The organism is Acidobacteriota bacterium, from assembly GCA_016196035.1.
Taxonomy (GTDB): Bacteria; Acidobacteriota; Blastocatellia; order RBC074; family RBC074; genus JACPYM01.
In genome coordinates, this window is record JACPYM010000099.1 from 1 (window position 1) to 57,671 (window position 57,671).

Genomic DNA, 57,671 nt, shown 5'->3' on the forward strand with positions numbered 1-57,671 from the left:
GACCCGACGCGTCACTCGCCCTTTGCGGATTTGAACGGTTTTGTTTATCACCAGAATTGGTTACACAACTTGCTGATTGCCGCTTCGCTCGGCGGCCATAGATGCTGACCCACAAAATTCGATGGGATCAGAAAAATTGAAGACTTCGTAAAGCAGTCCATAGTAATGCGCCCGTTCCTCGCCAGCGTTGGCCCGGCGGCAAACCGGCAGCCAGCCACCCACCGATTCACCAAAAGAAATCAGCGTCGTGCAAACTCTATCTGCCGTTGGCAGCGCTTCAGTGCGCTGGACGACCGCGGGGTATTTTTCAATCGCCAAGCGGCAGATGTTGGTGTCAAACACGTAGAACATAGGCTTGTTCCAGTTCAAACCGCTTCAGCATTCTCCCGTTCAAATTCTTCCCATTGCCGCTGCTCTTCCGCTTCCAGCGCGGTGACATATTGCTGATAGAGTTTGTCGTTGGGATCAATCCGGCAGGCGGCAATAGTTCGCAGCACTGCTTTAGGGCTACCCGGCGGTAACATGGTGGTCGGCTCGTTGAGGGCGGCAACGATTTCAAGCTCGCGTTTGACGGCGTCGCGCTGGCGCAGTTTGTCAGCCAATTCCATCGCTTCAAGCTCCCGTTTACGTTCGGCTTCGATTTCTTCGATATGTTGCAACATCGCCGCTTCATCGCCTTTGAACATTCCCGCCGATTCGAGCCAGACACGCGGGCTGCGGCTCACGGAAATCTGCGCGGGCAAATTCACAGAGATGGTCGTCACATCAGCCGTTGCTAAAAAGTCTTCCACTGCCTGGCGCACCTTGGTCAGCGCCTCTTCGCGCGACTCCCCTTCGGCTGCTACATTGGGCAACGCAAGAATAACGGCCCGGTACGAGCCGTTGGTGCGCTGCACAACTACATCAAGGTCTCTCATAACTGCTCCTTTCGGCCAACAGGGTAACGCAAAATCACTGCTTGCGTTACCCTGTTCGCCAGCGCCTCAATTCCCCGATCCAGCCGCCGCCGGTTTCCCATAATTCGGGAACGCCGGACGCTTGCTCGGTTGCGGCGGATTGCGTTTCAACTCATCCAGCAACAGCGCCACGGCTTTTTCGAGTTGCGGGTCGCGTCCTTGCCGCCACAGCGCGGGATCGAATTCGACTTCGACATCCGGGCTGACGCCGACGTTTTCGACTTCCCATGCGCCGTTGAGGCCATAAATTGCCCCATCCGGCGCGCGCACGACGCCGCCGTCCATCAGTTGCGGCATCGGGAACGAGGCGACCAGGCCGCCCCAGGTTTTCTTGCCGACGAGTTGGCCGACGTTCAGCTTGCGGAAATACCAGGGCATCGCGTCGCCGCCGGAACCGGCCATTTCATTGACGATCATGACCTTCGGCCCGTAAATCGCGCCCGAGGGCGAAGACAAATCTTGTCCGCCTTCACGGAAAAAGACATTGCTCAGTTTTTTGCGCGCGAGCGTCTCGACCACGTAATCGGCCAGGTAGCCGCCATTGTTGAAACGTTCGTCAATCACCGCGCCCTGCTTGTCGGTTTGCGCGAAGAAGTAGCGCGTGAAGTTGATGTAACCGCCATTCGCCGTGTCGGGCAGATGCACGTAGGCCAGCTTGCCGCCGCTCAGTTCCGACACCTTGCGGCGATTGCTTTCGATCCAATCCAGATTGCGCAGGCCCAGTTCATTGCCGGTCGGCACGACGGTGACTTCGCGCGCGCCTGTGCCGTCGGGATTGGGGCCGACTTTGATGACGACCTGTTTGCCCGCCTTGCTCTCAAAGAAGCTGTAGACGTTGTCCGTCCCGCGCACATCGCGGCCATTGACGGCCAGCAGGTATTCGCCCGCTTTGACGTTGATGCCGGGTTGCGTGAGCGGCGCGCGCAAACGCGGGTTCCAGTTTTCACCGTTATAAACCTTGGCGAACCGGTAGCGCCCGTTTTCGAGTTTGTAATCGGCGCCTAGCAAGCCGACCGCGACAAAGTTCGGATTGGGCACGTCGCCGCCGCCGATAAACATGTGGCCGACGGTGAGTTGGTTGCACATGTCGTTGAACAGGTAATTCAGGTCGCTGCGATGGGCGACGGCTTTCACGTATGGCTCGTACAGCTTTTCGAGCGCTTTCAGATCCATGCCGTGCGCGTTCGGCGCGTAAAAGAAATCGCGTTCGCCACGCCAGACCTCTTTGAACATCTGCCGCCATTCGGCCTGCGGGTCAACGTGCACTTCCATCTCGGCCATCTTCAGCACATTCGGTCCGCCCGGCGCGCCTGGCGGCATGGGCGTCCCAAGCGTTGCGGCGTTGGCGATCACCCAATTCCCTGCCGGGCCGAAGCCCTGCCGGTAAAGCACCTTTTCGCCATTCGCCGAAACGATGAAGGCGGCCACGTTGTCGAGCGCCTTGTCGAATTTGCGTTTCTCGAAATCGAATTTATGCAGCGTGCCGCTCGCAGGGCCGGTCGGGTCAACATTGACCGGCGGATTTTCAATCAGATAGATCGTGCCCGCTTTGCCCGCGAGCAATTCGCCATAAGGTTTGGGCGGAATCGGCAACGAAACGATGCGTTGACCGATGCCTTCCAAATCAATGCGCACCGGGTCTGGCTCTTTCTTCGCGGGCGGAGTTGCAGGTTTAGCCGCCGCTGCGTCAGCTTTCTTTTCGCCTTCGGCTGGTTTGTCAGCGGGTTTGGCATCATCCTTTTTCGGCTCGTCCTTTTTCTCGTCCGCCACTTTCTCTTCGTCACTTTCAGGCGCGAGCGGCGAGGGCTGATCGTTGCGCAAGACGATGGCGTAAACGCTGCGCGTGGCTTGATGCGCAATGGCCGAAAGATCAATCCAACTGATGCTGGGGCCGATGTCAGTGCTGGCGGTGAAGTACAAATACTTGCCGCCTTTGTCGAAGGCCGGATAACGCGCGTCGCTCAAGCCATCGGTGAGTTGGTCGGCCTTGCCCGTTTCGAGCGAGTAGGCAAAAACGGCGCGCAACAGATTCGGCAGTTGTTTGGTATACGCAATCCAACGGCTGTCGGGCGCCCACACCGGCTGCATCACGTCTTCATTAAAGCCAATCGGGTTGGCGTCCACTTTGACCGGCGTGCCTTTCTCGATGTCTAGATACCAAAGCTGCAATTTCTTGTCGAAGTAAGCGATCTTCTTGGAATCGGGCGACCAGGTCGGCGCGAAATAAAAGGTCTGCGGCGTGCTGGGTTTGAACTTCTTGACCTCGCCCGTGCCCTTTTGATCGCGCAGGTGCAATTCGTATTCGCCCGACTCGTCGCTGAAATAGGCAATCCACTTGCCGTCGGGCGACCACGACGGATCGCGTTCCATCACGCCGGAAGTGTTGGTCAGATTGCGCGGATCGCCTTTTTCCGCCGGGACGCTGATGATTTCGCCGCGCGCTTCAAACACAGCCCGCGCGCCCGTCGGCGAAAGGGCGGCCAGTACCTTGCCCGTTTGTATCGAAGTCGCCACGCGGTTGCCGACCTTTTCAAAACGCGGGCGCAACGAGAGCAGATCATTGTTGACGCGGATGTTGACGGGTTGTGACTTGCCTGACTTGAGGTCGTAAAGATGAATTGAGCCGAGCCGTTCATACACAATCACGCCCGGCCCCGCCGACGCCGATTTGATGTCCAACTCGGCGGGCGGCACGCATTGCGTGATCTTTTTGGTTTTGGTGTCGAAGGAGAACAGCGTCACCGCGCCGCTGGGGCTGTTGCGATCAGAGAGGAAATAAACCTTGTCGCCCACCCACATCGGATTCCGATCAATCGAATTTTCATGCGGCAGCTTTTCGATGGAAGAGTCCGCCAGTTTGGCGAGCCAGATCACATCCTGCTGCCCGCCGTGATAGCGCTTCCATTCGGGTTGCCATTGGAACAGCGGTTCGTAGGCCAGCGATAAACCATCCGGCGAATACGCGCCGCGTTCGGCCATCGGCAGCGGCACGGGCGTCGGGAAGCCGCCTTCGGTGCTGATGGTATAGAGCCGGAAAAAGATATTCGCATAGCTTTCGCGCAGCGAGCTAAACAACACCTGCTTGCCGTCGTTCGTCCAGCCCACCGCGATGTCCGGCCCCGGATGATAAGTCAGCCGCTTCGGCACGCCGCCACTGGCGGGGACGATAAACACATCGGTGTTTCCGTCATACGCGCCCGTAAAGGCGATCTGCGTCCCGTCCGGCGAAAAGTGCGGATCGCTTTCATCGCCCACGCCGCTGGTCAGGCGTTTGGCGTCGCCGCCCTCGCGCGGCACGCTCCACAAATCGCCCGCGTAGGCGAACACGATATGTGTGCGGTTGACGGTGGGTTTCTGGAACAGCGTCGCCTCTTGCGCCGAAACGACGCCGGCGAACGTGAGCAAGAACAAAATTGCTGCGGTGATAGTTCGTTTCATGTTGTTGGTTCCTCACGACGTACAGCAGGCTGCCAGCCTGCTGTAGATTTGGCGAAAGATGTAATCAGGCGGCGGCGTAATCCGCGCAAGCCCTCAGCAGGCTGGCAGCCTGCTGTACAGACGATCAAAACCCCGGCTGGCTAATGTTTTTCGTGTCCAGCTTCGGCGCATATTTTTTCGCCACGCTCTCGATCTCGCTGGCTTTGCCGATCAGCACGAAGACGAGATTGTCGAGCGGGTAATACTGTTTGATGACGCGCTGGGCATCGGCCAGCGTCATCGCGTCAATCTGTTTGTAGTAATCGTTAATGTCGCGCTCGTCCAGGCCGTAAAACTCCAGCGAAGCAAGCAGGTTCGCCAGTTGGTCGCTGGTCTCGATGGTCGGCGGGAATTGGCCTTTGATGTAATTCTTGGCCGACTGCAAATCCTTTTCACTGACGCCTTGCGTGTGCAGCCGGTTCAGGATTTCCAGCGTCAGGTCAATGGCCTTTTCGGTCGTCGCGTTGCGCGTGTAGGTTGAAATCACGAACGGCCCGCGCGCCTTGCGCTGTTCAAACCGCGCACTCGCTCCATACGTCAGCCCCGAACTCACGCGCAGCGCATCGTTCAACATCGAAGTAAACCGTCCGCCAAACAGCGTGTTGATGACGCCGATGTAAACGCGGTCGGCATTCGAGCGCGCGATGCCTACATTGCCGATTTGGTAATAAGTCTGCGTCGCATCGGGCTTGTCCACCAGCAAGAGCTTTTTGCCCGCGACCGGTTGCGGCTCGGGCAGATTCACCGTGGGCGCTTGCTTATTCGGCCACGCGCCGAATTTACTGCCGAGCAGGCTTTCCATCTCGGCAGTATTGAAATCACCGGCGACGACCATGATCGTATTCGACGGCGTGTAATAGCTCTCGTAAAACTTCGCGATGTCATCGCGGGTCAACGCCGCCAGTGATTTTTCATCGCCGCTGGTCGGGCGCGCGTAAGGATGCGCGCCGTACAGGTAGGCATTGAAATACTCGCCGATCACGCCCTGCGCCTGATCTTTGGCGGACTTTAACCCGTCAATGTTCTGCTTCAACAGCTTCTCAACTTCAGCGGGCGGAAAGGCTGAATTCAACAAGCAGTCGCTGAAAATCTCCAAGCCCTGCGCCAAATCCTTTTTGACGAATTCGGCGCGGCCACTGGTGAAATCGAGCCCCGCGTTGCCGAAAAACTGCGCGCCGATGAAATCCAAATCCGCCGCGATTTGATCGGCGTTGCGCATCTTGGTGCCCTTGCGCAACAGGCTGGCGGTCAGCGCGGCCACGCCCTCTTTGCCCGCCGGGTCAGCGGTCGAACCGGCTTTGACAATAAAGCTGAAACTGATGAGCGGCAGGTCGTGCTGTTCGAGCAGTAACACGGTCAGGCCGTTTTTGAGTTTGGCTTTTTTGAAGGGCGGCAACTTGAGTCCGGCAGTTTGCGCGGGAAGGTTGGGCGCGGTGAAGAGCGCAATCAGAATGATGGTTGCGAATCGTTTTAGCATAGGGGTTCTCCCCTGGGTACGCAGCGCTTCCAGCGTGCTGGCTTGGCAATTGACGGCTGGTGGCTGAAAGGAAGCCCTCCGGCCAGCTTCCGTCTGCCGCCAAGACTGCACGCAAGGATGCGTGCGTACCCAGGTTATTGCTTCTCCGGCACCAGCGTCACAACGGTGCGGTTCTTCTCGTTGAAATACTGTTTGGCCACGCGCTGCACGTCTTCTTTCGTCACCTTGGCGTAATCATCGGCGGCGCTGAACAGCTTTTGGTAATCGCCGAAGAAGACTTCGTAGGTGCCGATGGTGTTGGCCTTGCCGCTGATGGTTTTCATCTGGCGATAAAAGCCGGCCAGCAGGATGTTGCGCGCCTTCTGCAATTCGTTGTCGGTGACGCCGGCGTTTTTGACTTTGTCGAACTCTTCGTAAATCGCGGCTTCGACCTGCGCCGGCGCGACGTTGGCTTTGGGCTGCGCGTTCACGGTGAAGAGCGTCGGATCGAAGGTTGCGCCGAAGCCGCCATTCACGAACAACGCCAGTTGATCTTTGTCCACCAGGCGCTGATACATCCGCGAGCTTTGGCCCGAAAACAAAATTGTTTGCAGCATCTGCAAGGCGTAATAGTCGGCGTGCCGCGCTTCAGGCACGTGATAGCCCAGCAGCAAAATCGGCAGTTGCGCGAATTTCTTGACCACGGCGCGGCGTTCGCCCAACTGTTCAGGCTCGCGCGTCGTGACAGGCGCGGGCGCGGCGTGTGACGGAATCGGTTCGATGTATTTTTCGGCCAGCTTGAAAATCTCTTCGGCAGTGATGTCGCCGCTGACGACCATCGTCGCGTTCGACGGCGCATAGCCCATCTCGAAATGCCGCTTGAGGTCTTCGAGCTTCCAGTTCTCAATGTCCACCATCCAGCCGACGACCGGCCACTGGTATGGGTGGGCGGTGTAAGCGTCGGCATAAAGCTGTTCGAACAAGATGCCGAAGTTGTTGGCGTCCACCGACGAGCGCCGTTCGGAAGCGACGACGCCACGCTCGGATTCGATAATCTTGGGATCAAAGCTCAGATCGCGGATGCGGTCGGCTTCGAGATCGAAGATCAGTTCGAGCGCCGATTTGGGAAACCAGTCCTGATAGACGGTCAGGTCGCGATTGGTATAGGCGTTGTTCGAGCCGCCCGCCGCTTCCATCGTCTGGTCAAATTGTTTCGGGCCGTATTTCTTGGCGCCGTTGAACATCATGTGCTCAAAGAAATGCGAAAGCCCTGTCGTGCCGGGGCGTTCGTTGCGCGAGCCGATGCGATAGAAGACGTACAGCGCAACGTTCGGGATCGAACGGTCTTCTTCGACGATGATCTTCATGCCGTTTTTGAGCGTGTGCGTTTTGATTTGGAATTGCTGGGCAAAAACGTCGCTGGCAAGCAGCGCGAGTAAGGCAAGCAGGAGGCTTGCACATTTCCCTGGCCTCATAACTTTCTCCCTTTTGAATCAGGATCATGCGGAACTGCATTTGAAATCGGATGCTATCTGAACAGCGGCTTACGCAGCAAGCGCGGACAGGGTTTCAGCGAATTTGGCTGTAGTTGTAATCCAGTTGTAAAAGGTTCAGCGCCAAGTCTGGCGGGCCGCACAGGGGCCCCAATTTTTTACCGAAAGAATTATTTCTGCCGGTAAATGTTTCGGGGCTGTTGCCGCCTTTACCTGAACTTGGCGTGCCAGGGCAACTCAGACAAAGCGCGGCGCACGGGGACGGTGCCGCGCGCGTGAGCAAGCGGCGGCTGGACGTGAGCAAGCGACGGCTGGAAGGTTACCCCCTTGCGCCAAACCTGCGATGCCGCTTGCTCACGCGCGCGGCACCGTCCCCGTTGCTCTTTCCCTGGCCCTGCTCCCGAATTTTTTACAGGAAGAGTTATTTTTAGAAAAAAAGCATTTGCACCCCAACGCCAGGTATTTTTCGGCCAGCTTCGCCGCACTCATACAGCGGGAGAAACTGTTTACCGTGGCCGCCCGCCTGCATCGTCCCGTTTTTTTAGGAACGATTCGGGCACGGCAGTCCCCGGTACAGTCTCGGGAGCGATAGCGCTTGGGCGAGTTATAGCAAGCGACTCGTTGTATGCAGGTACGCCAACCGCTATCGTTCCCGACACCACGACAAGCTCGCGGCGAGGCGTTGGTAACCCGGCCTCGTTACGGTTGCCTGAATCAGGCGAGTTATGCCAAACTGCCTTTGCTCTTAAAAGCAAAGACGGGACATCACAGAACGAAGGATTTCCCCCAGCCATAACAAAGATTTTCCGCGCTAAAAAAGCGATTGGCTCTGCTGGCATTGAAAGCTGTCGTGACGCTCAAAGCGGTACAGAGTTGACCGTCACTGGTTATTTGCAGTTCAGCTTGTTGTTCTCTTTCTCCCACGCGGTACAACTCAAGACCCTAGATTGCATTGATTGGTTTGCCGCACATTTGGTGCGACCGGTCTGACAATCAAACAACGCGAATGAAAAACGCACTTACCAAATTGGCAGTGATGGGCGGCTTGGCGCTGGCGGCAATCTTCCAGGCGTTAACTGGTTCCGCCGTCCAAGCCAATGTGACGGGGCCGCCATCGTCACGCACGGGCGCGCCCAACTTAGGTGTCATCGCCGCCGAGCCGAATTGCACGGCTTGTCACGGTCCCTTTCTGGTCAACGGCGGGCCGGGCGAAATCAGCTTGAGCGGGTTGCCGCCGGTTTACACGCCAGGGCAGGAAATCGCTGTGACCGTCAGCATCACGCAATCGGGCCGGGGCCGCTTCGGCTTTGAGGCGATGGCGCTCGAAGACCTGGGTCGCCGCGCCGGTGAGTTGCGCGTGACCGAGGCGACGCGCACCCGCCTGGTCGAGGGACAAGGCGCGTTTGGCGGTCGGCAATACATACAGCACTTGCAACCCGGCACAACGCCCAACCCGCCGGGGCAGAATAGTTGGAGCTTTCTCTGGCGCGCGCCGGCGCAAAGCGTGGGCCGCGTGACGTTTTATGTCGCGGTCAACGCGGCGGATGGCACCGGCGGCACGGGCAACGATTACATCTACACCACCAGCCAAAGCCTGCAACCGGCGGGCAGCCCGGTGACGGCATCGGCGGCCAGCCTGGTGCAAACCGGTTCGCTGACGGTGGAATCTATCGCCACGCTGTTCGGGGCCAATCTCTCAGACGGTGTCGCTGCTGCCGCCACGACGCCGCTGCCCGTCGAATTGGCGGGCGCAAAAATCCGCGTGCGCGATCAGGCGGGTGTCGAACGCGACGCATCGCTCTTTTTCGCCGCGCCGTCACAAATTAACTACTTAATTCCGCGCGGCACGGGCAATGGCATTGCGACGATCAGTGCGTTGCGTAACGGCACGGTCATTGGCAGCGCCACGCAATTGATCGAAACGGTCGCGCCCGCGCTCTTCACTGCCAATGCCACCGGGCAAGGCGTGCCGGCAGCGGTGCTCTTGCGCCGCAATGCCGCCGGGCAGGATCGCATCGAACCGGTGACCGCCTTCAATAGCACGACAGGCCGTTATGAAGCCGTGCCGCTTGATTTGGGGCCGGTCAGCGACCAGGTCTTTTTGATTGCCTTCGGCAGTGGCTTTCGCAATCGCGTGGCCAACAACAACATCGCTTGCCTAATCGGTGAAGTGGAATCCGAAGTGCTTTTTCTAGGCGCGCAAGGCTCGCTCGAAGGTGTGGATCAATTGAATGTGCGCATTCCACGCAATCTGGCGGGCCGCGGCGAAGTGCCGGTGCAGTTGAACGTCAATGGCAAACGCGCCAACACGGTGACCATAAATTTCCGATAGACAATTTCCGGTAGCGCGTTTTGTGTGCAGCAAAACCGGCGAGGCTCCGTTCATTCTGCAACCCCGAGCAGCCCCCAGACACTGCCCGGCAGAGGCAGTTCAAACACAGCAAAACTAGCAGTAAAACAAAATCACGGCTGACAAAAAAATCAGTCAACCTGGCAACTTTTAACAGGAAGGATCAAGACTCCATGCAGCAACCCACAAAGACGCTATCCCTTTGTCTCAAGCTTACTCTCACGGCCCTTTTCGGTTTTGGGGCCATCACGTATTGCTACTACGGACCATCCGCCGCCGCCTTTTCGGGCGGCCCGCCCGCCTCGCGCACGCTGGCGCCGGTGCTGGGCACGTTCCCGGTGGAGACCGCCTGTAACGCCTGCCATCAGTCGTTTCCCTTGAATAGTGGTCCGGGCGTACTCTCTATCAGTGGCCTGCCTGCGACGTACATGCCCAATCAGGAAATCACCGTTACGGTGCGGGTCGCTCAGGCCGACCGTGGCCGCTATGGCTTTGAGGCACAAGTGCTCGACGATCAAGGCCGCAAAGCAGGTGATTTGGTTGTCACGGATGCCGACCGCACCTCGCTCGTGGATGGCGCTGGCAATTTCGTAGGGCGGCAGTACATTCGTCACACGTTGGCCGGGGTTGCGCCCAACGGCACGAATCAGAATAGTTGGAACTTCACTTGGAAGGCCCCAGTGCAAAGCGTGGGTCGCGTAACCTTCTTCGTCGCGGGCAACGCTGCAAATTTCAATAGCGCGAACACGGGCGATTACATCTACACCACGAGCCAGAGCCTGCAACCGGCGGGCAGCATCGTGCTCGGTTCAGCCGCCAGTCTGGTGCAAACCGGCAATACGACAGCCGAAGGCATCGTCTCGATCTTCGGCACAGGTCTAGCGGATGCGATGGCGGCGGCGACCGTGCTGCCGCTGCCCACGACACTGGGCGGCGCGAGCGTGAAGGTGCGCGATTCTGGCGGAATGGAACGGAACGCCGGACTTTTCTTCGCGTCACCGCAACAAATCAACCTGCTGGTGCCCGCAGGCACGGCGGCGGGCATTGCCACCGTCACCGTGACACGCGGCACGTCCAGCCTGAACGCCACGATTCTGGTTGAAACGGTTGCGCCAACTCTTTTCACGGCGAATGCGAATGGCACAGGCGTTCCGGCTGCCGTGCTGGTACGACAGCGCGGCACGACACAAACCGTCGAGCCGGTCTTCCAGGGCGCGGCGGGCAATGCGCAGCCGTTGCCGATTGACTTAGGCCCCGAGGGCGATCAAGTTGTGCTCGTGCTATTCGGCAGCCAGTTTCGCGCCCGCACCGGCACGAACAACCGCGCCTTGCTCGGCGTCACAGACGCGACCGTCCAATTCGCTGGCGCACAGGGCGATCTGGTCGGCCTCGATCAAGCCAACATCCTCATTCCGCGCACATTGGTGGGTAGCGGTAACGTGAATGTCGGCTTAACCATTGATAATCGGCGCGCCAACTTGGTGACGATCAATATCAAGTAGGCGGGTTCAGAGTTCACGCTTCAACGTGTGCCTTCGACTTAGACACGCTGAAGCGTGAACTCTGAACACCTCTTTCTTGCAGGGCGCAAAACCAGCCTGGCGAATTGGTCGGCAGGATCATGCTTGCAAGCGCGCCCAGGCGCACGCTACACATAAAATCAGACCAGCACCGGTGTTGTTCGACTCAAACACCGGCAGTTTTATGGCTTTTCAATTTTTACTTTGGAGGTGAGAGCGTGACAGGGGCCCGGAGTAAGCATTCCAACACACTGCGCGCCAAATTCTTGCTATGAAAATGTACCTGCTTAAATTTTCGATCATCGGCGGCTTTCTCGCCCTGGCGCTGTGTTTCGGCGTCACGGGCCGCAAAGTGAAAGCCAATCAGAGCGGCCCCCCTGCGCAACGCACCGGCGCACCCGGTGAACAGACCTGCGCGCTTTCCGGCTGCCACACCAGCTTTGCGCTCAACAGCGGTTCTGGTGTTTTAACGCTGACGGGGTTGCCGAGTGGCGGTTATACCGAAGGCCAGCAGATCAGTCTGACCGTGACGCTTTCCCAACCAAACCGCCAACTCTATGGTTTTGAGATTACGGCACTCGATAGTCAGGGGCGGCGCGCAGGAACGCTTACCGTGACTGACAATAACCGCACGCTGTTGCAAACCTCGGTGGTCAACGGCAACCTGCGCCAATACATCAGCCATAACTTTGGTGGTTCGGGGCCAAACGGTACGAATCAAGGTTCCTGGAACTTTCGCTGGACCGCACCCGCGACCAGCACGGGCGCAGTGACGTTCTATTTCGCCGGCAATGCCGCCAACGGAAACGGTAGCGAAGACGGCGACTTTATTTATACCAGGAGCGCCGTGGTGCAACCGGGCGCCAGCGGCCCGCAAGCCTGCGCCACAATCTCGGCAGCCAGCTTTGCGCAGGGCGCATTTGCACCCGAAACCATCGTGGCGCTGTTTCCGACAGCGATGGCGAACCTGACGGGCGGCGCTTCGGCCAGTGCGACGACGATTCCGCTGCCAACCGAATTGGCGGGCGTGATGGTCAAGATCAGAGATGCGGCGGGCACCGAGCGCAATGCCCCTCTCTTTTTTGCGGCTGACGGCCAGATCAATTTCATGGTGCCGCTGGGTTCAGTGAATGGCGCGGCGACCGTGACAGTCATGCGCGGAACTACCGCAGTCGGCGCGGGCACGTTCAACATCGAGACCGTCTCGCCGGGTCTGTTCACCGCCAACGCGAACGGCCAGGGAGCGCCTGCCGCGCTGATCTTCCGGCAAACCGCTAGCGGGCAGCAATCGCAAGTGGCAGCGGCGGTGTTCAGTCAAGCCACCAATCGCTTTGAGCCGGTGCAGATTGATCTGGGGCCGGAAGGCGATGTCGTGCTTCTCATCGGATTTGGCACGGGCTTCCGCAACCGCACTTCGCTGAGCAACGTGAGTTGCACCATCGGCGGCACCAACGCCACCGTGGATTTTGCCAGCGCGCAAGGCGGCCTGGCTGGCTTGGACCAAACCAACATATTCATCCCGCGCAGCCTGATCGGACGCGGGCTGGTTGACCTGGTGTTTCGAGTGGATGGGAAAACCGCCAACACCGTGCAATTGAATATCAAGTAGGCTTAACCGTGGCAAGCGAAGTACTCACCTTGTAGTAACGAATAAATTCGTTACTACAAGGTGAGCTTCATTCGCCAATAAACTCCAAATGCGCGTTCTGAAACTTTCCCTCATCTGCACGTTCGTCATGCTGGCCGCAATCGGCTGGCACAACCAACGCGCGCGCGCCAGTTCCAGCGGCCCGCCCGCTTCGCACACGGGCGCGCCCAGCGAACCGACGTGCGCAATTTCGGGCTGTCACGGCTTCACCACCAACGATGGGCCGGGCACGCTGACGCTGACGGGTTTGCCGGAACTCGGCTACGCGCTCAACGAACAATACGACGTGACAGTCACGCTGACACAGGCGCAACGCGCGCTCTACGGTTTTGAAATGACGGCCATTGACGCCAATGGCCGCGCAGCCGGTCAATGGGACAATCTGGAGCCGCGCCGCATTGATTTGGTCAACAATCGCGTCGGCGCGAATACGCGTGTTTACGCCGGCCACACACAAGCAGGCACCGCGCCCAACGGGCCGAATCAGAGCAGTTGGGTGCTGCGTTGGAAAGCCCCCGCCACCAACATTGGCCGCGTCACCTTTTATGTCGTCGGCAATGCCGCTAATGGCAACGGTGCAACGAGCGGCGATTTCATTTACACCATTAACCGCAGCATTCCGTTTTTTGTGGCCGCGCCACAAGCCGTCGCCACGGTTTCCGCCGCGAGCTTTGCACAGGGAGCGCTGGCCGGTGAAACCATCGCCGCGCTCTTTGCGCAAGGCGGCTTGTCCCTCGTGACGGTCGCCGCCACGACGACGCCGTTGCCGACCGTGTTGAGCGGCGTCACAGTGCGCGTCAAAGACGCCGCGAATGTCGAACGCGATGCGCGCCTGTTTTTTGTCTCGCCGCAACAAATCAACTTTCTGACGCCACAAGGCACCAGCAACGGCACGGCAACCATTACCGTCTTGCGCGACAACAATCCGGTGGGGGCGGGCACGCTCAATATCGAGACCGTTGCGCCGGGTCTATTCGCGGCCAACGCCAACGGGCAAGGCGTTGCCGCCGCCGTGGTGTTGCGCGTCAAACCAGATGGCACGCAGAGCATTGAACCCATCGCGCGGTTCAATGCGGCCGCCAATCGCAATGAAGCGTTGCCGCTGGATTTCGGGCCGGAAAGCGACCGGCTCTTTCTGATTCTGTTCGGGACGGGGTTCCGCTTGCGCAGCGCGCTGGGCAATGTGAATTGCACCATCGGCGGCACAAACGCTGCCGTGGATTTCGCCGGTGCGCAGGGCGATCTGGCCGGACTCGATCAAGCCAACATTCAATTGCCGCGCAGCCTGGCAGGCCGCAACGCCACGCTCGATCTGATCTTGCGCGCGGATGGCAAGGCTGCCAACACTGTGCAAATGGCGGTGAAGTAGTTTAGACTGCCTTTGCACTTCAACTGACCTACTTACCTATTCGGCTCGCTGGGACTAAGAGCAACTCCACTGACGATCAACACATTCTTTTTTTAGCGCAGCGCCCCACAGGCAATGCCAATTTTGCAGCAAACGAGCGATGGCTGGGTTCCGGCCTGTCCTACTTCCACGCAGGACAGCCTGGCCTCCACCGTCACCCACCACTGACAATTGAGCCACGGCTCAGAACAGCGAAAGGAATAGAACAATGAGAAAAAGCGGTTTTATCGCATCCCTGGCAGCGTTCGCGTTGCTAATGCTGGCTTCGGCCTTTACCCCAGTGCAAGCTGAAGTCCTGATGGCCAATGTGCTGGGAACGCCACTCGCCGAAACACCACCGATTACCACTTTGAACGCTTCAGGCGGCTTCAACATCACCATCAACGTCACCCGCGATGCCGCCGGCAACATCACCGCCGGCACGATCACTTTCATCGCCCAGGTGCAGTTCCCCGGCAGCGTCAGCTTCAACGGCTTCCACATTCACGAAGGCGCGGCGGGCATCGCCGGCCCGGTGCGCTTCAACACCGGTTTGAGCGGCACCAATACCCGAGATTTTGCCAGCGGCGCAGGTCTGATCTTGCCCGACCCCGTCGTCGTGACCGATCTGGCGGCGTTGGCGCGGCTGCTCGCCAATCCAGCGGGCTTTTACGTCAACCTGCACTCGTCGGTGAATCCGGGCGGCGCGATTCGCGGCCAATTCACCACGTTGACCGAATCGCTCAGCAACACGGTCGCGATGACTGGGGCGCAAGAAGTTCCGCCCATCACCAACGCAGAAGCCAACGCCACTGGCACGGGCACGCTCACCTTCAACCCGACGCGTAACGCGCTGGGTGTGATCAATGGCGGCAACGTGACTTTCACAGTGGATTACAACTTCCCCGGCGCAACCACTTTCACCGGACTACACATTCACGAAGGCCCGGCGGGCGCGGCGGCTGGCGTCGTAATCAATACCGGTCTCAACGGCGCCGCCAGTGCGCTCGTTTCCCCCACGGGCAAAGGTTTGGTGAGCATCACGGTGCCCATCACCACCGCCGCGCAGATCGGCGCCTTGACCCGCTTGATCGCAAACCCGACAGGCTTTTACGTCAATATACACACCACCCTTAACGGTGGCGGCGCGGTTCGTGGACAATTGACCAGCCTGAGCCGTCCGCCCGTCATCGCGCAAGTCAGCAAATATGTGCTGCCCACCGGCAATGCAAACGCCACTTTCGCGATGACTGTAACGGGGCTGGACTTGCTGAACCTGCTCGCCAGCACCGTCCAGATCAATGGTCAGACGGCCACGGCGGTGCCCGACGTGAATACCGGCCTGATCACCGTGACCGTGCCCGCCGCGTCGCTCGCCAACGCCGGTGTGTTGAACGTGCAGGTCAAAGCCCCCAACGGCACACTCTCGCTGCCGCTGAACATTCCGGTCGTCCCGGCGGCTTCGCTCAACAGCCAGGCGGTGGCCGTGGTGGATTCCGCCAGCTTCCGCGCCGGCGCAGCGTCTGAAAGCATCGCCTCGGCGTTCGGCACCAAACTGGCGTCTACGTTTGCCACCGGGACTGGCGCGGTCTTGCCGATTTCACTGGATGGCACGAGCGTTTACATCAACGGCGTCAATGCCCCGCTCTTCTTCGTCTCGCCGGGCCAGATCAACTTCGAGGTGCCGGTCAGCACCTTGAGCGGCCCCGGCGCCATCGTCATCGTCGCCAAAGACGGCACGGTGTCACAGGGGCAAATTCTCATCGGCGATATTTCGCCCGGCATCTTCACACGTCTGGCGAATGGGCAGGGCGCGCCGTCGGCAGTCGCGTCGAATGACAACGGCGTGACCTTCACCATCGTCATGAGCAATGCCGACGGCACGCCGGTCGAAATCTCCGCCGGCAACATCGCGGTGCTCTTCGGCACCGGTCTGCGCTTCAAAACTGGCGACGTGACCGCGACCGCAGGCGGCGTGACCGGCTCACCTTCCTTCGTCGGTGCGCAAGGCGGCCTCGTAGGTTTGGATCAGATCAACTTCACCATCCCGCAATCCCTGGCGGGCAAAGGTGAAATGGATTTGGTGCTTTCCCTTGACGGGAAACAAACCAATCCCGTGCGGATCAAGGTGAAATAAGCAAGTAGTCAGTAGGCAGTAGTCAGTAGGCAGTAGTAGCAAGCAGTCGGCGTGGCAACCCGCTTTCTGCCTGCTGCTACTGCCTACGCCGTTACGGCCTACGGCTACTGACTACTGACTACTCCCTCTCTATGGCTCTCGCAACCGTTCTCTGCATGTACGCCGCCTTCCTCGGCATCGGCATCTTGGCCGCGCGCAAGGCCAAAGACGGCACTTCGACCGATTTGCTGATTGCGGGCCGCGCCATGCCGCTGTGGCTGGCGGTGCTGACGATGACGGCGACCTGGGTGGATGGCGGATACCTGCTGGGCACGGTCGAAGGCACGTACAAAGCCAGTCTCACCTCCGGAGCGCAAGGCGGTCTCTGTTTCGGTCTCAGCCTGATTCTCGGCGGCCTGTTTTTCGCCCGGCGCATGCGCGCGTTGGAATTCACCACTCTGATTGATCCCTTTGAAGCCCGCTTCGGCAAAGCCTGGGCGGCGGTGCTCTTCGTGCCCGCGCTGCTGGGCGAAGTGTTTTGGAGCGCCGAACTGCTGGTCGCCATCGGCTCGACCTTCGGCGTGACGCTGGGGATGAAGCTGACCACGGCGATTCTCTTGTCGGCGCTCATCGTGACGGTCTACACCATGCTCGGCGGCATGTGGTCGGTGGCGTATACCGACGCCTTTCAACTCGGCCTGGTCGCGTTGGGATTGCTGGCCGCGCTGCCGCTGGTGTTTTATGCCGTGGGTGGATTCAGCCACGCCTGGACGGGTTACGTGGCGGCACGACCGGAAGGCGCTGCCTTGCTGCCACCGCTTCACTCAAGCGCCGTGTGGAGCGCGCCCGCCATCATCAATTGGTGGGATGTGAGCGTGATGCTGACGCTGGGCGGCATTCCGTGGAATTGCTATTTCCAGCGCGTGCTTTCGTGTCAAAGCCCGGCGCGCGCGCAACAACATTCGCTGCTGGCCGGGTTACTGACCATCGCCCTGACCGTACCGCCACTACTCTTTGGCATCGCGGCGTTTAGTTACCGCTGGCCGGCGGAATTGCTGGCACGCTTGCAGGCGCAACCCGCCGATGCACTGCCGCTGTTGTTTCAATACGTGACGCCGCCCCTGATCGGCGTGCTGGGCCTGGGTGCGATCATCGGCGCGGTGACTTCGAGTTTCAGCGCATCCATCTTGTCGGCGGCTTCGATGTTCGCCTGGAATTGCTGCCACCGGCTGTTGCGGCCCGATCTGAACGCACGACAGATGACGCGGCTGATTCGCCTGGTCATCGTCGCGCTTGGGGCGCTCGCGGCGGTCATGGCGTTGAAGGTGCAAAGCGTGCAGGCGCTCTGGTTTTTCACCAGCGATTTGATTTTCGTACTGCTTTTCCCGCAACTGGTCTGTGCGTTGTTCGATCCGCAAGCCAATCGGATTGGCTCGATCACCGCCTTCAGCCTCTCGCTGGTGTTGCGGCTGGGCGGCGGCGAACCACTGTTCGGCCTGCCACCTTTCATTCCTTACCCTGAAATTTTTGCGGCCCTACTCCCGGGTTCAGTGCAAAGCTGGTATAACGACGGCGCGCTACTCTTCCCATACAAAACGCTGGCGGCGCTGGTCGGATTGATCGCGCTGCCCCTGGTTTCGCGCCTGACCCAGCGTTGGGATCAGCCGCAACCGTTGCGCAATGTGGCCGCTGAAAAAGCCTGATGTTCAAAAAGCTACTCGCCTGGTCTGCACATCTTTACACCGCGCTCGGCTTGGTTTGCGCGGCGGGCATCGCGCTGACAATCATTCGCGGCGGCGACGAAGCCTTCCGGCTGGCCTTTCTCTTGATGATCATTGCCACGGTGATTGACACGACCGACGGCTGGTACGCCCGCCGCGTGCGCGTCAAAGAAGTACTGCCCGGCTTTGATGGACGGCGGCTAGATGATCTGATTGATTTCCAAACCTACACCTGTTTGCCGTTGTTGCTGATCTGGCGCGCGCAGTTGTTGCCCGCCACACAACAGTGGTGGCTGTTGCTGCCGTTGCTGGCGAGCGCCTACGGCTTTTGCCAGGTCGCCGCCAAGACGGCTGACAATTACTTTCTCGGCTTCCCGTCGTATTGGAACATCGTCGCGTTGTATTTGTATTTGCTGCGGCTGCCGAGTGCATGGGCGCTGGCGTTGATCGTCGTGTTGGCGCTGCTGACCTTCGTGCCCTCGCGGTATTTGTACACGACGCGCGGCGGGCGTTTCGGCCTGCTGACCAATCTGTTCGGCAGCGCCTGGGCCATCGCGTTGCTGGTGCTGTTGTGGCAATGGCACGCTGCTCCACGCAGCCTCTTGCTGGGTTCGCTGAGTTTCCCAGTGTATTACCTGGGCCTGTCGTGGTGGATTTCAATTCAATACTGGTATCGCTGGCGGGCCGCCCGCGCTGTACAGCAGGCTGCCAGCCTGCTGTAACGATGGCGACTGCACCCCTAAGCCGCATCTGCTGTCAGGCATTGTAGCGAACACGATTCACTCCCTAACGACGACCGCAGCAGGCTGGCAGCCTGCTGTACAAAACACTCACGGCAAACTGTCATTCAACACCCGCGCCGTTTGATCTTCCCGAAATTGTTTCAACTTCGCACGCAACTCAGGCCGCGCATTTGCCAGGATCGCCACCGCCAGCAGCGCCGCATTGGTCGCGCCAGCCTTGCCAATCGCCAGCGTGCCCACGGGAATCCCGCCGGGCATCTGCACAATCGAAAGCAGCGAATCCATGCCTTTGAGCGCGTGACTTTCGACCGGCACGCCCAGCACCGGCAAGACCGTGTGCGCCGCCGTCATGCCCGGCAGATGCGCCGCGCCACCGGCTCCGGCGATGATGACTTCGAGGCCGCGCGCTTCGGCACTGGCGGCGAATTCGACTAGCAGGTTGGGCGTGCGATGCGCCGAGACGATGCGGCATTCGTGCGGCACGGCGAATTGCGTCAGCATTTCGGCGGCGTGGCGCATAGTCTCCCAATCGGATTTGCTGCCCATGATGATGGCGACGAGTGGTTGCGATTGTTCGGTCATACGTGATTATTGTTTGCCTCAGGCGACCAGCGACTCTACATGCGCCAGCCGGTCTTCAATGCTGATGGGTAGTGGGATAAAGTTGTATTGCTGCCTGACGACAAGCACACCCTGCACAAGTCTCCCACGAAGACACACGAAGGAGGCACGAAGATTCCGCACTTCTTCGTGCCTGCTTCGTGTGTCTTCGTGGGAGAAGTCCTGCGGCATGTCGGCAACACAACTTTAGCCCACCAGCAAAAGTTGCCGGTCGGTTAGAGCGCCGGTTAGGTCTTTGGTATTGTCGTTTTCGTTCATCGCAGTTTTCCTTTCTTGCTGAGTTGCCCGCCAGCAATTATTTTTCGCGACGAAGTATACGAATCAAGCTCGCATTTGCCCAGCACTCGGCGAAATCGCGTCAACCACTCATACCAGCCACAAAATTCCTTGCAACCCGACTTGTACCATTGTCGTAGTACAAGCCGACAAGTTAAGCTTAACCTGATGGAAGACCGGTTCAATCTCATTTTCGATTTGCGGCCCAACGATCCGCTGCCGCTGTATGCGCAGTTGGAGCGGGCGATTCGACACGCCATCGCCACCGAAAAGTTGCGCGTGGGCGACCAGTTGCCGACCGTCCGGCAACTGGCAGTCGAGTTGCGCATCAACGCCAACACGGTCGCCAAGGTTTACACCGAGTTGGAGCGCGCCGGGTTGCTGGAAACGCGGCGCGGGGTCGGGACATTTGTCAGAGCACGCGAGGCGGCTTTGATGCTCTTCACCAAACGACGCGACCGTGAGCGGGAACTGCGCGCGCTCGCGGATCGCTTTGTGGCCGAGGCTGCGGTACTCGGCTTTTCACTCGACGACATGCTTGAATACCTGTCGAGTCAGCGCACCAAAGGAGAATAAACACATGGCAAATCTTAGTTTGTCAGGCAGTAATCAGATCACCCAATCCGTTAAAGGGCCGCGCATGAACGTCGTGTCGGTGCTGCTCTTGCTGGCGCCCCTGCTGCTCGGCGCGGGTGTGAGCGCGTTATTACTAAATCCAATCGGCCTGATACTGGGCGCGCTGGTGGGCGTGCTGGCGATGCAAGCGCCCAAGATCGCCAATCAATGGGAACGCGCGGTGGTTTTGCGCTTAGGCCGTTATCAGGGTTTGAAAGGGCCGGGCCTGTTCTGGATCATGCCGTTGATTGATAAGATTCCGACCTGGGTTGATCAACGCATCATCACTACCAATTTCGCCGCCGAACAGACGCTCACTTCCGACACCGTGCCGGTCAACGTGGATGCGGTGCTGTTCTGGATGGTGTACGACCCTGAAAAGGCCGCGCTGGAAGTGCAGGATTACGCGCAGGCCGTCAGTTGGGCTTCGCAGACGGCGTTGCGCGACATCATCGGGCGCACGGCGCTAACCGAGTTGCTGCGCGGGCGCGAACGCATCGAAGACGAATTGCAGCGGCTGATTGACGAACGCACCAACCCCTGGGGCGTCACGGTGCAATCGGTCGAGATGCGCGACATCGTGATCCCCGACGCATTGCAAGATGCGATGTCGCGCGAGGCGCAGGCTTCGCGCGAAAAACAAGCGCGCATCATTCTCGCCGAGGCCGAAGTCGAGATTGCCAACAAGTTCATGGAAGCGGCCAAGTCATATCACAACAACCCAACGGCGCTGCACCTGCGCGCGATGAATATGCTCTACGAGGGCTTGAAGGAGAAGGGCGCGATGATGATCGTGCCGAGCACGGCGGTCGAATCTATGGGCATGGGCGGGTTTATCGGCGGCGCGGCGCTGCGGCAGCAAGAGCTGGCGCAAGGCCAGGGCGAGCGCTCCCGCCTGCAACCGGTCGAGTAATTGCGGTGGTAACTTCATTGGGATTGCGGCTAAGCGCGGCGGCAATCCCTTTTTCTTTTGCAGGAGGCCTAATGCCAAAACAAGCTACCTTTTTGGGGAATTGGGTCTGGCTATTTCCCCTCACCTACCTTGTTCATATCGCCGAAGAATATGCCGGCGGCTTTTATCATTGGATGGCGCGTGTTGTCGGCGCGGAATTGAGCGCCCAAACCTTTCTGAGTTTGAATGCAATCTTTTGGGTGGTGATGACGGCGGCGGTCACCATTGCGGTCTGGACGCAGGCTGCTGACTGGTTGATGGTCGCGTTGGGCGCGGTCGTGTTGATCAACGGCTCAGCGCACACCATTGGCAGCCTCATCACGCGATCCTATTCACCGGGCCTGCTTTCCGGGCTGTGTTTGTGGGCGCCGCTCGGTGTCTGGACGTTGCGGCGTGCGTGGCGCAGTCTGCCGCGCGGCCAGTTTTCTGCTGGCGTGTTGGCCGGAATCGCTTTGCACGGCCTGGTGTTTCTGCTCGCGCTCAAGGCAACCAAGTCATGACGTTCTTCAAGACATTCCTGTTTACGCTGCTGGTGCCGTGCACGGTGACAATCTGGATTCCCGCGCGGTTGCTCGCGGCGGAACAGCTTCGGTCAGGCGGCCAGTTTGGCGTGCTCCGCGCCGGCGGCTTGTTGCTGATGTGTCTGGGCGCTGCCATTTATTTGCAATGCGCCTGGGACTTCACCTTCACGGGCAAAGGGACGCCCGCGCCCATTGACCCGCCCAAAGAATTGGTGGCGCGCGGGCTGTACCGTTACACGCGCAATCCAATGTATGTCGGGGTGCTCAGCGTGTTGCTGGGGGAAGCGTGGTGGTGGGCGGCCAAGGAATTACTGGCCTATGCGGCGCTGGTCGCCTTGCTGTTCTACTGTTTCGTCATCCTGTATGAGGAGCCGGTTTTGCGGCGACAGTTTGGCGCGGCCTACGAAAAGTATTGTCAAACCGTGCCGCGCTGGCTGGGGCGGCGCAGGGTATGAACCAGCCTGTTCAATAAGCGTGCGCGGTCAGCGTCAGAAAATGCGCATCCAACGCGGTGATTTGCGCCTGCACGTAGCGATTGACCTCGGCGGGCGTCGTCAGTTTGACCGCGTGCAGCGCAATTTCCTGCGCTTTGCTGAGATGCAACGAGCGAACGAGGCGACGGATGGCCGGAATGGCTGCCGGTGTCATGCTCAAATCGGTGAAACCCAAACCCAGGAGCACAATGCATTGCGCCGGGTTCGAGGCCATTTCACCACAGACATTGACCGGGATTTGCAGCTTGTGCGCGGCCTCGGCGACATATTGCAGCGCGCGTAAAACAGCCGGATGCAGCGAATCAAACAAGGCGCTGACGTTCTCGTTGCCACGATCCACCGCCAATAAACTCTGGGTCAGATCGTTGGTGCCGAGGCTGAAAAAATCGGCTTCGCGCGCCAGCGGTTCGGCCATGATGACGGCGGCAGGCAATTCGATCATCACGCCGATTTCTACGTCTTCGATATGTTTGACGCTGTCGTGGCGCAGGTCGCGTTCGACTTCGGCGATAATCTGTTTGGCCTGGCGCAATTCGTCGAGGTTTGAAACGAAGGGCAGCAGGATTTTGAGTTTGCCGTGCTGGGCGGCGCGCAAAATGGCGCGCACCTGGGTGCGGAAAACATGTTGGACCGCCAGCGACAACCGGATTGAACGCAGCCCCAGCGCCGGGTTGCGTTCGGGTTTGAAGCCTTCCAATTGCAATTTATCACCGCCCAAATCAAAGGTGCGAATGTTCGCGCCATACTCGCCGGTCATTTCCGCCAGCAGTTTATAGGCCTCGTACTGCTCGTCTTCCGAAGGCAAGCCATTCGAGTACAAAAACTCCGAGCGGTACAGCCCAACACCCGTGGCGTTGAAGCGATGAAAGACTTCGATCTCTTCGAGCAATTCGAGATTGGCGCGCAAGGCGATCTGTTGACCATCGCGTGTGACGGCGGGCAATTCGCGCTCTTCGATGTAAGTGAGTTGCTGCTGTTTTTGCAGCTCCTGCTGTTCGCTGTAAAAGCGCAACGTTTCCGGCGAAGGGCGCAGGATGACCGTACCCGTCGTGCCATCCACGATGAGGGTTTCGCCGGAGCGCGCGCGTTGCGTGATGTCGCGCAAACCAACGATAGAGGGGATGTTCAAGCTGCGGGCAATGATCGAGGTGTGCGACGCCATGCCGCCGGAGTTGGTCACGAAACCCAACACCCGTTTGGTGTCGAGCTCCGCCGCCGCCGAGGGCAGTAAATCATCGGCAATGACGATGGAATTATCAGTGCGCAATTTGAGGTCGTGTGATTTGTCGCCCGACAGAATTTTGATCAGCCGGTGTGCAATATCGGCCACATCGCTGCTGCGTTCACGCAAATAATCGTCGGCAATTTGGACGTACAGTTCGATCAGATGATTGGTCACATCGCGCACGGCCCATTCGGCGTTGGCGTGGTGTTCGCGAATGAAGTTCTCGATCTGTTGCGCCAGATGCTCGTCTTCCAGCATCACCAGGTGCGCGTCGAAGATGAAGGAATGCTCTTCGCCAAGCGCCGCTTGCAAGCGCTCTTTGGCCTCGCGCACCTGTGTTTGAGCTTGTTGCAAGGCATGGCGAAAGCGGCCAACTTCGGCGTCCAGTTCTTCACTTGGCAAAACCGCTCGCACGATGCGCCCGCGCGGATCGTCCACCAGAAAGGCCCGGCCAATCGCCACGCCCTGACAAACGCCGATGCCTTCCAACCGCTCTTCGCGGAATTTGCGATGAATGGTTTTCATTGGTTCGCCTGCGCTGGCAGCCGCGCGTGTACGGTTGCTGACGCTCACTCTTCGCCAAACTTGCCCGCGATCAAAGCGCACAAGGCTTCGAGCGCCGCCGCTTCATCTTCACCCTCAGTCACAACTTCCAATTCGGTGCCCTGAGCTGCCGCCAGCAACAGGACATTGAAGATACTTTTGGCATCTGCCGTCTGATGCCGCGCATCCGTGCGCGCCAGAACGGCGTGGCTGCGAAACCCAGCAGCCACGCGCACAAGCTTGGCCGCCGCTCGCGCATGCAGCCCCAACCGGTTCGTAATGGTAATAGTGCGCTGTTGCATAGATCGAATGCGGAATGCGGAATGCGGATTTGTCATCACCACTCAAGGTTTTTGCGCGCCAAAATTTAGATCGGTTTGCAATTGCGTTTATGGGAGCGCGTTGTGCCGGGACGGTACCGCGCGCGTGAGCAAGCGGCACCTCAAGCTGACGCCGTTGGCCGAACCGCCCAGGCTCCGCTTGCTCACGCGCGCGGTACCGTCCCGCTGCGCGGCTTTTCCCAAACACTGATGTGAAACCTGATCTAGGACGAGATTGCAGTCCTTGTATCAATCCGCAATCCGCAATCCGCAATCCGCAATCCGCAATCCGCAATCATTTCACCGGTGTGAGCACTTCGCTGGCCAGGTAGATGTTTTTTTGACCTTGATCCCGCACGCGGCGCGCAATGATCGCCAGCGTTTCGCCGGGTTGCTGGTCGGCCAATTTGATAATCATCGGCAGATTGACGCCAGTGACGACTTCGATTTCGACGTTCGGTTTTTCGCCCAGAAAGGTACACGCCAGGTTCGTCGGCGTACCGCCAAACATATCGGTCAGCACCAGGACGCCGCCGCCTTCGCTGACGCGGTCAATCGCCTTTTCGATCTCTTTGCGGGCGATAGCCACGTCATCGTGCCAGCCAATCGAAACCGCCGTGATGTGCCGTATGTCCCCGACAATCGTTTCAGCGGCGCTGACCAATTCCGTAGCTAAATTGCCGTGCGTGACGACCACGCCTCCAACCAATGGCATAAGAGACCTCAAACTTCGGACTTCGGACTTCAGACCTCAGACCTCAGGTTTCAGACCTCAGACAAACTGATTCAACGGCTTCCCGCCGAACAAAAGTCTGAGGTCTGAAGTCTGAAGTCTGAAGTCTGACAACTCATTTCTTCACGTCCCGGTGCATCACACGCGCGTGATAGCCGGTTTGATTCAAATGTTGCCCTAACGCATTGGCAACCGCGACGGAGCGGTGTTTGCCACCCGTGCAGCCGACGCCGATGGTGACGTAACTTTTGCCTTCGCGTTTATAGAGCGGCATCAGGTAATCAAGCAGCCCGCTAAACCGGTTGATCGTCTCGCGGGCGTCTTCGGTATTTTGCAGGTATTCGATGACCGGTTGATCGTTGCCCGTCAGTTCGCGCAATTCAGGCACGAAGTACGGATTCGGCAAAAAGCGCACGTCAAACAACAAGTCCGCATCGAGCGGCACGCCATACTTGTAGCCAAAGCTCAAGACGTTCAACTCCATCTCGGCTTCGGTGTTCTCAGGGGTAAAGCGTTTCTTCAAAAACGCCCGCAAGGAATGAACATTGTGATCGGAGGTATCCACCACGACATCGGCCAAACCGCGAATCGGGGCCAGCTTTTCGCGCTCTTCCTGAATCGCTTCGAGTACGCGGCCTTCGCCCAAGGGATGCGGACGGCGCGTTTCGCTGTAGCGGCGTTGCAGAGCGGCATCGCTGGCTTCCAGAAAAACCACGGTCAATTCCAGATCATTGCGCCCATGCAGTTGCGAATAGACTTGCGGAAAGCTATCCAGAAAGCGGCCCTCGCGGATATTCACGCCAAGCGCCGCCCGCGTAATGTTCGATTCTTTGTGTTTGAACAAATTGACGAAACTGGGAATCAACTCAACTGGCAGATTGTCTACGCAAAAGTAGCCCAGGTCTTCAAAGACATTCATCGCTGACGACATGCCAGAGCCGCTCAAGCCGGTGATGATGATGAGTTGTGGCGTCATGAGTAGTCAGTAGTCGGTAGTCGGTGTCGGTAGCGATCAAGCAGTCACGAGTGCGTAGCTGGCAAAATGCTGACTGCTGACTACCGACTACCGACTACTCTTTTCAGGGTTCGATCAAGCCGTAATTGCCATCCTTGCGTTTGTACAGGACGCCGATACGCTCGGTCTCGGCATCCCGGAAGACGATGAATTGATCGGGGCTGTCAGCCACTTGAATGACCGCCTCTTCGGGCGTCATCGGTTTAACGGCGTATCGCCGCGAACGGATCACGCGCGGCGCGGCGCGTTCCAGAGTTGCGGACGGCACCGGGCTGGGAGCCACGGCTTTGACCGAAGGCGCATGATGTTTGCGGTCAACGATCTTGCCTTTGAGCTTGATGATTTGGCGGCGCAATTTATCAATGGCTTGCGTGCTCGACAAATACATGTCCGCCGAATCGGCCGTCGCTGTTAGCGCGTGATGATGCCAGTTAACAACGATTTCCGCGACGTGGCGATGATGCTTTTCCACGCTCAGAATGATATGGGCTTTATCAGTGCCGTTCAGGAATTCTTCGACTTTTTTGAAGTGTTCGTTGATGTGTTTTTTGATGGCTGGCGAGACATTGAAATTACGTCCGGTGTATTCGATTTTCATCCCGTTTCCTCCTCAAGGTTTGGATCAACGCTTGGGTAGCGCTTGGGCTTAGTTAGAAACTGGTTGGAGTTGGCCTGTTCCGGTTGAGCGCACAGAACAAGGTCGTGGTGCAGTGATTTTTGTCGAATTGGATTTGAAATTTGAATTGCATGCCGTAGTGGCGACTGTTGCATGCCGGCGGCAAGACTTGCTTCCCCCTTTCCAAATGGATCATGTGAGCGATGGCAACTCATCGGCGACCTACACAACTCATCTAAGTCGCTTCGAACGCATTGTGGCAGATGCGTGGTGAGAACTCAAAACGCCTGCTTCATCTTCAGGAAGCTGCGCGGACATTGAAGAATCGCGTTGGTTTCACCAATGCGCTCGTGGGCACTCCGCCAACCAAAGCAAAAAGGGCAAATGCCTGTGAAAGGAAATTTGCCCTTTTGCGGTTGATTATTGCCCCTGCCTGCTTCGGTCATTTACACGACCGGCACAAGCGAAAAAGCCTTTATCGGAAGTGGGCGGCCAGTCAGTGAGAACCGACTGGCCGCCGTGAACTTAAGCCGACATTAGTTGCAAGCCGGGGTCAGCACCGGAACCACAATGCTCGACGCCGAAGTGAGCGTCAGCTTATGCAAGTTGTGACCCTGGTTGAAGGCACCCGAATTGGAAGCCGCAGCCGTGTTGGCGTTGATGGACGCACCGAACATTCCGATATCCGACGTAGACCAGAACTTCATCCAGCCGGTGCGACCCGCCGGAATGGCGGTATCGAGCCGCGTGATCATGCGCGGGAAGTTCTGATTGATCAACGAACGGAATTGGCAGGTCGGAGTGCTTTGCGTGAAGCTGTACTGCACTTCTCCATCATCGAAGACACTGCCGAAGAGCGAGACAAGCGTTGCGCCACTGCGCGTGAAGTTGCCGCCCACCGCGTTGACGATCAACAACGTATTGTTCTGATCGGCCCGGCTCTGGAGGTTGTCCAAGGCCAGGATACGCGGCAACCGGTTGTAGCGCATACCGTCGAAGCTCAACGTTGCTGTGGTCGCTGTGGTGTCGGTCCCTGCCGGGAACATCATCACTGCCGCCACTGCTTCGGCACCCAGGTTGGCCTGGTGACCCGTCGAGAACTTCACGAACTCATCACCGATTAGGCAGTTGTAGGCCATCGGCAAACCTGTGACGCGATCCACCGCCACCGCGACGACATAACCCGTTTGACCCGGATCGAAATCGGCTGCCGTAAAGGCTGCCGTTTGGTTCGGCGTCAAGCACAGGAAGATGTCCACCACGCCGCAGCTTGCGCCATCCACCAAATAGAGGTGAACGTAAGCCGTCTCGGCGCTCGAGATATTGGTGATGCTCATCCGCGTGTTTTGCGAATTCGGGTTCGCCGCATCCGAGGTGTAGATCGGATACATCAGAATCGAACCCGCCTTTTGATCACTGATCTCGGCGGTCGCCGGATAGCCTGGCACCGAGCCTGGGCCAGGATCGTTCGGCGGCGGGCCAATGATCGTGTCGAAGAACGCGCGGTTGTTCGCCAACATCAGCGTCCCCGGCGTGATGATCGAGGCGAAGCCCGAGAGCGGATTCGCTTGCACCGCTAACGTGCCCGTCTCCGGCAGACAGTTCGTCGAAGTGACGGTCGCCGTGTTGGTCACGATGATGTTCGGATGCTTCTTCGGCACGAGCGCTTGCAGGGTAATGATGACCTGCGTCGCGCGCGGCGCCGCACATTGATTGGCTGCGCCAACCACACCGATGCCAATGGTCACCGTTTGCGAACCTGCTGCGTCGGTGGCTGTGCTGACCGCCGCCGGTCCCACGCCGCCGCCGCCCACGCCTGCCGCAATCGTCACACTGTTCGGCACCAGCGTGAAGCCTTTCGGCAACAGGTCGGTCACCGTCACGCCATTCGCGTTGGACGGCCCCGCGTTGTTGACCGTCAAGGTGTAGGTCACCACTGAATTCGGAATCGCCGAAGCCGGACCGCTCTTGGCGATGCTCAGGTCGGATTGTGCCTGCACAGTCGTCGTCGCCGACGCCACAATCGGAGCACCAACCAGATTTGGCGGCGTATCTGAGTAGATGTTCGCGTTGTTGGTCAGGTTCGGCACGCACATCTGGGCATCCGTCAGAGTGCGAATCTGTTGGAAGTCCGGACACACACGCACAACGATGGTCAGCGTGCGCACGGTACCGACTGGTGTCAGCCCATCTAGCGGTGCGCCCGGAATGCTGTCCGTACCACCCGCAGCATTCCAGATCGCCTTGACCGTGCCGTTGGCATTCACCGCCGGCGTGGTCAGTGTTGCGCCAGCCGAAGCCACCGCGCTGATGAAGACCGTGCCGGTCGGCAGCGCGTCTTCAATGGTGAAGTTCAGCGCCGCACTCGGCCCTTGCGGCGAACCGGTGATGACATAAGTCAACAGGTTACCCGCGATGACCGGATCGGGGGTGTCGGTCTTCGTCGCGGTCAACGGCGACAGGAAGATGATCGGCACCACATCGCAAATGTTGGTGTTATTTGCGGGCACCGGATCGGTGGACATCGAAGTCGCCGTCACGCAGTTTTGCGTGGCCGGAGCCGGTTGCGGCGTCAGCGAGCTTTGGCGCATACGAATGCGGAAGCGCACTGTGCCGGCCGGATTGACCGTGCCATCCGGTTTCTTGTTCGGCGGCAATTCTGCCGCTGTGCAAGTAATCGTGGACGTAGTCGCACGCGGATCAGTGATCGCATCCGCTGCTCCCACGCAGGAGAAGTTGGAAGCGCCATTGCCGTCGGGCGTCGTCTCAATGACGATGTCCGGCACCAACGTGCCCTGATTATCGCGTTGCTTCAACGCCTGGAAGGCCGGAATCGTGTCTACCAAGTTGACCATTTGCGCAGCGGAAGTGCCGTTGTTGGTGATGGTCACCTGATATTCGAAATCCGTGCCTGCTGTGACCGGGCCGCCCAACACGCCCGCCGCGTTGGTGTGCGTCTTGGTCAAGGCCAGATCGGAGGTCGGCGCCACCGGCGTGGTCAACGTGGTGGAGCCGGAAACCGGACGATTGAAGTTGTTGATCGTCGCATCGAAAGTCGCCACGTCAACCAGATTGGCCTTGGTGGCCGGATCAATAAAGACCGTGACGTCAATCGCCGCTGTGTTGTTCGGCGTATTGGCCGACAGCAAAGGCGCTGTACACACCAACGAACCGCCGTTCCCTTGCGGGTTATTGCTCGGGTTGACGCCCGTCGGCGCCGCGCAAGTGAAAGTCGCCCCTGACGGCAACACCGGAGTCACCGAGATGTATTTCACACCCAGCACACGACCCGGCGGCGTTTCCAGACCGGACGGCAACACATCGGTCAGACGGATGTTCGACACATCCGATGGGCCATTGTTGGTGACCGTCAAGCGATAGGTCAGGAAGGTACCCGGCAGCACTGCCGTACCCGTTGTAACCGCACCGTTGGGCGGCGTTCCTGGACCGATCGGGCCAGTCTGGTTCGGGTTGCTGGCCGCCGTCACTGCCGATTGAACGATCTTGCTGACCGTCAAATTCGACGAAGAGATGACCAGCGTTTGCGTCGGCAACGTGGTGTTATTGGAGGTGTTCGGATCCGCCGTGCTAAGGCAAGCGCTCGGCGGGAAGACGGGCGGAACAGGACCCGCGTTCGGGCACAGGCCCGAGGTGATGTTCGCCGGATTCGACACCAACGTGCCACTCGCGGTTGACTCATTGACCTTCACGAAGAAAGTCAGCGTGCCGTTATAGCCTGCTGGCAGGACGCCATCGGCATACGGGCCAGGAGCGCCCAAGCCGGTGTTGCCTTGCGGGCGGCAGTAGATGCTCTGCGTGCCCGCCGCCTGCCACACGGTGCAAGTCAGATTGACGTTCGGGCCGAGCGGCGCGAGGGTGTCAACAGCTTGAATCGTGAAGGTAAACGGTAGGACGGGCGGTTGCGCCGCCGGAACGAAGACGCCGCCGGTTGCCAGCGCGCCGACAAAGGCCGTGTTGCCCGCGATCTGATCGGTGATCAGAACGTTGATGGCATCAGACGTGCCGTTATTGCCGAAAGGTACATCGTAGCGAATGTAACCACCCGCATTGACCGAGCCTGGCGGCACGTTCGGGCCAACCACCGGTAAAGGAACGGCTACTAAGGGGCCTGCTCCGTCCGGATCAACCACCGGCACAGCAGATTTGCCGATTGCCAAGTCAGCCTGCGTGCGAACAACAGTGCCATCGCAGGATTCGTTGTTGCCACTGGCATTTGTGAGAGCGCCAGCAGGCGCTGCCGGCGGGGCGCTCACGCCCGGGACGCCGACTGCGGGGTTAGTATTGTCGTGTTGGCCGCCACCGTTCGGATCAATTTCCGGGGTAGTGTCGGTATTGCGCAGCGTAACTTCAGCGCAGTTATAGAGGTTCGAACCGTCAACCAAATTCGAGTTCGTGTCCACCTTGATAATGATGTCAAGGTTGGCGCCCGCCGGGAAGTTCCCCGCCGCGCCCGCCGCGTTGTAGCACAGCACTAACGTTTGATTGTTGGCCGGGCCTTGATTCGCCACCGTGCGGCAGGCAAAGCCGCCCGGACCACCCGGCTGAATAAATGGATTGGGCACGACGTTGGCCAGGAAAGTTCCCACTGGCAACAAGTCCCACACCACGATTGAACCAGGCAGGCCAGCGTCGCCTAACACATCACTTGGCCCACGATTGCCAAAGGTCAGCCGAATATCGAACCGCGTACCTGCGATCACGAAATCTGGCGCGTCCTTACGGATGAACATGTCGGATTCGTGCCGCACGGTCGTCCGCTGCGTCGAGGTCGCATTTTGCGCCACCAACGGGCCGACAACGCCATTGCTGTCAGACCAGTTGATGACTACAGTGTTGAGCAGGCCAGCCGGATCGTCCGGATTTTGCGGCAGCGCATTCGGCGGCACGCTTGGCAGCACTTTCACCACAATGGTGATGTTGGCTGACGCGCCCGCCGGCAACACACCACCCGGAATCGCATTGCAAGTCACCACGTTGCCCGCCGCCGAGCAGGAGTTAGCGGCGCTGAAAACGCCGGTTCCCACTGCCGACAGGAACTGCACCTGCGTCGTAGGCGGCAACGTGTCAACCACGCTGACTGCCTGGGCGTCAGATGGGCCATTGTTGTTGACCGTGATGGTGTAGGTCAGGTTGGTACCCGCCACAACCGGGTCAGGATTGTCCGTCTTGACGATGGTCACGGCAGAATCCGTCGCGACCGTGGTATTGACCGTGTTGGACGTGTTGTTCGCGGCCACCGGGTCGGACGTAGCCGAAGCCACAGTCGCACTGTTTGCCAGCACCGCGCTGTTCGCCACATTTGCGCCAACCTTGCCGACGATGGTGATCGTCTCGATGTTGCTGCCGGTTTGGGGCGGAATAAGCGCTGGCGGATTGACCGCTGGCGCGATCAGATTGGCGATCTTGCAAGTGACCGTGTTGTTGGCGTTCGTGCACGCTGCGTTGCCACTGCTGCTCGCCGCCGAAACAAAAGTCACACCCGCCGGTAACGCATCCGTCACCACGACACTCTTCGCGTTCGAGGGGCCATTGTTGGTGACCGTCAGCGTGTAGGTGATGTTGTTGCCCGCAATCACGCTGGCCGGGCCGGCTTTGGTAATCGCCAGATCGGCGCTGGTGCGCACGATGTTTTGCGTTTCGTTGGAAGTGTTGTTGCCACCATTCGGGTCAGGCGTGGCCGTACCGCCGGCGTCGCCTTCCGAATTGATGGTGGCGGTATTCTTGATGACCGCCGCGTCCGGAATGTTTTCCGGCACACGCACGCGGAAGACGATCGTGCCACTCTGGCCCGCCGCCAACACGCCATTGGCCGCCGTCGGCACGCAATCAATTTGATATGTCGCTGACGGAATGTTGGCAATAATCCCAACGCTACACGTGACCGGCGTTCCGGTCGTGGTGATGTTGGGTACGGCGAAGTTTGGAATCAACAAGGTGCCCGCCGGAACCACGTCGCGGATGTGCACATTGCGCGCATCACCCTGCCCGTTGTTGCGGAAGTTGATGGTGTAAAGAATCTCGCCCGTGCCCGTGACAAAGCCTCCGGCATCACCCGTCGTGCCGCCCGCCGTCACCGCCGCGCCGAAAACGCCGCCAGCCAGGGTCTCCGCCGCTTTGGTCACAGCCAGATCGGCGCTGGGGCCAATCGGCGTATTCACAGTCGAAGCGTTATTGGCCGAAACCGGATCTACCGCATTCGAGCCAGCCACAATGTTCACCGTCGCGGTATTAGTAATAAAGCCGCCCGGCTGACCATTGTTGAAGTTGGCGTTGACGGTCACCGTAAATTTAATTGTCGCCGACGCCCCCGCCGACATCGCCGACGTGGCCGTACAAGGGAAGGCTGTTAGCGTATTGCAACTGAAGCCCGGCGCATTAATGACCGTGCCGGTCTTCAAAGTCGTGCCCGTTGGCGGGAAAGGCGCGTCATTAACAACGAACTCACCCGCACCAATGTCGCTGGGGCCGACGTTCTTGACCGTAATCGTGTAGTTGATATCCTGACCAGCCAACACCGCATCCGGCGAATCATCTTTGGTGATTTGCAGATCGGAGCAATGATTGACCGTCGCCGTGCTGGTCGAAGTGCCGACGGCGATCGTGCCGGTACCAGCAGTCGTGATGGTTGCCGTATTTGCCAGCGCCCCACTCGGCGCGGTGGGTGACAGCTTGACCGTGATGTCGAGCGTGCTCTGACCGGTCGGGATGTCCACCGCCGCGCAAGTCACCGTGCCCGGCGTCCCGCCATTATGCGAGCAGCCGTGCGCGAACGCCCCCGTGCCATTCAAGCTCAAGAACGTGGTATTGGCAGGCAGCGGATCGCTGATGGTCGCGTTGAGCGCCGTGCTGGAACCGCCATTGAGGACCGTGATGTGGTAGGTGTAGGTGTCACCCGCACAAACCGTCGCCGGGCCAGCTTTTGTAATCGAAAGCGGCGCATCCACGACAAGATTCTGCTGCACGCTGGCAGTGTTGGGCAGCACATTGGGAGTAACTTCCTGTGTACCTGACGTCACTGTGGCGGTGTTCGTGCGCACACCGCTGGCGATGTTCGCCACAGCCTGGGCTACGATGGTAATTGTGGAAGTGGAAATTGCACCGGTAGCAATATTAGGACCGGGCAAATCGCCTGTGCAGGTGACCGTGCCATTCGTGGCAACCGGTGGCCCCGAGCAGGTCAGTCCAAAGCCCGGGAATGACGGATTATTCACGACCGCCACATTCTGGAAGATAATCCCCGGCGGCAGCGGGTCGGTCACGACGATATTGTGCGCATCCGAGGGGCCGTTGTTGGTCACGGTCAACGTGTAGGCGAACGCCGCGCCGCCATTGGTCGGCGTGGGGTTGCTGGTGACCTTCGTGATACCCAGATCGGTCTGGGTGATGATCACGTTGGAAGTCGTCAAACTGGTGTTATTGCCCGCATTCGGATCAACCGTCGGCACGCCGCCGCTAAACGGCACCGCACCACCAATTGTCGGGTTGTTGGGGTTGGAGACGATGCGCGCCGAATTTGAAATCAGCGAGCCGGGATTGGCGTCCGGGCGAATGCGCACACGGTAAGCCATAAAGAAACTCAAACCCGCCGGCATCACGTGCGCCGTAAAAGCCGGATTGATCGCCGTGTTCACGCCAGGTGTGCAGGTAAAGAGATTGCCGATACCGAAGTTGGCGCAAACGATATTGAAGTTGGCCGCCGACGCGGGAGCGGTGCTCACCGTATAAGGAGCAGGTACACCATTGAGAGTAGTCCCGCCACCAGTCGTAATCGGCCCCGCCACGACGAGATCCGCCGGATTGCCCGGAATCGAATCTTCAAAAACCACATCGCTGGCGTTGCCTGGGCCGTTATTGCTGAAGGTGACGACGTAAGTCACATTGCCAGTTCCGTTGGTGAATTCGTTAACGGCGTCAACGATGTTTGCCAAGGGCGCGTTGGTGCCACCCGCAGTGACGGAATTCGCTGGGTTCTGGCTCCCTGGCGGCACCGGCAACACGCGCGAAAGCTTGGTCGCGGCCAAATCCGCCGATGGCGCTACGATGTGCGTCGTGGCGTTGGAAGTAGCCGTTCCCTCCAAGCCTGCGCCATCATTATCAAATTGGTAGGTGGCTGTATTGGTTAGAACCGTGCCAATAGCCGTCGCGGGTTGCACCGTCACCTCAGCCCGGATCTTGACAAATTCCTGGGTTGTAAAAGTGTCAACGCCCGCACCAGCGCCATCGCCAGCATTGCACTGAATTGACGCGCCACCGCCGAGGATGGTGCAGGACCAGGCGCTGCCAAACTGCGGCTGCTGCTGTATTGTGGCATTCGTAAAAAGCGTCCCGGCAGGCGCTGTATCAATAATGCGGACAAATCCGCCAGCACCAACAGTCGTGTCGCTGCTCGCGCCATTGGTGGCCTGGATGGTGTAGGCGATTACCTGCCCTTGTCCAACCGCACTGCCAGATGCCGGGCTAGCGTCTTTAGTAATAGTGACAGGCGCAAACAGCGCCGCACTCGTCGCCATATTCGCCCCCGCCGCTGATGGCTTGGCCACCGGGCGAATAGAAATCGGAGCTAGGGATAGGATTTTTTTCGTGACCGGGTTGGCGCTCATCCGGGTTGCTAGCGCCTGACGTGCGGCGGCAACCTGGCTCAGAGGAGCGAGAGCAAAGACCAGCCCTGCAACGATGAGGAGTGCGCTGCTAAGCAATAGCGCACGTGTCGCAGTGAATGTGTGTGTAGTTCGCATCGAGACTCTCCTTAGGAGTTTCAACTGTTAATGGATTGGCAAGCTGCCGCGCAACAGTTTGCCGCTGCCTATTCGATTTTCCGTACTAACAAAACTTTGTGTTTATGAGTTGGAACCAGTGAAGTTCGGCGCTTTCACTATCGTGCCCTGGCGCTTCAAATGATCGCTGAAAAGCGCCTCCGTAGCCTTACTCGCCCACCTAATGTGAGACCAGAATGGTGAAAGTGCGGGGCCAAGATAGCACTAAGATATGATTCCGGCAAATTCTTAGTGCTCATCTCGCAACTTTTTTTGTCGCAAAACAGAATTTTTCATTCGGCCTGCTTACACCACTTGTTTGCGTTCGCGCGACCCGGCAATTTTCATCTGATCGCGGTACTTGGCCACCGTGCGCCGCGAAAGTTTTTGCCCCTCGCCCGCCAGCACTGCCGCAATTTGATCGTCGGTGAGCGGACTCCGCGCGTCTTCGGCCTCGATCATCTTTTTGATTTTGAGCTTGATGATACGGGTCGAGACCTCCTCGCCGTCGTCGTTGGTCATGCCTTCGGTAAAAAAGCGGCGCAATTCGATCACACCTTGTGGTGTGTGCGCCCACTTGCCGTTGACCACGCGCGAAACCGTCGAAAGATGCATGCCGATGTCTTCGGAAATATCCTTGAGCATCATCGGGCGGATGTATTCGACGCCCTTGTCCAGGAATTCGCGCTGGCGCTCGACGATGCGTTCGCAAACCTTATAGATCGTCTGCTTGCGATGCTCGATGTTCTTGAGCAAATCCACCGCTGAACGAAACTTGTCTTTAATATAGTCGCGCGTCTCTTTAGTGGTCTCTTTGTTTTCCAGCATCTGCCGGTATTGGCGATTGATGCGCAATTGCGGCAGCCCGTCATCGTTGAAGCGAATGACGTATTCGTTATCAATTTTTTCGATGTAAACCTCGGGCGCGATGTACTGGGTTTCGGGTGGCGCATAACGGCGGCCCGGCTTCGGTTCCAATTGGCGGATGAGCTTGAGTTCGGCCGAGACGGCTTCAACGGGCACGCCAAGTTTGCGCGCGACTTCAGGCAGCTTGTGGTTTTGCAGTTCGTGAAAATGCTCCCGGATCATGCGGCACGCCAGCCGGTCACCATAGCCATGGGCTTTCAACTGTAACAACAAGCATTCGCGCAAATCGCGCGCCGCCACGCCGGTCGGATCGAATTGCTGAACAATTTCCAAAGCCTGTTGCAGTACTTCGTGCGACCAAGGGCCTGACGCCGCAATTTCATCGAGGGAGCCGTCAACAAAGCCATCCTCGTTCAGGTTACCAATGATCGCTTCCGCCGCGCCGCGCACTTCGTCATTGGGCATGATCGTCAACCGCAACTGCCACATCAGGTAATCGTAAAGGCGGTCTTCGGTCTTGAGGAATTGCTCGAAGGAGGGCGTTTCTTTGACTTCGGTTTCGCGCGTGCGATAGCCGGGGTCCAGGTACTCTTCAAAGGTCGAGCCGAAATCAATCTCGTCAAAGGCGTCGCGCTGGCCAATCTCAGGCTCGTTCGTTTCAATCGCAACTTCAGGAGCGCGTTCAGCGAACGTTTCGCCCGTGGGCGCAGCACTGTCGCCGTAACTTTCAGACTCGCCGTACTCTGAGCGGGCATATTCACTGTATTCGGCAGAGGCTTCGTAACTGCTCTCGCCCTGGCGCGTATCGAATTGGGCGGCTTCATAAGCGTGTTCAGCCGCAGCGGAGGGTAACTCCCCCGTGCCATTCGCTACGCCATTAGCGGCGGCTGGCGAATCGCTAAAATCCACATTAGCCAGATCTGGTGAGACGTACACTTCATCCGGCGCCAGTTCTTCCAGCACCGGATTTTCCACCATCTGTTGAGTGACCAGTTCGCTCAACTCAAGCTTGGTCATCTGCAACATCTCGATGCGCTGACGCAATTGCGGTGTCAGCACTAGCCGTTGCGCAAGATGAGTTGAGAGCGTCGGTTTGAATGACATAGGACGTAGTCAGTAGTCAGTAGTCAGTAGTCAGTAGTCAGTAGTCAGTTTCCCAACCACCAAAACGGACATCGGCTCAAAGCTTGAATTTCTCACCCAGATAAACCCGGCGAACCTCGGCATCTTCGGCTAATTCGCGGGGCGAACCGGCCCGGAAGATTTGACCTTCGCTGATGATATAGGCCCGATCCACAATCGAGAGCGTCTCACGCACATTATGATCGGTAATCAGCACGCCGATGCCTTTATCCCGCAACCGCAAGACCAGTTGTTGCAAATCATCAATCGCAATCGGATCAATGCCAGCGAAAGGCTCATCCAACAGCATAATCGTTGGCCTGGTCGTCAGGCTGCGCGCAATTTCCGTGCGCCGCCGTTCGCCCCCCGACAGCACATAACCTTTGCTGCGCCGCACATGACTCAAATGAAATTCTTCGATCAGTTCTTCCAGCCGCGCCTGCCGTTCCTCATTGGTCATTTTGACGTATTGCAAGATCGCCAGAATGTTCTGTTCGACAGTCAGTTTGCGAAAGACCGAAGGTTCCTGGGGCAGGTAACCCATACCCGCCCGCGAACGTTTATGCATCGGCAACCGGGTGATGTCCTGCTCCCCCAGTAAAATCCGTCCGGCGTCCGGCCGTTCCAAGCCGACGATCATATAAAACGTCGTCGTCTTGCCCGCGCCGTTCGGCCCTAACAAGCCGACGATTTCGCCGGGGCCGCACCGCCAGGGAAACATTATCCACGACCACTCGCCCGCGATAGACTTTGCGCAGATTTTCAGCGATGAGCGCGTCCGCGAGGGAAACCGTCTTGGGGTGATTGAGAGCGCCATTCGTATGAGCCACGAGTTCCGCTGGGGCCGCGCTTGTTTCGTTCACCTGCGCCGTTCTAAACAACCTAAAAAACAATCCGCTGTCCTCTCTGCTTTATTCGTCTACCGAGTGTTTTTAGCTACTGTGCTAAAGCCCTTGCCTTGCCTTGCCTGCCGCCTCGCCCTACGCCAGGGCAAGCTCGGGAAAATTCCCGGTGTGTGGTTGCGTGGGTTTGCCCGACTGCTTCCGTGTGAATGGATTCAAAACTGGAAGGCACGGCATCACGCGGTTGCTGTTAACGCTGTATTCGATGGGTTGTTTTCACGCGTTTCGTGCCGCTCACATCATCGGCTTCAATCCTAGCATCGCGTAAATGGAGCGTCAATCGGGCGCCTTTTGTCGTCACTTCGCGCTCGCGGTCTTCCACTTGCGCCAGGTTGCCGGTCAGCACCGCCGCATCATCGGCTGCCGTATACACCAGCAAATCGCCCTGTCCGCGCCGCTGCGGTTGTGTCAACACGACCTCGCGGGTCGCCGTCATTTTGGATAATTTATTTTCCTGATCCATCAATGCATCTGCCACCGCCGCATCAATCTGGTCGCTGCCCTGCCGGATTTTCACTTTGCCTTCGTAATGCGCGGTGCGCGATTCATCGGCATAATCCAGCTTTTCGGCGCTGACAAAGACGGGGACGATTTCTTTCTTCCCCTTCTCAATTTCCCGTTCCATACCATAAAACGCCGATTGGACGTTCCCCCAAGCGTGCATGGCGCGTTCGCCCTTGTCCAACTCCATGTTGTCACCGCGCACAAAATCGTCATCCTGCCAGGCGCGCGCATTGCCCAGATAGCGCGCCGCCCCCTCGCGATGCCGCACCACGGCGCGGTCGGCGGCAATCGTCACAGGTGCTTTGCTTTTCTTAAAAGGCGCCGCGCCGCCGGTCGTTTCGCGGCTGTAATAGGTCGTGCGCACATGCCCCCGCGCCTGGCTCTCGCCCGTGTCCAGGTTCGCGTCAATCTCATCCGCATTTGTGCGCGCAGTAGCATCCCACAACAAGGGCTTGCCACGCATGGCGACCGTTTGCGTCGCGGCTTCATAAACACCGCGCGCCGCCGTGGCATTGCGGTCGCCATCGGTATATTTGACCTCACCCTCGGCGGTGAGATCGGTGATTTCCTGCGTCTGCTGCTGCAGATTGGCGGTCAGCTTCTGGCCGTTCAAGGTGCGGTTGCCTTGCTTCACGGGATTGGCCTTATCTTTGCTTTTTGCTGCATCTTTGCTGACTTCTGGCGCAACTTGTAAGGGTTCGAATTCGGCTACGGCATTGCCGTCCGCGACAAAGGTCTTGATGGCGTTGCCGGTTTCGAAATAGTCCACGTTGAATTTGGCGGCGTGCAGCTTCTGCCGTTCGGATTTCGGCGTCACCAGCAACGGCGTAATCGTCAACCAGGCATTCCCATTGGCTTCGGCGCGTTGCAAAAATCTGCCGTCCGCCGAAAAGGTGGTCTGCACGGCATCGGCTTCCAAGACCCGCTCGGCGCTTTTGGCGGGTTGCTTGGCGTTCATTTCGACCATCTTCAACACGGTGCGGCCTTGGGTCGAAGTGGATTGCAAATTGCTGCCTTGGGGTGAAGGCGCATAAAGCGCTTCGACGCGCTCGGCGCTCAATTCGCGCGGCGCGTCCGGTTCCAGCGAGCGCGCTGTGGCTGCACCCACAGCCACGGCCTTCGTCAACTGTTGCTCGCCGTCAAAAAAGAAATCCATATCACGGGCTTGGGCCTCGGCCTGGTTGCCCTTCCGCCCATCTTTCAAAAAGGAATTCCCGCGCAATTCGATGCGCTCCAGTTTTTTCTTGGTCGCCGCATCCAGAAAGCCATTCATCGCGTCGGCGCGCCCTTCCTGCGTGCCCTGCGACACGACGACCGCGCCTTCAAACCGGATCAAGCCTTTGACACCATCGTAACCGCCCCAGCCGCCGCGCACTTCAACCGGCGGCCCGCCCTTCCCTTTTTCGACATGCTCTTTGACCAAATGCGCATCCTTGCTCAGATCAATCACCTTCGTCTGCGCATAAAAGACTGCGCCGATGGATGAGCCGCTCATCTCGCCACGTTTGAATTGCACCGCCACATCGGTGGCCGCGACTTGTTTGATCTGGTTGTAATTGAGTTTCTCGCTGGTGACTTCCAATCCTTCGGCATCGGTCATTTTGACGTGCCCGGTGAATTGCGCCTCACCTTCCTGCTGGCGATAGACGCCATGATCGGCCACGATCTGAGCTTTCTCTTTGCCATCGGTCGCATAGGCAATCAAGGTCAACTGCTCCAATTCGTGCCGCCCATCGGAATACGCCGTGTCACGCGCCGCTTTCACGCGGTAACTGGGCTTGCCCTCGGCTGTCACTACGTAATCGTAGCCTTCCGTTACCGAAATCACTTGCGCGCCCAGGCTCGGCGCAGGGGGTGGGGGTAATTTCGGGGCGGGTTTGCGCACGCCCCGCACAAAAGCCGTGACTATCACCCCGATAATTACCAGCAGCACCGTCATGGACAGCGTTTGCAAAATCCGCTTACGGTACAACGTCAACCAGTTGCTCATCGAATTTGCCATCGTACTGAAGATTATACCCCATCAGGGGACAGTTACCGTTGGCAGTTGGCAGTTGGCAGTTGGCGATTGGCGATTTGTCGAGTTTTAACCCCAGGCAATTTGCCGTAAAGAAAAAAGCGGCGTTTAAGCAGCACCTGCCAACTGCCAACTAACTACCGGCCATTGCATTTCAATGCTACAGTGCCGCCCGCTATGAAACCTCGCGTCTTCGTCACTCGTCGCCTTCCTGAACCAGCGCTCATGCGCTTGAGCCAAGCCTGTGAGTATCGCATCGGTACAGAACACGGCGTCTTGGACCGCGCAGCCCTGCTGGCCGGCGTCCGCGATGCCGAAGGGTTGATCTGCCTACTCACCGACACGATTGATCGCGCGGTGATCGAGGCGGGCCGCCAGTTACGCATCATCGCCAATGTCGCGGTCGGCTACAACAACATTGATGTCGCCTATGCCAAACAGCGCGGCCTGATCGTCACCAACACACCGGATGTGCTGACCGATGCCACAGCGGATTTGACCTGGGCGCTCATCCTGGCCGTCACGCGCCGCCTTGTCGAAGCCGACCAATTCACGCGCGCGGGCAGATTTGACGGCTGGGATTTCGACATGCTGCTGGGCGCGGGCTTGACCGGCAAAACGCTGGGCGTTATCGGCTTTGGGCGTATCGGCAAGGCCGTCGGACGCCGCGCCGTAGGCTTTGGCATGCAGATCATCTATTGCGGCAGTGACGAAATCGCCTATCGCGACGACCCCTCGCACGCCCGGCTTTCGACACCACCCCACAGCACGCCCAAGTGGCGTTCAGACAGTTTCGCCCCGCGCCGCGTCAGCTTCGACCAACTGCTGCAACAATCCGACGTCATCAGCTTGCACGTGCCCCTGGCCGCCACCACCAAACACCTGCTCGACGCCGCCGCCTTCGCCCAGATGAAACCCGGCGCCTATCTCATTAACACCGCGCGCGGCCCCATCGTAGACGAAGCCGCTCTCGTAGCCGCCTTGCAAGGCGGGCACCTGGCAGGCACGGGGCTGGATGTTTATGAGCGCGAACCGGAAATTCACCCGGCTTTATTCTCCCTGCCCAACGTCGTCTTGCTGCCGCACATCGGCAGCGCCACATGCGAAACGCGCACCGCGATGGCTATGCTGGCAGTCGAAAACACGATTGACGTGCTGACTGGCAAAGCGCCCCGCACACCGGTTTGAATGCGAAGTGCGGAATCTCCAATTTCAAATCTCAAATTCGAGCGTTTACGCCAGCCCAATCCATTCCAGACTCCGCATTCCGTATTCGTGTCAGCCAAACCTGTCGCCTGTCGGCCAAACACGCCGCTGACATTTGCATCCCGCCAACTGCAACCGCAAGAATGCTGGACTTAGAATTCGCTGTAAGCTGGCACTTCAATTGCACTGCTGCGGACACCCCCTGGAATTGGTTGACCCGTAAGTTTGCAGAGATGATGAAACAGATTGAACGCATTACCCTGATTTACAACCCGACGGCGGGCGCGCTGCGCCGTAATCCGACGATCATCAATCGCCTGGTGGCGGCGCTTGAAGCGCGGCATCTGGCGGTTACCTTATCGCCCACCAAACGCGCCTATCACGCGACCGAACTTGCCCGTGAAGCCGTCCGCGCCCAGGCCGATTGCGTCTTGGTCTGCGGCGGCGACGGCACCATCAACGAAGCGGTGCAAGCCCTGGTCGGCACTGACACAGCCCTCGCTATCTGGCCCGGCGGCACGGCCAATGTGTTGGCCAAAGAGTTGCGCCTGCCCAACGACCCCGACGCCACGGCGGCGCTGATCACGCAGCAACACGTGCGCGCCATCAGCGTCGGCAAAGCAGTCAAACCCGCAGGCGATCAAACCCCGGATTGGGAACGTTATTTCCTGGTGATGGCTGGTATAGGGCTGGACGCGACGATTGTGCAGAACGTGGATTTGAAATTGAAAAAACGGCTGGGCACCGGCGCTTACCTGGCCGCCGGGCTGGGCTTTCTGGCGCGGCTGCCGCTGACGCCGTTCTCGATCACCTTTAACGGTCAACGGCACGCGAGCACTTTCGCCGTCATCTCGAACGCGGCGAATTACGCATCTATGTTTTCGCTGACACCGGATGCGCGCCTGACCGATGACCGTTTTAAGGTCTGCCTGTTCAATTCGCAAAGCCGCCTGGCCTATCTGGGTTACGCGCTCTTGAGCACGGCGGGCCGTCACATTCACACGAGCGGCGTCACGTATGAAGCGGCGCAATACATCAGCGCCAATTCCAACAACGCCGCCCTGGTGCAATTGGATGGCGAAGTTGCCGGGCACTTGCCGATGCGTTTTGAAAATCTGCCGCAGGCGTTGCGCGTGGTCGCGCCGCCACAGCAGTGACGCGCAACTGTTCAACTGAGGAAACTATGCTTTATCGAATACTCTCTTCCTTGGAAAGCTCCTTCATCGCGGTCTATTACGCCGCGCAATACCTGACCCCCGCGAATGTGCGGGGCGCGGTGCAGACGGCCCTGCACTTCAAATCTCAAATCTCAAATCTCAAATCCGCCAATCAAGCAACGCGCAAAGCCAAGCTCGAACGGCTCGCATTATTCTTGTGCGCGCTGTTACTCTGCACCGGCTCCGCTTTCGGTCAAGCGCCCAATCAAACGGCCACCGCCTCCACAGGCGCAGCGCCCGTGACGACCACGCTTACGCCCGCCGCCTTATCCGTTGAACTCAAAACCTTGCGCGATGAAGGCAATGCGGCGCTCTTCAACATTGATTACGCCACCGCGCGCACCAAATTTGAAGAGATTCGCAAGCTGGCTCCGCAACACCCGGCCGGCGATCTGTATCTTTCAATTGCGACCTGGCTCGAATACCTCTACCGCAACCGCCGCCTGCAAACCAGCCTCTACAATTCCGACTCCAGCTTTTACGCCGGGGCCGAAAACGCCAAAGAGGAAACCGAAGGCGATGCCGTTGATCCGGCCGTAGACAAAGCCTTCCGCGACCGCATTCAGCAGGCCAAGCTCAAAGCCCTGACGCTGTTCAACCGCGACAAAAAAGACCCTGATGCGCTTTATTTCCTCGGTGCCGTACACGGCGTGCTGGCCGGGTATGAAGCCTCGACCGCGCGCAAGTTTTTCGCCGCCATGCGCAACGGTTCACGCAACGTAGACCTGCACCAAAAGGTCATCGAATTGAAGCCCGATTATTACGACGCCTATCTCGCCGTCGGCACCTATCACTACATCCTGGGCACGCTGCCGTTTTATATGAAAGCTCTCGCAGCCATCGGTGGCATGCGCGGCAACAAACAAAAAGGCATCGCCGAGATGCAAACCGTCGTCGAGAAAGGCAACAACTCCGATGACGCCAGCGTGTTGTTGCTGGCCGTTTTCCAAAACGAAAAACGCCCGCAAGACGCGCTCGCCATTCTGCAACGCCTGAGCGCCAAGTATCCGCGCAACTATCTCTTCCGGCTCGAAACCGCCGCCACGCTGGTTGAGTTGAAGCGCCACGATGACGCTTATGCGCAGTTTGAAAGCCTGCTCAAAGATGAATCCGCCGCCGCTGTGGCCGACCTCGTCCATTTCAAATACGGCGAAGCCCTCGCCGCTAATCAGCAACACCCACGCGCCGCCGCGCAATTCCTGGCCGTGCCAACCATCAAGACCGCCCAAGCCGACCTCGCCACGATTGCCCTGTTGCGCGCCGGGCAGGTTTACGATCTGGCTGGGAAACGCGACGAGGCGCTTACGCAATACAAGGCCGTGCTGGCGCGGCCTAACGTTTATGACTCGCGGGCACAGGCGGAACGCGGGTTGAAGCAGGCGTATGTGGTGAAGGAGAAGAAGGGCGAGTAATTATCTAGCGCAGTCCCGCCTATGAACGTAAGTGGGACTGCATTCACATATTGATCATCTTCGATTGCTCCCGTCACTAACTCAGCCCTATACTCCTCGCCGTTCCCGACCGTTCTCCACAAACACAAGGCAAAAGCTGAAAGGAAAACATTCGATGGCAAAACGCATCTGCTTGGTTCTAACTTGTCTCGCATTCGTCCTGCTCACCGGCTTCGCCCAAACCCAAAACCCGCCCGCGCAAGAACCAGCCCCAGACGTAGCGGGCGCTTGGACGGGCGTCTGGTCTTCTTACAACCCAGCGCAAGGCGGCAGCACGCCCAAGGATTTGTGCAAGAACCTGTCGGCCAAGATCGAGCAAAAAGACGGCGTCTGGCTGGCCGTGTTTGAAGGCGATTGCGGGCGGCCCTATAAATACTCGATCAAAATGGAAGGCCGCCAGATCGGCAAGGTCGTGCTCTTCACGGGCACCACCGATCTCGGCAAGCAGGATGGCGGCGTTTACGATTGGATTGGCCGCGCGAATGAGAAAGAGTTCGTCGGCTTCTTTACCAGCGCGTTTTACACCGGCACGTTTAATCTGAGCCGGGCCAAATGAATAACGTGGCAGTAACCCGCGCGTGAGCAAGGGCTGCTTTTAGTCACTACAGCCCTTGCTCACGCGCGGACTACTGCACGATTCAACGCTGCCTTTGCCTCGCCCTGCCTTTTCGCTATGATGGCCGCCGTTATGGCAAATGTAATTTTGAAAAAGAGACCTGTCGCACTCATCATCCTGGATGGCTTCGGCTACTCGCCCAAAACCGAAGGCAACGCCATCGCGCTGGCAAACACGCCACACCTGGATCAATACCTGGCAAAATACCAACACACGTTAATCGAAGGCTCCGGCGAGCGCGTCGGCCTGCCCTGCGGCCAGTTCGGCAATTCCGAAGTCGGCCACATGAACATGGGCGCGGGCCGCGTCGTTCAGATGGACATCACCCGCATTGACGAAGCGATCAACCAAGGCACGTTCTTTGAAAACCCGACGCTCTGCGCGGCGGTGGATGCTGGCAAGGCTTCGGCACTGCATTTGTTCGGGCTGGTATCGGATGGCGGCGTGCATTCGATAGACAAGCACGTTTTCGCCTTGTTGCAACTGGCAGCCCAGCGCGGCGTCGAGAACGTCTTCGTCCACGGCTTTACCGATGGCCGCGACACAGCGCCTAATTCGGGCAAACGCTATGTCGGCGAATTGCTGGCCAAGATGCGCGAGATTGGCGTAGGCCGCGTCGCCAGCATCTGCGGCCGCTATTACGCGATGGATCGCGACAACCGCTGGGAACGGGTGCAACGCGCTTACAACATGCTGACCAAAGGCGAAGGCCAGCGCGCCACCGATCCGTTGGAGGCGATTCAGGAATCTTATGACAATGGCGTAACCGACGAATTTATCGAACCGACCGTCATCACAAACGCGGACGGCACGCCTGTCGCGACAGTCAAAGCCGGTGATTCGGTGATCTTCTTTAACTTTCGTGCCGACCGTGCGCGGCAATTGACGCGGGCCTTCACGGGGTTGAACTTCGATGGCTTTGAGCGCGAACTCATTCCCAATTTGCATTACGCCACGTTCACGCAATACGACCGCTCGTTCAACACGCCGATTGTCTTTCCGCCCATCTCGCTGCAACACATTTTGGCGGATGTCTTCGCTAAACTTGCTGTCACGAACATGCGCATTGCCGAGACTGAGAAGTACGCGCACGTCACCTACTTTTTCAACGGCGGCATCGAATCGCCCTTCCCCTTTGAAAGCCGCGTGCTGGTGCCTTCGCCGAAGGTGGCGACCTACGATCTGCAACCGGAAATGAGCGCGGCCAAGGTGGCCGACCAGATTTGCCGGGCGCTGGATGCGAATGAAACCGATGCTTACGTCATCAACTTCGCCAACGCCGATATGGTCGGGCACACCGGCAACCTAAAAGCCGCCATCGAAGCCGTCGAAGTGTTGGACAATTGCCTGGGCGATGTCGTCGGCGCCATCGAACAACACGGCGGCGCGGCCCTCATCACCGCCGACCACGGCAATTGCGAACAGATGATTGACCCCGAAACCGGGGGCCCGCACACCGCGCACACCAACAATCCGGTGCCGTTCATCGTGTGCGACAAAACCTTCAAAGGCGCATTGCGCGATGGGGGTGCGTTGGAAGATGTCGCGCCGACGCTGTTGGAATTGTTGGGCTTGGAACAACCGGCGGAGATGACGGGCAAGAGTTTGCTGGTGCACAAGAGCTGATTGCGTAAGGAGGTAAAGCGATGAGCACGGCGGAAAAAGAGCTTTTGAAAAGTGACATTGAACGGCAACGCGAAGCCTTGTGGCGCAGGCTTACCATCCCGCCACCGGAAGAGGTTTACTTGCATCCGCCCGAAGGCAACCCTGAAAGGGCGCTCGCGTTGTTGGAGCAATGGTGCACAGAAGACGATGCTGATGAACCGCAAGCGGAAACGTGGGAATACCTCAAACGCGTGTTGGATGAAGACCGGCTCTCGCCTGACAGAAAGTTGTTTCCATGAGTTATTACCTCCTGCTTGATGCCGGTCCGCTTGGACTGGTAACGAACCCGAAAGCCATTGGTGAGCCTTTTCGCGCCGCACAATGGCTTTACACGCAGCAACAGCAGGCCCGCAAAATTCTGCTCCCGGAGATTACCGATTACGAAGTGCGGCGGGAATTAGTGCGCGCGGGCAAGTCACGCGGCATCGCCAGACTCAACCAATTCAAAATTGATCTCGGTTACTTACCCCTAACCACCACGGCGATGTTGCTGGCGGCTGATCTCTGGGCGGAATCACGCCGCCAGGGTCGCCCTAACGCCCCCGATCAGGCGCTCGACGCCGATGTCATCCTCGCCGCGCAAGCTCTGCTGATTCAAAATGCCGGTCACCAGGTCACGGTCGCCACCACCAACGTCAAACACCTCGAACTTTTCGTTGACGCTCGCCTTTGGAGCGACATCGCCTGACGCAGTACACCGCGCGCATGCCCGACAATCCCCAAAACATCCTGGTCATCCACGTTGCCGGTCTGGGCCAAACCGTCATGGCCTTGCCTGCCTTGCGCGCCTTGCGCCAACACCTGCCCACCGCGCGCATCACCGTTGCCACCAGCACCAGTGCCGCCGGCGTGATTTGCCTGGCCCATTGCGCCGATGAAGTGTTGCCGGTCGGACGTTTGCGCGGCGGCGAAGTCCTGGCCCCGCGTTCGGCCTATCGCAGCAGCAAAACTTTGGGCGAAATCAAACGCGGCTATTACGACCTGGCCATTGAGTTGCAGCGCAACACCGAGGCGGGCGTCTTGCTCCAACTGGCACAGGCGCGCGAACGGCTGGATCGGCGGCGCAATACGCTCAGCCACGGCCTGAGCGTGGTCATCGAACGCGCCACGCAACAACTCATCAAAGCACCCAAACTCACGCACGACGCGCACGCCTATTTGCGCAAGCTGGAACCGCTTGGCGTCCGTCCCGTCGAAGCCGAGCCGCGTTTGACCACCGACCGCGAGGCCGATGCCCGGCTGGAACGCTTGCTCACCAAACACGGCGTGCAATCCGGCGAGTTGTTGATCGGGATTCATCCGGGCGCGGGGCGTAAGAAACCGCGCTGGGAATTCGGCCACTTCGTCAATCTGGCGGCACGGCTGCATCACAATTTCAATGCGCGGCTGCTGATCTTCTCAGGTAAGGGGGCGGGCCTCGGCGAGCGCGGGCTGGCGCGCCGTTTGGTCAGTGAATTGCCGGGCAAGAGCGCCATCGCCTTTGAAGCGCCCAAGCTGCCCGATCTGGTTTCGGCCCTGGCGCGGCTGAGTTTATTCGTCGGCAACCACAGCGGCCCGGCGCATCTGGCCGCCGCGGCGGGCGCGCCCGTCGTCGTCATTTCCCCACATCCTGAAGCGACCGCGCAGGATGTGCTGGGGCAGCGGCAAATTCACGTGCGCGCACCGCACATTTCGATGATTACCGAAGAGGCCGTTTATCACGCCGCTTGCCAACTGCTGCAATCCAATCGTGCTTCGGTGTTGAGCGCACGTTAGCCTTGCCACTCACTTCGTATAACTAAATTCCCACCACTCGCTTTTTGCGCCCGCGCGGCCTTGCGCATCCACCGCCCAGACGCGCCAGCGGCCCGGTTGTGCGCCCATGAAGCTAAACGTGAGTTGTGTTTCCTGGATGCCGCTGTAAAGGCTCTCGCTGCGGCCTTGATGATCGGTATTCCAACGTTGCATGAACCAATCTACTTCGACGCCATAAGCCACGGCGCCAGGTACCGGCTCCCAACTTAATACTGTTTTTCGCGGATAATGGTTGAAGACCGTTTTGGGCGCGGGCGCCAGCAATTTGGGCGCAGGCAGGCTGGCGCGTTCTTCTGCTGGCGGCTCGACATCAAAGCTGCGCAATTCAGACCACTCGCCCCATTGCCCGTTCAGCTTGGCGCGCACGCGCCAGAGCCAACCGCGCCGCAAGGCCTCTGGTACGTAGCCGGAACTAAAACTCGTAGTGAAGTTCGAACTGCGCAAAGCGTCATTGTCAATCAATGCAAAAGTCGCACCTGGCCCGCGCACATAAAGCTGATAATCGCTGACGCCCGGACAGTCCGACCAATCGAATTCCCAGAAATGGAAGCTGTTTTTATCGCTCCGTCCATTCATCAGACTGGCATTGGGCGCGGGCGTCAGCAACTTTGGCACGCAGGCTTGTGACGCCGCGGCGGAGTTTGTCGCTTCAAGGCCTTGCAGCGCCTGCTCAATGCCCGCGCGTAATTCAGTTTCGCGACGTGAACTGCGGTACGACTCTGCGATCTTGCCGTCGCGCGTGAGGAAAAACGTGTGCGGGATGCTGTTGTTGAGTTCAAACAAAACATCGGCGCGTTGCAGCGGATCGAGCCAAAACCGATAGCTGTAGCCTTTGGTCTTGAGAAACTGGCGTACAACGGCAGGCTCTTCAGCACTCACACCCACCACCACGACAGCTTTGTCTTTGTATTCCTGCTGCAATTTTTCCAGGTACGGCATTTCAGCCAAACACGGCCCGCACCAGGTCGCCCAAAAGTTAAGCACGACCACTTTGCCGCGCAAATCCTGCAAGCTGACCGTCTCGCCGTCCAAATCTTTCAGCGGAACGAGCGGCGCTTCTTTGCTGCGCCAGCGCGCCAAATCAAGTGCAGGCCGCTCGCCCGGCGAACGGCGCGGCTGGCCTTCACCGGGCTGTACAAACCAATGCACTTCTCTGGCGCGGGCGGGCGGCAGAAACGCGAATTCACTGTCCGGCAGCGGCTCATTCACACGATAGTCCGTGCATTCAAAAGTGAGGCTCGACTCTGTCATTCCAATTTGGTTCGGCATGTAGCGTTTGGTGTAAAACGTTTCGCGTAACACCACGAAGCTTTGCTGCTCAATCCAATAGGTGGTCTGATACTCCTCACCTTCTTGCAACGGTTCAATCGAACGGGATTCGACCACAAAACAAAGATGCTTCTGCCCTGCCACCAGCAACGCTTCATCGGCCAGCAAGCGCGTCGTCGCGGCATTTGGATCACCGAGGCCATCATACCGATCCAAGCGCAGGCCAAGCCGTTGCCAAAGCGCGCTCCCAATCAAACTCGCGGCTTCACCCCGCCAGGGCGGTTTCAGTTCATCCAGCGAGACCGCCGCTTTGCGCACGTATTGTTGCAAAGCCGGTTTATACGCCCAGGTCAGTTTGCCATCACTGCCTGCCTGCCAAGCATCGTAAGCATCGCGCCGTTCCGCCCGCCAGATTTGCGGGCTACGCACCGCCAGCAGCAATGAAGCTTCTTGCAATGTTTCGTAGCGCCCGCCATTGTCCTTCATCTTCATGCTAGAGATCGTCCGATAGGCAAACCGATAGTTGCTGCGATTGCGATATGTCTCTGCCACCTTCCGCAGAATTTCGTTGGCCTCCGCTCGCCCGGTTTGCGCAAACGCAGGGTCACATAGCCCCCAAACAAAAAGAGTACAGAACAGGACGAGTCTGAATTGACGCATCGGTAAGCCTCCTTGCAATGCTCGTTGCTGGGTGTTTGGATTGCGGCTGGACGCACAACCCACCTTGGTAAATGACGGCGCGATACTAACGCTACGACAGATAGAGCGCCAGCTTTGAGTTGTATGACTCAAGCTGAATCAATCGATTTTTTGCACCCGACTGTTAATCCGGCAGCGTTCTTTTCGTTGTGCAAAGCAGCGCGGCAACTGCGTGAACACCCGCCAAACAAATGCGAACCCGCTGGCGGGCCGCGCCGTACAGGAGTCAGTACCCGCAACCATTCGCTTATCAAAGACACACAGGGGGCGCCGATGCGCAGTTACGTTTCCTTTTATTTTGATGCTTTCAAGCTGGCCGTGCAGGCGATCTTCGCGCACAAGTTGCGCGCCTTCTTGACGCTGATCGGCATCATCATCGGGGTCGCTTCGGTCGTGGTCGTGGGCGCTTCGATCAATGGCTTGAATGCTTATGTACTCACAACCGTCTCGAAGATGCTGGGCGCGAACCACTTCATGATTGCGCGCATCGCGGTCAATGGCCGCCTCTCAGAAGAAGAGTGGGAGAAGATGAATCGCCGCAACAAGCGCCTTTACCTCGACGACTTTGAATGGCTGAAGGAGCGCTGCAAGCAGTGCGCCGAGGTCGGCGTGGACATCAACACGCGCGTCAAGCTCAATTACGAAGGCCAGGAAATGCTCGGCACACAGGCGCTGGGCGTGAGCGCCAATATGGGCGTGATCGAAAACAAGGACATCGGCGAAGGCCGCTTCATCTCAGAGAGCGAAGAAAAAAACTCCGCCCTGGTCACCGTCATCGGCGCGGATGTGCGCGATAAGTTTTTTCAGGGCGCTGACCCGGTCGGCAAAGAGTTAAAAGTCCAGGGTTGCCCGCTGCGCATCGTCGGCGTCGAAACGCGGCGCGGCTCCATGTTCGGCAGTTCGCTCGACAACAATCTGTACATGCCCATCACCACCTTCGGCCATATTTTTGGCCGCCGCCAGAGCATCCGCTTGCACGGCAGCGCCACCCAGCAAGAGCAATTCAACGCCGCGATGGATGAAGCCCGCCAGGTCATGCGCAATCGTCACAAACTGGTCGGCAACGAAGAAGACGATTTCGGCCTGGTCAACACCGGGGACATCAAGAATCAGGTGGATCAATTCACCGGCACGATCGCGCTGGTCGTCACGCCCGTGACGCTGCTGTCGTTGCTGGTCGGCGGCATCGTCGTGATGAACATCATGCTGGTCAGCGTCACCGAGAGAACCTTCGAGATCGGCTTGCGCAAGGCCGTGGGTGCGCGGCGCGGCCAGATTCTGCTGCAATTCATGATCGAATCGGCGCTGCTCTCTTCGGTCGGCGGAATGCTGGGCTTGCTGCTAGCGTCGGCGATTGCGTGGGCCGTCAAGCTGAACACGCCGATCCCGATGGTGGTGACGGCGGGTTACATCTTGCTGGCGCTGGCGGTCTCCGGCGGCATCGGCATGATCGCGGGCATATATCCGGCCTTCAAAGCCTCGCGGCTCGATCCTATCGTGGCGTTATCGAAAAGTTGAAAAACTGTGAAGAGAGATTACGGAACAGACGGAAATAACGGAACAGACGGAAGCTCGAACCACACAAATGAAACATGGTTTTCACCACGAAGAAACGAAGGACACGAAGAAGAGCGGGAGTTTGCCGAAACCGTTTCGCGCGCTTCGTTACTTCGTGGTTGTAACAGAGCCAATGCCCTGCTTAGCGGTTCCGTCTGTTCCGTTATTTCCGTCTGTTCCGTAATCTCGTTCTCCCTGCTGAAAGGCAAAGAGCATGCAAAAAGAACTCGAAATTCCATTGCCTATGTCACGCAAGCCCGCCCGGATTTGGCGCATCCTGCATTGGCTGCCGCTGGATACGATCAGGATGGCGCTGGATACGGTGCGCTCGAATAAGTTCCGCAGCTTCCTGACCGTGCTCGGCATCGTGATCGGGGTGACGGTGGTGATTGCGGTCGCTTCGATCCTGACGGGCATGCGCCGCAGCATCATCAACATGGTCGAAGAGTACGGCACGAATAACATCTATGCCTTTCACCTCTCGACCGGCCCGCAGGTGGGCGACCGTGACCGCGCCGAGTATTACCGCAAGCCGCTCACCCCCGAAGACGCCGACGCCATCCGCGCGCAGGCCGACGCCGTCGAAGCCGTCGCCAATGCGGGTTTTCTTTGGATGGTTGACCGGACGATCAAATACAACGGCGTCTCGTACAAACAAGGCGACCTGCAAGGCGTTTCCTCTCAATACGAGCGCGTCGCCAACATCAGTCTGACCGAAGGCCGTTTCATCAGCCCGGTGGATGACGAACATCGCCGCAACGTCATGGTCGTGGGCGTGAATGCCGCCGAAGCGCTCTTCCCCCATCAAAGCACTATCGCGGGCCGCACGGTCGCCTGGCTGGGCAAGGAATTTGAAGTCATCGGCGTGCTGGAAAAGCGCAAGTCCGGTTTCTTTGGCGAAAACGAAGAGGACAACGCCGTCTTCGTTCCCTTTGAGACCGCGCGCAAACTGGCCCCGCGCAGCGAATGGATGATGATGAACATCCGCGCCAAATCGGGCCGCCTGGCCGATGCCTACGATCAAGTCGAACAAATTCTGCGGCGACAGCGCGGTTTGAAATTCAACGAGCCGAACAATTTCGACCTCAATACCGCCGACCGCATCGTCAAACAATTCGACAGCATCACCGCCGCCATCGGTATCTTTGCCATCGCCATTTCCGCCGTCGGGCTGCTGGTCGGCGGCATCGGCGTAATGAACATCATGCTGGTCAGCGTCACCGAACGCACCCGCGAAATCGGCGTGCGCAAAGCCCTCGGCGCCACCCGCCGCGACATCGTGCGCCAGTTCCTGTTTGAAGCCATGACACTGACGTTTTTGGGCGGCCTGCTCGGCGTGTTGCTGGCAATTGGCGTCAGTTACATTTTGATGTGGGCGGTGCCCGCGATTCCGGCGACGATTCCGCTCTGGGCCGTCGGGACAGGCGTCTCGGTTTCGATTCTGGTGGGCTTGATTTTCGGCGTGTGGCCGGCGCGCAAGGCTTCGCGGCTCGATCCGATTGAGTGTTTACGCTATGAATAAAGGCAGGCGCATTGCTTGACGACTTGCCGGTGTCCTCCGCGGTTTTCCTTTTCTTGCGTGGTACCGCGACTTGCCGGGTTAGCAGTCGAAACTTCCATAACGCTCCAGACACTTGCGCAACGAAACCATGCCCGTGCGAATGCGCGTTTTGACCGTCCCCAGCGGCAGCGCGAAACGTTCGGCCAATTCGCTGTGGCTCAAGCCTTCGAAATAAGCCGTCTCGATCAACAGGCGTTGTTCGGGCGTGAGTTGCGTGAGCGCCTGCCGGACAAGCTTGGAACGTTCGTTGAGCAGGCTGTTGGCTTCCGGCGAATCTGTCACGGCAGCGACGGTCAGGCTGACGGTTTCGAGGTCATCGCTTTCGCGCAGTTGCCCCGCCGAAGCGCGCCAACGGTCGAGCGCCCGGCTGCGCGTGATCGTCATCAGCCACCCCCACACCGAACCGCGCGCCGTGTCATAACTCGCAGCCTGCCGCCACACTTGCAAATAAACGTCGAGCAACACTTCTTCCGCCGTCGCCGGATTTTTGAGCATCCGCAACAACAACCCATAAACCTGCCGCTGCGTCGCATCATAAAGTTTCGTAAAAGCCGCCTGATCGCCCGCCGCGCTGGCTGCCATCCATTGACCCAATTGTTTTTGCAGCGCAGCCGTTTCCGTCTTAGCGTTCGCGCGCCGCGCCGCGCCGGTAAGAGCCGCGCCAGCACGGGCAGGTTGTGGGGTAGAAAGTTGCATGATATCTCTCCTGCGTTAATCATCTGGTTCGGTTTCGCTCGCTGGCGCGATGTCAGCCACGGGGGTGACTTGCCGACTAATTTGTGTGATCCGTTCAAGGGCGGCGGCGGGCGTCAGCGCGCGCCAGTGTTCGCCGGTCTGAATATGTTCGACATCGAAGACGACCCGCTCGGCTGGCCCTGCTTCACGAATCACCCAACAACGCACCAAAAATGAACTGTACAGTTTCATTGCTTCGTCTCGCTTGCTCAGTGACACGTCATTCCCGAACATGTCAGCGTAGGCAAGTTACACAGGTCGGCTTCCCCGGTTGTTCCCGCACGCTCCAATGGCGCTTCCAGCCAGCTTCCAAATGAGTTCCAACCCTGAAGGCATTTGAGCCGGCACGGTTTAACGGCAAGCTGCACGCAAAATAATTCTTTCTGTAAATTTGAGAATTCCCCGGCTAAGGCGCGCTATACAAGATGATAGGGGTCAAGAGGAGACAACAGCTTTCAATTCAACCCAAGGCGTTGGAGGAGCGCTTGAAAGCGCGGTTCGTTGCGCAACGGATCGAACTTGGGTTCGACCGCCAACAGCACGAGTGCGTCGGCGTGCTCTTCGACGGCTTTGGCGAGCAGGTCGAACGCGCGTTCTTTTTCGCCCAAGCCGACGGCCAGGATGGCGAGGTAATAAGCCGATACATAGCGTTGCTGGCCGAGCGTTTGCAGCTTGTTGGCCACCGCCAGCGCCTCTGCACGATTGCCCGCCGTAGCCAATCCGTGGCCCAAATAGGTGAGCGTCGCAGGCGTTTCGTCTATTTGTGCGGCGCGCCGGAATTCAACTAGCGCCTGCGCGCGGTCGCCTTTCTGTTCGTAAGCCCAGCCGAGGAAGAAGTGCGCGAAGGCAAAATTTTGATCAAGTTCGAGCGTGCGTTTGAGCTGGTCAATCGCCTCGTCATAACGCCGCGCGAAATAAGGCAGCAAGCCTAGATTGGCGTTGATGATGAGCGAAAGCGGATCGAGTTGCTGAGCCTGTTTGAGTTCGACCAGGGCTTCGGCATTGCGCTGGCGATACGCCAGCAACAGTCCGTACCACTGGTGCGCCGAAGCGTAATTGCCATCCAGCGCAATCGCGCGTTTGAACGAACGCTCGGCTTCGGCGTAATTCCAATCGTAGCGCCATTGCACGATGCCCAGCGAAGCGTGCGCGGCGGCGAGTTGATCGTCGAGCGCCAACGCTTTTTCCACGGCTGCGCGCGCGCGCGGAATGGCTTCGCTCGGCGGGCGTTCCAACCCCGACAACGTATGCCAGGCATCGGCCAGCCCGACGTAAGCCAACGCGAACTGGGGATCGAGTTGGATGGCCCTGTCGAATTCCTCAACCGCGCGTTTGGTTTCCGGGATGGTGCGGCGGTTCCAATGATAGCGACCTTTCAGATAAGCCTGCCACGCTTCGTTGCTGTGCGTCGCCCGCGTTTCGCTGCGGGTGCGCTCTTCGTCGGTCAGACGCTGGCGCAACTTGCCCGTGATGTCGCGCGTGATGAGCGTTTGCAACGCCAGCAATTCCGCCGGGCGGCCTTTGTAACTATCGCCCCACAATTGCGCGCCGTTTTTTGCGTCAATCAGATCGGCCTGAATTTGCAACTCATCGCCGCGTTGCTGCACGCGCCCGGTCAGAATGGCTTGCACCTGCAACTGTTGCCCCAACGTTTGCGGATCGAATTCGCGCCCCTTGAACCGAAAGGCCGTGGTGCGCGCCAACACCCGCAAGCCCGGCAAGCGCGACAGATTGTTGATGAGGCTTTCCGTGATGCCGTCGCTGACATATTCATCACCGCCACTGTTGGTGAAGGGCAGCACGGCGAGGGCTTCGATTTGCGTGCTTGCGGGCCGCAGCCAATACCGCCACGCGCCGAACGCAGCCACGCACAAGACAATTGCGCCAACCACAGCGTAAAGCCTACGCCGCGCTTTAACCGGTGCCGCGACGGTTTCCGCGGCAACTGGCGCTTCAGCCAATAGCACCGGAGCCAGCGCCGGAGCCAGCGCCGCCGCGCTGAAATCACCGCTCGCGCGCGGCCCGCTTGCCAACGCAGCGCCTGTGAATTGCCCCGCCACAATCTGTTCGTACAACGCCGTCGTGGCCGGTTCCGGTTCGGCGTCGAGTTCCCTGCGCACGGCTTCGCGGCAGCGTTGGTATTGTTCGATGGCCTGATGGCGGCTGCCGCTGCGTGCGTAAAGCTCCATCAGGCGGCGCTGCGCTTCTTCGTTGGCGGCGTTAAAGCCGAGCAGCCGTTGCCACTGTTCGATGCTTTGGGCCGTTTGTCCGCCGCTTTCGTAAAGTTGCGCCAGATGTTCGAGCAAGCGTTGCGCCAGCCGCCGCAACTGTTCGCGCCGCGCCACGGCCCAGTCTTCGTACCGGTCTTCTTCGAGCAAATCGCCCGCATAAAGCGCCAAGGCCGTCTCGCACGCGCCGCTGTCAGCCCCTTTCAACGCCGCCGCCGCCTGTTGCTCAAAGGCTTCGACATCAATCCACAAGGCGCCGTGCAACTGCACGTGCTGCTCGTAAGTTTGCAGGAAGCGCGATTGCGCGCCGCTTTTCAGATCGGGTTCGAGCGCGCGCCGCGCCGCGTGCAAGGCTTTGTTCAGATTATTGGCGGCCAGTTCGGGTTCGAGTTCAGGCCAGAGGGCTTCCATCAATTGCTCGCGGTGCAACTGATGCTGCGGGGCGAGCGCCAGCAATTTGAGCAGGGCTTTGGCCTTGCGCCGCATCCAATGCCGTTCGGCCACCACCGTGCCGTTCACGGCGATGCTGGCCGCGCCGAGCAGCCGCAGTTCGAGTTTGTCAGGCGTTTGGGGAGTTGAATTCATCGCGCGGAAACGCTTTGCCTGTAAACGCGAAGCCCTGGTTTTTCGCCTCGGGCGTTGCCCAAAACTCAGTTGAGCTTCAGTCTGGACAGCGCGGCCAACCGGCT

39 protein-coding genes and 1 pseudogene are annotated in these 57,671 nt (G+C 58.8%); 21 read left to right on the forward strand and 19 right to left on the reverse strand.

Translation table 11 applies throughout. From position 1 onward, the window contains the following. Window positions 1-60: 60 nt before the first annotated feature. The 5 genes from HY011_28080 to HY011_28100 form a co-directional block, all read right to left on the reverse strand. Window positions 61-369 carry a hypothetical protein gene (locus HY011_28080; GenBank protein MBI3426806.1) on the reverse strand — a complete coding sequence of 103 codons (309 nt, stop codon included), beginning with the start codon at window positions 367-369 and terminating at the stop codon, window positions 61-63. Further along, window positions 366-917, reverse strand: a complete 552-nt coding sequence (locus HY011_28085; GenBank protein ID MBI3426807.1) for a hypothetical protein — start codon at window positions 915-917, stop codon at window positions 366-368. The genes HY011_28080 and HY011_28085 overlap by 4 nt, the downstream gene beginning before the upstream one ends. A gap of 66 nt (window positions 918-983) precedes the next feature. Then, the gene (locus HY011_28090) at window positions 984-4,394 is read right to left on the reverse strand and encodes a PD40 domain-containing protein (protein MBI3426808.1); all 3,411 of its coding nucleotides are present in this window, start codon (window positions 4,392-4,394) and stop codon (window positions 984-986) included. A gap of 124 nt (window positions 4,395-4,518) precedes the next feature. Next, on the reverse strand, window positions 4,519-5,910 hold the full coding sequence (locus HY011_28095) for an insulinase family protein (protein MBI3426809.1): 1,392 nt from the start codon (window positions 5,908-5,910) through the stop codon (window positions 4,519-4,521). 134 nt (window positions 5,911-6,044) lie between these two features. Then, window positions 6,045-7,364, reverse strand: coding sequence for an insulinase family protein (locus HY011_28100; protein ID MBI3426810.1), 1,320 nt, complete (start codon window positions 7,362-7,364; stop codon window positions 6,045-6,047). A gap of 1,024 nt (window positions 7,365-8,388) precedes the next feature. On the opposite strand from HY011_28100, the gene HY011_28105 reads away from it, so the two are divergent. The 7 genes from HY011_28105 (at window position 8,389) to HY011_28135 (ending at window position 18,846) form a co-directional block, all read left to right on the forward strand. After that, complete coding sequence (locus HY011_28105; GenBank protein MBI3426811.1) at window positions 8,389-9,714, forward strand: hypothetical protein; 1,326 nt, start codon at window positions 8,389-8,391, stop codon at window positions 9,712-9,714. A 191-nt stretch (window positions 9,715-9,905) separates the two neighbouring features. Beyond that, window positions 9,906-11,234: a hypothetical protein gene (locus HY011_28110; protein MBI3426812.1), complete on the forward strand. Its 1,329-nt coding sequence runs from the start codon at window positions 9,906-9,908 to the stop codon at window positions 11,232-11,234. Window positions 11,235-11,529: 295 nt separating this feature from the next. After that, window positions 11,530-12,861, forward strand: a complete 1,332-nt coding sequence (locus tag HY011_28115; protein ID MBI3426813.1) for a hypothetical protein — start codon at window positions 11,530-11,532, stop codon at window positions 12,859-12,861. Window positions 12,862-12,949: 88 nt separating this feature from the next. Continuing rightward, window positions 12,950-14,269, forward strand: coding sequence for a hypothetical protein (locus HY011_28120; protein MBI3426814.1), 1,320 nt, complete (start codon window positions 12,950-12,952; stop codon window positions 14,267-14,269). A gap of 247 nt (window positions 14,270-14,516) precedes the next feature. Further along, window positions 14,517-16,424: a CHRD domain-containing protein gene (locus HY011_28125; protein MBI3426815.1), complete on the forward strand. Its 1,908-nt coding sequence runs from the start codon at window positions 14,517-14,519 to the stop codon at window positions 16,422-16,424. A 131-nt stretch (window positions 16,425-16,555) separates the two neighbouring features. Next, complete coding sequence (locus tag HY011_28130; GenBank protein MBI3426816.1) at window positions 16,556-18,106, forward strand: sodium:solute symporter family protein; 1,551 nt, start codon at window positions 16,556-16,558, stop codon at window positions 18,104-18,106. Beyond that, window positions 18,106-18,846, forward strand: coding sequence for a CDP-alcohol phosphatidyltransferase family protein (locus HY011_28135; protein MBI3426817.1), 741 nt, complete (start codon window positions 18,106-18,108; stop codon window positions 18,844-18,846). Before HY011_28130 ends, HY011_28135 begins: the two co-directional genes overlap by 1 nt. Before the next feature lie 108 nt (window positions 18,847-18,954). Here HY011_28135 and purE read toward each other — a convergent pair whose 3' ends face one another. Further along, window positions 18,955-19,449 carry a 5-(carboxyamino)imidazole ribonucleotide mutase gene (gene purE / locus HY011_28140; GenBank protein ID MBI3426818.1) on the reverse strand — a complete coding sequence of 165 codons (495 nt, stop codon included), beginning with the start codon at window positions 19,447-19,449 and terminating at the stop codon, window positions 18,955-18,957. Window positions 19,450-19,932: 483 nt separating this feature from the next. Here purE and HY011_28145 point away from each other — a divergent pair, with 483 nt between their 5' ends. From HY011_28145 to HY011_28160, 4 genes are all read left to right on the forward strand, one after another. Further along, on the forward strand, window positions 19,933-20,340 hold the full coding sequence (locus HY011_28145) for a GntR family transcriptional regulator (protein ID MBI3426819.1): 408 nt from the start codon (window positions 19,933-19,935) through the stop codon (window positions 20,338-20,340). Between the two features lie 64 nt (window positions 20,341-20,404). Next, on the forward strand, window positions 20,405-21,292 hold the full coding sequence (locus tag HY011_28150) for a slipin family protein (GenBank protein ID MBI3426820.1): 888 nt from the start codon (window positions 20,405-20,407) through the stop codon (window positions 21,290-21,292). A 71-nt stretch (window positions 21,293-21,363) separates the two neighbouring features. Beyond that, complete coding sequence (locus HY011_28155) at window positions 21,364-21,831, forward strand: HXXEE domain-containing protein (GenBank protein MBI3426821.1); 468 nt, start codon at window positions 21,364-21,366, stop codon at window positions 21,829-21,831. Continuing rightward, window positions 21,828-22,307, forward strand: a complete 480-nt coding sequence (locus tag HY011_28160; protein MBI3426822.1) for an isoprenylcysteine carboxylmethyltransferase family protein — start codon at window positions 21,828-21,830, stop codon at window positions 22,305-22,307. The genes HY011_28155 and HY011_28160 overlap by 4 nt, the downstream gene beginning before the upstream one ends. A gap of 10 nt (window positions 22,308-22,317) precedes the next feature. Here the strand turns inward: HY011_28160 and ptsP are convergent, their stop codons facing one another. The 9 genes and pseudogenes from ptsP to lptC all read right to left on the reverse strand — a co-directional run bounded on the left by ptsP (window position 22,318) and on the right by lptC (window position 40,957). After that, the gene (ptsP, locus tag HY011_28165; GenBank protein MBI3426823.1) at window positions 22,318-24,096 is read right to left on the reverse strand and encodes a phosphoenolpyruvate--protein phosphotransferase; all 1,779 of its coding nucleotides are present in this window, start codon (window positions 24,094-24,096) and stop codon (window positions 22,318-22,320) included. Window positions 24,097-24,140: 44 nt separating this feature from the next. Continuing rightward, window positions 24,141-24,416: an HPr family phosphocarrier protein gene (locus tag HY011_28170; protein MBI3426824.1), complete on the reverse strand. Its 276-nt coding sequence runs from the start codon at window positions 24,414-24,416 to the stop codon at window positions 24,141-24,143. A 313-nt stretch (window positions 24,417-24,729) separates the two neighbouring features. Continuing rightward, on the reverse strand, window positions 24,730-25,143 hold the full coding sequence (locus HY011_28175) for a hypothetical protein (GenBank protein MBI3426825.1): 414 nt from the start codon (window positions 25,141-25,143) through the stop codon (window positions 24,730-24,732). A gap of 139 nt (window positions 25,144-25,282) precedes the next feature. Next, the gene (gene rapZ / locus HY011_28180; protein MBI3426826.1) at window positions 25,283-26,143 is read right to left on the reverse strand and encodes an RNase adapter RapZ; all 861 of its coding nucleotides are present in this window, start codon (window positions 26,141-26,143) and stop codon (window positions 25,283-25,285) included. Window positions 26,144-26,246: 103 nt separating this feature from the next. Beyond that, the gene (raiA, locus tag HY011_28185; GenBank protein ID MBI3426827.1) at window positions 26,247-26,780 is read right to left on the reverse strand and encodes a ribosome-associated translation inhibitor RaiA; all 534 of its coding nucleotides are present in this window, start codon (window positions 26,778-26,780) and stop codon (window positions 26,247-26,249) included. 554 nt (window positions 26,781-27,334) lie between these two features. Next, window positions 27,335-35,419 (reverse strand): DUF11 domain-containing protein, encoded by an 8,085-nt coding sequence (locus HY011_28190; protein ID MBI3426828.1) that lies wholly within the window; start codon window positions 35,417-35,419, stop codon window positions 27,335-27,337. Between the two features lie 459 nt (window positions 35,420-35,878). Beyond that, window positions 35,879-37,543, reverse strand: a complete 1,665-nt coding sequence (gene rpoN, locus HY011_28195) for an RNA polymerase factor sigma-54 (protein MBI3426829.1) — start codon at window positions 37,541-37,543, stop codon at window positions 35,879-35,881. Window positions 37,544-37,619: 76 nt separating this feature from the next. Continuing rightward, window positions 37,620-38,331: pseudogene (lptB, locus tag HY011_28200) on the reverse strand (LPS export ABC transporter ATP-binding protein). 322 nt (window positions 38,332-38,653) lie between these two features. Beyond that, entirely contained in the window at window positions 38,654-40,957 is a 2,304-nt protein-coding gene (gene lptC / locus HY011_28205) for an LPS export ABC transporter periplasmic protein LptC (GenBank protein MBI3426830.1), read from the reverse strand. 204 nt (window positions 40,958-41,161) lie between these two features. On the opposite strand from lptC, the gene HY011_28210 reads away from it, so the two are divergent. The 8 genes from HY011_28210 to HY011_28245 all read left to right on the forward strand — a co-directional run bounded on the left by HY011_28210 (window position 41,162) and on the right by HY011_28245 (window position 48,894). After that, a complete protein-coding gene (locus HY011_28210) occupies window positions 41,162-42,172 on the forward strand; it encodes a D-glycerate dehydrogenase (protein ID MBI3426831.1) in 1,011 nt (336 codons plus the stop codon). 251 nt (window positions 42,173-42,423) lie between these two features. After that, complete coding sequence (locus HY011_28215) at window positions 42,424-43,347, forward strand: diacylglycerol kinase family lipid kinase (protein ID MBI3426832.1); 924 nt, start codon at window positions 42,424-42,426, stop codon at window positions 43,345-43,347. Window positions 43,348-43,373: 26 nt separating this feature from the next. After that, a complete protein-coding gene (locus HY011_28220; GenBank protein MBI3426833.1) occupies window positions 43,374-44,819 on the forward strand; it encodes a hypothetical protein in 1,446 nt (481 codons plus the stop codon). 154 nt (window positions 44,820-44,973) lie between these two features. After that, window positions 44,974-45,414 carry a hypothetical protein gene (locus tag HY011_28225; GenBank protein MBI3426834.1) on the forward strand — a complete coding sequence of 147 codons (441 nt, stop codon included), beginning with the start codon at window positions 44,974-44,976 and terminating at the stop codon, window positions 45,412-45,414. A 147-nt stretch (window positions 45,415-45,561) separates the two neighbouring features. Continuing rightward, on the forward strand, window positions 45,562-47,100 hold the full coding sequence (locus tag HY011_28230) for a 2,3-bisphosphoglycerate-independent phosphoglycerate mutase (GenBank protein ID MBI3426835.1): 1,539 nt from the start codon (window positions 45,562-45,564) through the stop codon (window positions 47,098-47,100). A gap of 20 nt (window positions 47,101-47,120) precedes the next feature. After that, window positions 47,121-47,378, forward strand: coding sequence for a hypothetical protein (locus HY011_28235; protein MBI3426836.1), 258 nt, complete (start codon window positions 47,121-47,123; stop codon window positions 47,376-47,378). Continuing rightward, complete coding sequence (locus HY011_28240; protein MBI3426837.1) at window positions 47,375-47,827, forward strand: nucleic acid-binding protein; 453 nt, start codon at window positions 47,375-47,377, stop codon at window positions 47,825-47,827. Before HY011_28235 ends, HY011_28240 begins: the two co-directional genes overlap by 4 nt. Window positions 47,828-47,844: 17 nt before the next feature. Continuing rightward, complete coding sequence (locus HY011_28245) at window positions 47,845-48,894, forward strand: glycosyltransferase family 9 protein (protein ID MBI3426838.1); 1,050 nt, start codon at window positions 47,845-47,847, stop codon at window positions 48,892-48,894. A 9-nt stretch (window positions 48,895-48,903) separates the two neighbouring features. On the opposite strand, the gene HY011_28250 is transcribed toward HY011_28245, so the two are convergent. After that, window positions 48,904-50,754 carry a redoxin family protein gene (locus HY011_28250; protein ID MBI3426839.1) on the reverse strand — a complete coding sequence of 617 codons (1,851 nt, stop codon included), beginning with the start codon at window positions 50,752-50,754 and terminating at the stop codon, window positions 48,904-48,906. 420 nt (window positions 50,755-51,174) lie between these two features. Between HY011_28250 and HY011_28255 the strand changes: the two genes are divergently transcribed. Then, window positions 51,175-52,419, forward strand: a complete 1,245-nt coding sequence (locus HY011_28255; GenBank protein MBI3426840.1) for an ABC transporter permease — start codon at window positions 51,175-51,177, stop codon at window positions 52,417-52,419. A gap of 253 nt (window positions 52,420-52,672) precedes the next feature. After that, window positions 52,673-53,980, forward strand: coding sequence for an ABC transporter permease (locus tag HY011_28260; protein MBI3426841.1), 1,308 nt, complete (start codon window positions 52,673-52,675; stop codon window positions 53,978-53,980). A 78-nt stretch (window positions 53,981-54,058) separates the two neighbouring features. Here the strand turns inward: HY011_28260 and HY011_28265 are convergent, their stop codons facing one another. The 3 genes from HY011_28265 to HY011_28275 all read right to left on the reverse strand — a co-directional run bounded on the left by HY011_28265 (window position 54,059) and on the right by HY011_28275 (window position 57,567). Continuing rightward, entirely contained in the window at window positions 54,059-54,715 is a 657-nt protein-coding gene (locus tag HY011_28265) for a sigma-70 family RNA polymerase sigma factor (GenBank protein MBI3426842.1), read from the reverse strand. Between the two features lie 15 nt (window positions 54,716-54,730). Further along, entirely contained in the window at window positions 54,731-54,946 is a 216-nt protein-coding gene (locus HY011_28270) for a hypothetical protein (GenBank protein ID MBI3426843.1), read from the reverse strand. A 263-nt stretch (window positions 54,947-55,209) separates the two neighbouring features. Continuing rightward, entirely contained in the window at window positions 55,210-57,567 is a 2,358-nt protein-coding gene (locus tag HY011_28275; GenBank protein MBI3426844.1) for a winged helix-turn-helix domain-containing protein, read from the reverse strand. Window positions 57,568-57,671 lie beyond the last annotated feature (104 nt).

Coding starts and splice junctions, on each gene's coding strand:
- HY011_28085 (MBI3426807.1), bottom strand. CDS start 917: ATGAGAGACCTTGATGTAGTTGTGCAGCGCACCAACGGCTCGTACCGG.
- HY011_28090 (MBI3426808.1), bottom strand. CDS start 4,394: ATGAAACGAACTATCACCGCAGCAATTTTGTTCTTGCTCACGTTCGCC.
- HY011_28095 (MBI3426809.1), bottom strand. CDS start 5,910: ATGCTAAAACGATTCGCAACCATCATTCTGATTGCGCTCTTCACCGCG.
- HY011_28100 (MBI3426810.1), bottom strand. CDS start 7,364: ATGAGGCCAGGGAAATGTGCAAGCCTCCTGCTTGCCTTACTCGCGCTG.
- HY011_28105 (MBI3426811.1), top strand. CDS start 8,389: ATGAAAAACGCACTTACCAAATTGGCAGTGATGGGCGGCTTGGCGCTG.
- HY011_28110 (MBI3426812.1), top strand. CDS start 9,906: ATGCAGCAACCCACAAAGACGCTATCCCTTTGTCTCAAGCTTACTCTC.
- HY011_28115 (MBI3426813.1), top strand. CDS start 11,530: ATGTACCTGCTTAAATTTTCGATCATCGGCGGCTTTCTCGCCCTGGCG.
- HY011_28120 (MBI3426814.1), top strand. CDS start 12,950: ATGCGCGTTCTGAAACTTTCCCTCATCTGCACGTTCGTCATGCTGGCC.
- HY011_28125 (MBI3426815.1), top strand. CDS start 14,517: ATGAGAAAAAGCGGTTTTATCGCATCCCTGGCAGCGTTCGCGTTGCTA.
- HY011_28130 (MBI3426816.1), top strand. CDS start 16,556: ATGGCTCTCGCAACCGTTCTCTGCATGTACGCCGCCTTCCTCGGCATC.
- HY011_28135 (MBI3426817.1), top strand. CDS start 18,106: ATGTTCAAAAAGCTACTCGCCTGGTCTGCACATCTTTACACCGCGCTC.
- purE (MBI3426818.1), bottom strand. CDS start 19,449: ATGACCGAACAATCGCAACCACTCGTCGCCATCATCATGGGCAGCAAA.
- HY011_28145 (MBI3426819.1), top strand. CDS start 19,933: ATGGAAGACCGGTTCAATCTCATTTTCGATTTGCGGCCCAACGATCCG.
- HY011_28150 (MBI3426820.1), top strand. CDS start 20,405: ATGAACGTCGTGTCGGTGCTGCTCTTGCTGGCGCCCCTGCTGCTCGGC.
- HY011_28155 (MBI3426821.1), top strand. CDS start 21,364: ATGCCAAAACAAGCTACCTTTTTGGGGAATTGGGTCTGGCTATTTCCC.
- HY011_28160 (MBI3426822.1), top strand. CDS start 21,828: ATGACGTTCTTCAAGACATTCCTGTTTACGCTGCTGGTGCCGTGCACG.
- ptsP (MBI3426823.1), bottom strand. CDS start 24,096: ATGAAAACCATTCATCGCAAATTCCGCGAAGAGCGGTTGGAAGGCATC.
- HY011_28170 (MBI3426824.1), bottom strand. CDS start 24,416: ATGCAACAGCGCACTATTACCATTACGAACCGGTTGGGGCTGCATGCG.
- rapZ (MBI3426826.1), bottom strand. CDS start 26,143: ATGACGCCACAACTCATCATCATCACCGGCTTGAGCGGCTCTGGCATG.
- raiA (MBI3426827.1), bottom strand. CDS start 26,780: ATGAAAATCGAATACACCGGACGTAATTTCAATGTCTCGCCAGCCATC.
- HY011_28190 (MBI3426828.1), bottom strand. CDS start 35,419: ATGAGCGCCAACCCGGTCACGAAAAAAATCCTATCCCTAGCTCCGATT.
- rpoN (MBI3426829.1), bottom strand. CDS start 37,543: ATGTCATTCAAACCGACGCTCTCAACTCATCTTGCGCAACGGCTAGTG.
- lptC (MBI3426830.1), bottom strand. CDS start 40,957: ATGAGCAACTGGTTGACGTTGTACCGTAAGCGGATTTTGCAAACGCTG.
- HY011_28210 (MBI3426831.1), top strand. CDS start 41,162: ATGAAACCTCGCGTCTTCGTCACTCGTCGCCTTCCTGAACCAGCGCTC.
- HY011_28215 (MBI3426832.1), top strand. CDS start 42,424: ATGATGAAACAGATTGAACGCATTACCCTGATTTACAACCCGACGGCG.
- HY011_28220 (MBI3426833.1), top strand. CDS start 43,374: ATGCTTTATCGAATACTCTCTTCCTTGGAAAGCTCCTTCATCGCGGTC.
- HY011_28225 (MBI3426834.1), top strand. CDS start 44,974: ATGGCAAAACGCATCTGCTTGGTTCTAACTTGTCTCGCATTCGTCCTG.
- HY011_28235 (MBI3426836.1), top strand. CDS start 47,121: ATGAGCACGGCGGAAAAAGAGCTTTTGAAAAGTGACATTGAACGGCAA.
- HY011_28240 (MBI3426837.1), top strand. CDS start 47,375: ATGAGTTATTACCTCCTGCTTGATGCCGGTCCGCTTGGACTGGTAACG.
- HY011_28245 (MBI3426838.1), top strand. CDS start 47,845: ATGCCCGACAATCCCCAAAACATCCTGGTCATCCACGTTGCCGGTCTG.
- HY011_28255 (MBI3426840.1), top strand. CDS start 51,175: ATGCGCAGTTACGTTTCCTTTTATTTTGATGCTTTCAAGCTGGCCGTG.
- HY011_28260 (MBI3426841.1), top strand. CDS start 52,673: ATGCAAAAAGAACTCGAAATTCCATTGCCTATGTCACGCAAGCCCGCC.
- HY011_28265 (MBI3426842.1), bottom strand. CDS start 54,715: ATGCAACTTTCTACCCCACAACCTGCCCGTGCTGGCGCGGCTCTTACC.
- HY011_28270 (MBI3426843.1), bottom strand. CDS start 54,946: ATGAAACTGTACAGTTCATTTTTGGTGCGTTGTTGGGTGATTCGTGAA.
- HY011_28275 (MBI3426844.1), bottom strand. CDS start 57,567: ATGAATTCAACTCCCCAAACGCCTGACAAACTCGAACTGCGGCTGCTC.